The sequence below is a fragment of the Nocardia sp. NPDC051750 genome (assembly GCF_044453135.1).
GTDB lineage: Bacteria > Actinomycetota > Actinomycetes > Mycobacteriales > Mycobacteriaceae > Nocardia.
The window spans coordinates 5678-52716 of sequence record NZ_JBITCK010000011.1; the positions used below are offsets into that span (position 1 = coordinate 5678).

Annotated in this window: 60 protein-coding genes; 53 read left to right on the forward strand and 7 right to left on the reverse strand. The window is 68.3% G+C overall.

Annotated features, from left to right (window positions below):
• Positions 1–355: 355 nt before the first annotated feature.
• The 6 genes from ACIA75_RS35330 to ACIA75_RS35355 all read left to right on the forward strand — a co-directional run bounded on the left by ACIA75_RS35330 (position 356) and on the right by ACIA75_RS35355 (position 6822).
• Positions 356–1453: a helix-turn-helix domain-containing protein gene (locus tag ACIA75_RS35330; protein ID WP_397111434.1), complete on the forward strand. Its 1098-nt coding sequence runs from the start codon at positions 356–358 to the stop codon at positions 1451–1453.
• Positions 1454–2102: 649 nt separating this feature from the next.
• A complete protein-coding gene (locus tag ACIA75_RS35335; protein WP_397111435.1) occupies positions 2103–3539 on the forward strand; it encodes an FtsK/SpoIIIE domain-containing protein in 1437 nt (478 codons plus the stop codon).
• Positions 3540–3592: 53 nt separating this feature from the next.
• Positions 3593–3910, forward strand: coding sequence for a hypothetical protein (locus ACIA75_RS35340; protein WP_397111436.1), 318 nt, complete (start codon positions 3593–3595; stop codon positions 3908–3910).
• Positions 3910–5118 carry a hypothetical protein gene (locus ACIA75_RS35345; protein WP_397111437.1) on the forward strand — a complete coding sequence of 403 codons (1209 nt, stop codon included), beginning with the start codon at positions 3910–3912 and terminating at the stop codon, positions 5116–5118. Before ACIA75_RS35340 ends, ACIA75_RS35345 begins: the two co-directional genes overlap by 1 nt.
• On the forward strand, positions 5115–6227 hold the full coding sequence (locus ACIA75_RS35350) for a hypothetical protein (protein ID WP_397111438.1): 1113 nt from the start codon (positions 5115–5117) through the stop codon (positions 6225–6227). Before ACIA75_RS35345 ends, ACIA75_RS35350 begins: the two co-directional genes overlap by 4 nt.
• A gap of 49 nt (positions 6228–6276) precedes the next feature.
• Positions 6277–6822, forward strand: a complete 546-nt coding sequence (locus ACIA75_RS35355; RefSeq protein ID WP_397111439.1) for a hypothetical protein — start codon at positions 6277–6279, stop codon at positions 6820–6822.
• Positions 6823–7123: 301 nt separating this feature from the next.
• On the opposite strand, the gene ACIA75_RS35360 is transcribed toward ACIA75_RS35355, so the two are convergent.
• The 3 genes from ACIA75_RS35360 to ACIA75_RS35370 are packed head-to-tail and all read right to left on the reverse strand — an operon-like array spanning position 7124 to position 10153.
• Positions 7124–9124, reverse strand: a complete 2001-nt coding sequence (locus ACIA75_RS35360) for a hypothetical protein (protein WP_397111440.1) — start codon at positions 9122–9124, stop codon at positions 7124–7126.
• Positions 9125–9149: 25 nt separating this feature from the next.
• Entirely contained in the window at positions 9150–9413 is a 264-nt protein-coding gene (locus tag ACIA75_RS35365; protein WP_397111441.1) for a hypothetical protein, read from the reverse strand.
• Entirely contained in the window at positions 9413–10153 is a 741-nt protein-coding gene (locus tag ACIA75_RS35370; protein ID WP_397111442.1) for an AAA family ATPase, read from the reverse strand. Before ACIA75_RS35370 ends, ACIA75_RS35365 begins: the two co-directional genes overlap by 1 nt.
• Before the next feature lie 148 nt (positions 10154–10301).
• Here ACIA75_RS35370 and ACIA75_RS35375 point away from each other — a divergent pair, with 148 nt between their 5' ends.
• The 19 genes from ACIA75_RS35375 (at position 10302) to ACIA75_RS35465 (ending at position 22503) form a co-directional block, all read left to right on the forward strand.
• Complete coding sequence (locus ACIA75_RS35375) at positions 10302–10688, forward strand: hypothetical protein (protein WP_397111443.1); 387 nt, start codon at positions 10302–10304, stop codon at positions 10686–10688.
• 44 nt (positions 10689–10732) lie between these two features.
• Positions 10733–10951 (forward strand): hypothetical protein, encoded by a 219-nt coding sequence (locus ACIA75_RS35380; RefSeq protein WP_397111444.1) that lies wholly within the window; start codon positions 10733–10735, stop codon positions 10949–10951.
• A 72-nt stretch (positions 10952–11023) separates the two neighbouring features.
• Positions 11024–11401, forward strand: a complete 378-nt coding sequence (locus ACIA75_RS35385) for a hypothetical protein (protein WP_397111445.1) — start codon at positions 11024–11026, stop codon at positions 11399–11401.
• A 99-nt stretch (positions 11402–11500) separates the two neighbouring features.
• Positions 11501–12463, forward strand: a complete 963-nt coding sequence (locus ACIA75_RS35390) for a nuclease-related domain-containing protein (protein ID WP_397111446.1) — start codon at positions 11501–11503, stop codon at positions 12461–12463.
• 95 nt (positions 12464–12558) lie between these two features.
• Entirely contained in the window at positions 12559–13140 is a 582-nt protein-coding gene (locus ACIA75_RS35395) for a hypothetical protein (protein ID WP_397111447.1), read from the forward strand.
• A 108-nt stretch (positions 13141–13248) separates the two neighbouring features.
• Entirely contained in the window at positions 13249–13917 is a 669-nt protein-coding gene (locus tag ACIA75_RS35400; RefSeq protein ID WP_397111448.1) for a hypothetical protein, read from the forward strand.
• Complete coding sequence (locus ACIA75_RS35405; protein WP_397111449.1) at positions 13914–14630, forward strand: NUDIX hydrolase; 717 nt, start codon at positions 13914–13916, stop codon at positions 14628–14630. The genes ACIA75_RS35400 and ACIA75_RS35405 overlap by 4 nt, the downstream gene beginning before the upstream one ends.
• Positions 14615–14854, forward strand: a complete 240-nt coding sequence (locus tag ACIA75_RS35410) for a hypothetical protein (RefSeq protein ID WP_397111450.1) — start codon at positions 14615–14617, stop codon at positions 14852–14854. The genes ACIA75_RS35405 and ACIA75_RS35410 overlap by 16 nt, the downstream gene beginning before the upstream one ends.
• 208 nt (positions 14855–15062) lie before the next feature.
• Positions 15063–15344, forward strand: coding sequence for a hypothetical protein (locus tag ACIA75_RS35415; RefSeq protein WP_397111451.1), 282 nt, complete (start codon positions 15063–15065; stop codon positions 15342–15344).
• 115 nt (positions 15345–15459) lie between these two features.
• A complete protein-coding gene (locus ACIA75_RS35420) occupies positions 15460–16230 on the forward strand; it encodes a hypothetical protein (protein WP_397111452.1) in 771 nt (256 codons plus the stop codon).
• 60 nt (positions 16231–16290) lie between these two features.
• Positions 16291–17184: a hypothetical protein gene (locus ACIA75_RS35425; protein WP_397111453.1), complete on the forward strand. Its 894-nt coding sequence runs from the start codon at positions 16291–16293 to the stop codon at positions 17182–17184.
• A 266-nt stretch (positions 17185–17450) separates the two neighbouring features.
• Positions 17451–18623, forward strand: coding sequence for a multiprotein-bridging factor 1 family protein (locus ACIA75_RS35430; protein WP_397111454.1), 1173 nt, complete (start codon positions 17451–17453; stop codon positions 18621–18623).
• A 389-nt stretch (positions 18624–19012) separates the two neighbouring features.
• The gene (locus ACIA75_RS35435; RefSeq protein ID WP_397111455.1) at positions 19013–19165 is read left to right on the forward strand and encodes a hypothetical protein; all 153 of its coding nucleotides are present in this window, start codon (positions 19013–19015) and stop codon (positions 19163–19165) included.
• Complete coding sequence (locus tag ACIA75_RS35440) at positions 19152–19580, forward strand: hypothetical protein (RefSeq protein WP_397111456.1); 429 nt, start codon at positions 19152–19154, stop codon at positions 19578–19580. The genes ACIA75_RS35435 and ACIA75_RS35440 overlap by 14 nt, the downstream gene beginning before the upstream one ends.
• 157 nt (positions 19581–19737) lie before the next feature.
• Positions 19738–20067, forward strand: a complete 330-nt coding sequence (locus tag ACIA75_RS35445) for a WXG100 family type VII secretion target (protein WP_397111457.1) — start codon at positions 19738–19740, stop codon at positions 20065–20067.
• A 20-nt stretch (positions 20068–20087) separates the two neighbouring features.
• Positions 20088–20423, forward strand: coding sequence for a WXG100 family type VII secretion target (locus tag ACIA75_RS35450; RefSeq protein WP_397111458.1), 336 nt, complete (start codon positions 20088–20090; stop codon positions 20421–20423).
• Positions 20420–21913 (forward strand): hypothetical protein, encoded by a 1494-nt coding sequence (locus tag ACIA75_RS35455; protein ID WP_397111459.1) that lies wholly within the window; start codon positions 20420–20422, stop codon positions 21911–21913. Before ACIA75_RS35450 ends, ACIA75_RS35455 begins: the two co-directional genes overlap by 4 nt.
• A 12-nt stretch (positions 21914–21925) precedes the next feature.
• A complete protein-coding gene (locus tag ACIA75_RS35460; protein WP_397111460.1) occupies positions 21926–22303 on the forward strand; it encodes a hypothetical protein in 378 nt (125 codons plus the stop codon).
• Positions 22300–22503, forward strand: coding sequence for a hypothetical protein (locus ACIA75_RS35465; RefSeq protein WP_397111461.1), 204 nt, complete (start codon positions 22300–22302; stop codon positions 22501–22503). Before ACIA75_RS35460 ends, ACIA75_RS35465 begins: the two co-directional genes overlap by 4 nt.
• Positions 22504–22611: 108 nt before the next feature.
• Here the strand turns inward: ACIA75_RS35465 and ACIA75_RS35470 are convergent, their stop codons facing one another.
• Together ACIA75_RS35470 and ACIA75_RS35475 are read right to left on the reverse strand one after the other, a co-directional pair.
• A complete protein-coding gene (locus tag ACIA75_RS35470) occupies positions 22612–23577 on the reverse strand; it encodes a helix-turn-helix transcriptional regulator (RefSeq protein WP_397111462.1) in 966 nt (321 codons plus the stop codon).
• Between the two features lie 577 nt (positions 23578–24154).
• Positions 24155–24859, reverse strand: coding sequence for a type IV toxin-antitoxin system AbiEi family antitoxin domain-containing protein (locus tag ACIA75_RS35475; RefSeq protein ID WP_397111463.1), 705 nt, complete (start codon positions 24857–24859; stop codon positions 24155–24157).
• A gap of 235 nt (positions 24860–25094) precedes the next feature.
• Between ACIA75_RS35475 and ACIA75_RS35480 the strand changes: the two genes are divergently transcribed.
• Entirely contained in the window at positions 25095–26348 is a 1254-nt protein-coding gene (locus ACIA75_RS35480) for a cytochrome P450 (RefSeq protein WP_397111464.1), read from the forward strand.
• 17 nt (positions 26349–26365) lie between these two features.
• Positions 26366–27577: a cytochrome P450 gene (locus tag ACIA75_RS35485; protein WP_397111465.1), complete on the forward strand. Its 1212-nt coding sequence runs from the start codon at positions 26366–26368 to the stop codon at positions 27575–27577.
• Between the two features lie 83 nt (positions 27578–27660).
• Here the strand turns inward: ACIA75_RS35485 and ACIA75_RS35490 are convergent, their stop codons facing one another.
• Together ACIA75_RS35490 and ACIA75_RS35495 are read right to left on the reverse strand one after the other, a co-directional pair.
• Positions 27661–29466: an acyl-CoA dehydrogenase family protein gene (locus ACIA75_RS35490; RefSeq protein WP_397111466.1), complete on the reverse strand. Its 1806-nt coding sequence runs from the start codon at positions 29464–29466 to the stop codon at positions 27661–27663.
• A gap of 79 nt (positions 29467–29545) precedes the next feature.
• Positions 29546–30859 carry a cytochrome P450 gene (locus tag ACIA75_RS35495; protein WP_397111467.1) on the reverse strand — a complete coding sequence of 438 codons (1314 nt, stop codon included), beginning with the start codon at positions 30857–30859 and terminating at the stop codon, positions 29546–29548.
• Between the two features lie 757 nt (positions 30860–31616).
• Between ACIA75_RS35495 and ACIA75_RS35500 the strand changes: the two genes are divergently transcribed.
• The 26 genes from ACIA75_RS35500 to ACIA75_RS35625 all read left to right on the forward strand — a co-directional run bounded on the left by ACIA75_RS35500 (position 31617) and on the right by ACIA75_RS35625 (position 46977).
• On the forward strand, positions 31617–31847 hold the full coding sequence (locus tag ACIA75_RS35500) for a hypothetical protein (RefSeq protein WP_397111468.1): 231 nt from the start codon (positions 31617–31619) through the stop codon (positions 31845–31847).
• Complete coding sequence (locus tag ACIA75_RS35505; RefSeq protein WP_397111469.1) at positions 31844–32140, forward strand: type II toxin-antitoxin system PemK/MazF family toxin; 297 nt, start codon at positions 31844–31846, stop codon at positions 32138–32140. Before ACIA75_RS35500 ends, ACIA75_RS35505 begins: the two co-directional genes overlap by 4 nt.
• Before the next feature lie 155 nt (positions 32141–32295).
• Positions 32296–32571 carry a hypothetical protein gene (locus ACIA75_RS35510; protein WP_397111470.1) on the forward strand — a complete coding sequence of 92 codons (276 nt, stop codon included), beginning with the start codon at positions 32296–32298 and terminating at the stop codon, positions 32569–32571.
• Complete coding sequence (locus tag ACIA75_RS35515; protein ID WP_397111471.1) at positions 32568–32927, forward strand: hypothetical protein; 360 nt, start codon at positions 32568–32570, stop codon at positions 32925–32927. Before ACIA75_RS35510 ends, ACIA75_RS35515 begins: the two co-directional genes overlap by 4 nt.
• Before the next feature lie 6 nt (positions 32928–32933).
• Positions 32934–33863 (forward strand): hypothetical protein, encoded by a 930-nt coding sequence (locus tag ACIA75_RS35520; protein WP_397111472.1) that lies wholly within the window; start codon positions 32934–32936, stop codon positions 33861–33863.
• Positions 33860–34147, forward strand: a complete 288-nt coding sequence (locus ACIA75_RS35525) for a hypothetical protein (RefSeq protein WP_397111473.1) — start codon at positions 33860–33862, stop codon at positions 34145–34147. Before ACIA75_RS35520 ends, ACIA75_RS35525 begins: the two co-directional genes overlap by 4 nt.
• Positions 34147–34377, forward strand: coding sequence for a hypothetical protein (locus tag ACIA75_RS35530; RefSeq protein WP_397111474.1), 231 nt, complete (start codon positions 34147–34149; stop codon positions 34375–34377). Before ACIA75_RS35525 ends, ACIA75_RS35530 begins: the two co-directional genes overlap by 1 nt.
• A gap of 231 nt (positions 34378–34608) precedes the next feature.
• A complete protein-coding gene (locus tag ACIA75_RS35535) occupies positions 34609–35193 on the forward strand; it encodes a hypothetical protein (RefSeq protein ID WP_397111475.1) in 585 nt (194 codons plus the stop codon).
• Between the two features lie 77 nt (positions 35194–35270).
• Positions 35271–35522, forward strand: a complete 252-nt coding sequence (locus ACIA75_RS35540; RefSeq protein WP_397111476.1) for a hypothetical protein — start codon at positions 35271–35273, stop codon at positions 35520–35522.
• 92 nt (positions 35523–35614) lie between these two features.
• Positions 35615–36055 carry a ribbon-helix-helix protein, CopG family gene (locus ACIA75_RS35545; RefSeq protein ID WP_397111477.1) on the forward strand — a complete coding sequence of 147 codons (441 nt, stop codon included), beginning with the start codon at positions 35615–35617 and terminating at the stop codon, positions 36053–36055.
• Positions 36055–37992 carry a hypothetical protein gene (locus ACIA75_RS35550; RefSeq protein ID WP_397111478.1) on the forward strand — a complete coding sequence of 646 codons (1938 nt, stop codon included), beginning with the start codon at positions 36055–36057 and terminating at the stop codon, positions 37990–37992. The genes ACIA75_RS35545 and ACIA75_RS35550 overlap by 1 nt, the downstream gene beginning before the upstream one ends.
• Positions 37992–38813 (forward strand): hypothetical protein, encoded by an 822-nt coding sequence (locus ACIA75_RS35555; protein WP_397111479.1) that lies wholly within the window; start codon positions 37992–37994, stop codon positions 38811–38813. Before ACIA75_RS35550 ends, ACIA75_RS35555 begins: the two co-directional genes overlap by 1 nt.
• Positions 38814–38834: 21 nt before the next feature.
• Positions 38835–39110, forward strand: coding sequence for a hypothetical protein (locus ACIA75_RS35560; RefSeq protein ID WP_397111480.1), 276 nt, complete (start codon positions 38835–38837; stop codon positions 39108–39110).
• Positions 39111–39403: 293 nt separating this feature from the next.
• Entirely contained in the window at positions 39404–40435 is a 1032-nt protein-coding gene (locus ACIA75_RS35565; RefSeq protein WP_397111481.1) for a DUF3560 domain-containing protein, read from the forward strand.
• Positions 40436–40671: 236 nt separating this feature from the next.
• Positions 40672–41244, forward strand: coding sequence for a hypothetical protein (locus ACIA75_RS35570; RefSeq protein WP_397111482.1), 573 nt, complete (start codon positions 40672–40674; stop codon positions 41242–41244).
• A 53-nt stretch (positions 41245–41297) separates the two neighbouring features.
• Positions 41298–41513: a hypothetical protein gene (locus ACIA75_RS35575; protein WP_397111483.1), complete on the forward strand. Its 216-nt coding sequence runs from the start codon at positions 41298–41300 to the stop codon at positions 41511–41513.
• Positions 41506–42063, forward strand: a complete 558-nt coding sequence (locus tag ACIA75_RS35580; RefSeq protein ID WP_397111484.1) for a bifunctional DNA primase/polymerase — start codon at positions 41506–41508, stop codon at positions 42061–42063. The genes ACIA75_RS35575 and ACIA75_RS35580 overlap by 8 nt, the downstream gene beginning before the upstream one ends.
• Before the next feature lie 53 nt (positions 42064–42116).
• Complete coding sequence (locus ACIA75_RS35585) at positions 42117–42650, forward strand: hypothetical protein (protein ID WP_397111485.1); 534 nt, start codon at positions 42117–42119, stop codon at positions 42648–42650.
• A gap of 160 nt (positions 42651–42810) precedes the next feature.
• Complete coding sequence (locus ACIA75_RS35590) at positions 42811–43041, forward strand: hypothetical protein (protein ID WP_397111486.1); 231 nt, start codon at positions 42811–42813, stop codon at positions 43039–43041.
• A 287-nt stretch (positions 43042–43328) separates the two neighbouring features.
• Positions 43329–43568 (forward strand): hypothetical protein, encoded by a 240-nt coding sequence (locus tag ACIA75_RS35595; RefSeq protein ID WP_397111487.1) that lies wholly within the window; start codon positions 43329–43331, stop codon positions 43566–43568.
• Positions 43569–44209: 641 nt separating this feature from the next.
• Positions 44210–44821: a hypothetical protein gene (locus ACIA75_RS35600; protein WP_397111488.1), complete on the forward strand. Its 612-nt coding sequence runs from the start codon at positions 44210–44212 to the stop codon at positions 44819–44821.
• Positions 44822–44836: 15 nt separating this feature from the next.
• Positions 44837–45100, forward strand: coding sequence for a hypothetical protein (locus ACIA75_RS35605; protein ID WP_397111489.1), 264 nt, complete (start codon positions 44837–44839; stop codon positions 45098–45100).
• A gap of 134 nt (positions 45101–45234) precedes the next feature.
• The gene (locus tag ACIA75_RS35610) at positions 45235–45510 is read left to right on the forward strand and encodes a hypothetical protein (RefSeq protein ID WP_397111490.1); all 276 of its coding nucleotides are present in this window, start codon (positions 45235–45237) and stop codon (positions 45508–45510) included.
• Positions 45507–45851 (forward strand): hypothetical protein, encoded by a 345-nt coding sequence (locus ACIA75_RS35615; RefSeq protein ID WP_397111491.1) that lies wholly within the window; start codon positions 45507–45509, stop codon positions 45849–45851. The genes ACIA75_RS35610 and ACIA75_RS35615 overlap by 4 nt, the downstream gene beginning before the upstream one ends.
• Positions 45852–46076: 225 nt before the next feature.
• A complete protein-coding gene (locus tag ACIA75_RS35620; protein ID WP_397111492.1) occupies positions 46077–46517 on the forward strand; it encodes a hypothetical protein in 441 nt (146 codons plus the stop codon).
• Between the two features lie 283 nt (positions 46518–46800).
• The gene (locus tag ACIA75_RS35625; protein WP_397111493.1) at positions 46801–46977 is read left to right on the forward strand and encodes a hypothetical protein; all 177 of its coding nucleotides are present in this window, start codon (positions 46801–46803) and stop codon (positions 46975–46977) included.
• The last annotated feature ends 62 nt before the right edge of the window (positions 46978–47039 follow it).

A 47039-nucleotide genomic window follows, 5' to 3' on the forward strand; every position in this document is an offset into this window, starting at 1 on the left:
GCCTGTCCGGCGTGTCGATCCGGTGTACTGGGTCGCTGGTGCGGCAGGCTCACTGTGACCTAAACGCAACCGACCCCCACTCTCTCCTTGTTTGGCGACAACTGAGAGTGGGGGCCGGGGGAGCCAAGCATTTGGGGCGCTGTGGCACGAACGACGATACAGGCACCGGCCGACAGACGGCCAACGCAACCCGTATCTAGACGGCGTGTCGCCCCCGACGCCTTGGCTCTGTAACCCAGAAGGGACAGAGCTTGAGTAAGCACACTGCCGCCGACATCGCCACGGCGGCGGAAATCCACATCGGTCGGTGCTGCTGCCACCTGACCAGCCCGGTCACCACCTTGGCGGTGGACCAGTGAACTACGGGCGCATCCACCGGGGGCCGATGTCGGATGACAACTACACCCAGCTGGCCAATGCCATATTGCGGAGCCCGGAGCTTTCCGGCAACGCGGTGAAGATATTCGGGATCCTGGCCTCACACCGCGACGGGTACGGGGTCACGGTGCCTCAACTCGTAAAACTCATGAAGTGCGGGACCGACGCCGTGAGTGCGGCCCTGAAGGAACTGGAGCGCTTCGGGCTGTTGGAGCGGACCCGTGAGCGGCGGCCGGACGGCACCCTCGGCAAGGGGACGGACTACTTCATCACCGATACAAAGTTCTTGGCACGCGAGCAGGAGAAAAACCGCAGGTCAGAGCCTAAACGGGAAAATCCCGTATTGGCCGTGACCAGCGGAAATGCCGAAGAGTCGGGGACCGGTGACGACGAATCTGCCGAGGACTCCGGCACTCATCACAAACCCGCAGGTCAGAACCTAAACGGGAAAACACCTGAACAGGCTAATCCGGGTACTAAGAAGAACAATCTCTTCAAGAAGAACAACAACCTTTCCGTCCGTCCGGAACGTAACGCGGGCGCGAGCGCCGAGCCGGATCGGACGGACGGACGGACGGACAATCCTTCGACCCCCGAGACGAGCACGGAGACGACCTCCGTTCCGGGTCTCGACCTGGAACCGACCGGGGCCGAGCTTGCGGCCGAGTCGGTGGGTGATTCGGCAGCATCGGTTTTGCTGGCCGAGGCCGAGATAGCCGCTCACCTGGCCCGGGTCGACATGCGCCCTGAGCAGTGGCGGCGGCTCGAAACTGCCGTCGACGCCGCGCTACTGAGGTTCTCAACCGCTCGGGTGGCCCGCTACCTGCGCGACAAGGCCCGCGACGCCCAAACCGCCATGTACGTGGTGCGCGCGTTCGAGCTGTACGCCGACGCCATCGTGCTGGTAGGCGAGCCGCACACAACCGCTGCGCGCCGCACCGATGCCAAGCTGCTGGAAGACCTGGCCACGGCCGATACACCCGCGCCGGAACGGCCTCGCTGCCCTGAACACCCCAATTCCGGCCGTCGTGCAGGGGGGGAGTGCTCTGCTTGCTTCGCCGCGCAGTTCGCCTAGCCCTTCAAGGCCCCTCACTGGCCCGCAGAAGCCCGTAGAGCCCCTGTCGGTGCCCGGGGGCCAAATGACCCGGTTTCGCGGCTCAGCGGACGAATCAGCCGTCGAAAACGAGTATTGGAGTGTGACTCGATGGAACGACGTAACGGCCAGTGCGGCCGCATCTGCCACCAGCAGCCCTGTGCGTACCTCCCGGCATCTCCAGCCATTTCGGCGGCGAAAGTCGCCCAGAATCGCCGCTGGAGCCGGAAACGACGTGGAACCGGGCAGTGCCGGCGACCCGTCCAAACCCATCGAGCACACAGTGAGCCAACGACCGAGGGGCAGGTTATGACGATTTCCGCCGAGGTCCGGCCGTACAGCGCCGGTGGTCCGTTGCTTCCCGAGCTGCACGCCGGGCCGGTAGCCGGGCCGTGTGGTCACGCCCCGGCATTCCGGTGCCGCGGGTGCGGAGTGTGCACGGGGTGCCCGGGGCGGGTGTGCCGGTGTGGTGCGGCCGAGAACGACTGAACGGATCCGGGGGTGCGATGTGGTCGTTTTCCGGGGTAGCGGTGGGGCTGAGCTGGTGTTACCGGTGTGTCGCGGTGGTGGCGTGGTGAGCGCGGCGGGCGGGGTACTGTCCCCCTCGGCCCGTTTCAGATATCATGAAATCATGATTTCAGATTTCGCGACCTATGCCACCCTCGGCGGCCCACCCCTGGCCGCCCTGGCCACCCACCACGTGACCTGCAGATATGGAGTCGGAGTGGACTACTGGAAGACCGAAGACCGTGCCGTTCGTGCCAACGTGCGCCGCGCTGCCCGCATCCGCCGGGAATGGCCGGCCGTGGCCAAACACCTCAAACTGGTATTCGAGAACAAGCTGCCGACACTCGGGCAGCGGTTGGCCGGCAACAAGCCCAAACCTCGGATCGAGGTTCCGCGCATCATCGAGTGGTCTGCCGATGCCTACGGCGTCACCATCGTGGTGCGGACCGTGCCAGGTGTCGGCATCAAGGAATTCACCCTCAAGGCGCCGTATCTGGCCGATTACTGGCGGATGCAGGCCGTGGAGGTGACCTCACCGGAAGGCGAATACGGCCACGTCCGGCTGCGGGCGGTGCACACCGACCCGGTGACGCTGGAAATCAAAGCGCCGGTGCCCGATATCCCCGAAGACCTCACCCGCTACGAACTGGGCCCCAACACCTTCGGTGATCCGGTGTTCCTGCCGTTGGCTCAAGCCGCGCTGATCACGCTGGCCGGCAACCCCGGCACCGGCAAATCGGCGTTCATCCGAACCCTGGTCACCAAGCTCGCGCCCTCGCCACTGGTGCAGTTCATCGGCGCCAACGGCAAGGCCCCGACCTCGCTGATCGGCGATTTCCGGGCGCTGGCGCCGCGGTTCTCGGTGCTGCTGGGTTCCTCGCCCGCCGATGTGTACCGGGTGCTCAAAGGCATTCAGGCCGAGATGAACCGCCGCTACTCGATCATGTACGAGGAGCGCGGCGAAGATGATTTCTGGGCGGCCGGCGGGCCGATCGCGGATATGCCGCTGCTGTTCGGGATCTTCGACGAGTGCCAGACGTGGATGGGCGACGAGGACATCGTCAACCTGTTCGAGGACATCGCGAAGAAAGGCCGCGGTGCCGGCATCATCCTGCTGCTGGCCACCCAGAAACCGACCGCTGAGTCTCTGCCGACCCGGATCCGTGATGTGTCCACGAGCGCGCTGTGCTGCCCGGTGCTCACCGATACCGCCGCGGTGGCGGCGCTGGGCCCCGAAATCCGTGAGTTCCCGCAGATGAACCCGGCCGCGATCATGAGCCCGGCGTATCGGGGTGTGGTCACCATCCGCGACGAACAGGGCGGGTTCACCCGGTTCAAGTCGCCGTTCACCGAGACCAAGTTGTCGGCGGCGGTGGCCCAGCGGACCGCGGTGTTCGTGCGCGATATCCCGGGGATCTCGGTCGGTACCGAGCACCGCAAGGCCAACGTTCCCGATTCGGCCGCGGCGCTGTTCAAGTCCACACCGCCGCCGCCCGATCGCCGGCCGCGTGCCGGTGAGAAGCCGGCCCAGGACCCGAAAAACGATCGTACGCAGGGATAACGACCGCCGTAATGTGCGGTTCGTCCGAATTGGAGACAAGGGGGTAACACCAAATGCCCGCACCCATCGAACACGATTCCGAGGCTGCCCGCGGGTTCGCCGACGCTGCTGCCGCGGTGGCCGCGTTGCTGGACACCGCGGCCGGCCACGCCGACACCGCCGCCGGCACACCGTTGGCCGGCCTCGGCGAGTTCGGCACCGATTTCTCGGCCGCGTTCGCCGCGGCCGTGCAGACCCAGGCCGCGACGATCCGAACCGCCGCGGCCCTCTTCGGTGCCTACGGCCAGACCGTGACCGACCAGGGTGCGGCCCTGACCGCGACCGATACCGACACCGCGGCCGCCCTGGCCGCCGGCGCCGAGGAGGCGTGATGCGACCGCTACCGACCACCGGCCTGCGTGCCACCGCCGATCACCCGCTGTTGTCCACGCTGCTGGCGCCGTTGCTGCAACTGCGTGCATCACTCGGCGACGGCACCCCGCCGACCGCCGTGCTCGACGCCCTGGCCGCCGCGGCCGATCACACCGCCGCGGCCGAGGCCCCGGGCCGCGCCGGGTCGTATCTGCTGGAATCCACCGGCACCGCCCCGGCGGCGGTGCCGGTGGCTGCCCGCACCGGTACCGAAGTCTCGGAGCTGGCCGGTCACCACACTGCGTTGGCGGCGCTGGTGACCGATGCCTACGCCACCCGCGCCACCGTTGCGGGCCGCCTCGACACGATCATCGACAATTTCAAGGCCACAGCAGGGCCGATGCTGGACAAGGCGCGGTCGCAAAGCGATTTGGATCCCGTGATCGGCCTGGCGTCGCAAGCCATCCGTGAGGGCGTGAACGAGGTCAGCTACGCCCAGGACGAGATGGACGGACACACCCGCCGTGCGCGGGAACTGGATCGGGGCCCGGGTGCGCCCGGGGTCACCGTGCCGCCCGGTTTCGCTGCCGCGCCGGGTGTGCCGGCCGCCGGGCCCGGTGCTACCACCACCGGGCCCGGCGCGCCGGCCGTACTCGACCCGCAGCAGGCCGCGCAACTGGCGATGCAGCAAGCCGCCCTCGCGGCCGGGGTGCAGCTGGGCACCGTGGCCCTGGATGCCGGGGTGGAAATCGGTTCCAAGCTGATCGACGGTGTGGTGCAGGTGGCCACGCACGGAATCGATACCGGCGCGCAATTGGCCGAACAGGGCATTTCGACGATGGCCGCCGGCGCCACCGGCACCGAGGGCGGTACCGCGCCGGGACTCAACCCGCCGGCACCCCCCGGCCCGGCCGCCCCGGGTGACAAACCGGTCCTGTTCGGCGGCCTCGGTGGCGCCCCCACGGCGCCGGCACCGGGACCGGCACCGAAAAACGACGACAGCGACAGCGGCGCCGAGGGTTCGGGCCCGGTGTTCTTCCCCGAGCAGCAACCCGCCCCCGCTCCGCCACCGCCCGCCCCCGTGGCGCCCGGATCCGACCAGCCCGGAACCACCGGCGCAGTGGTCCCGCCCGCCGGCCGCACCGGTCCCGGCGCGGGGGCCGATCAGGAACAGCAACGTCCGCGCCGGCCCGGACAGGCCGGCGTGACCAGTGAGGACCAGTCATGACCGAGAACAACAGCAACGGCGCGATTCCCGACCGCCGGCTACCGCCCGGGTGGGTACCGCCCGAACCGGAAACCACCCCGGCACCGGCACCGGCCCCCGAAGCCGAGGCAGAGCGCGGCGCCGAGCTGCACGACGACGACACCACCGCGACGGATACCGAAGCACCGCCGTCGAATCTGTTCATCCTGCCCGGGTTGCCGGCCTACGCCGGGCTGGAGACCGTGGCTCAGGAGGCCGAGGCCGCCGAGGCGGTGCCCACCGGCGCCCGGGACCAGGCCGCGCCGGATGCGGATGCGGCGTACTCCGGTGAGTGGTCGCAATGGCTCGACGGCCCGGAACGCAAGGCGCCGGCCGCACCGGCCCCAGCCGTCGACGACGACGAGTACGACGACGACGCCGCCCTCGATGAAGCCAACGTCTATGTGCCCGACTACAGCGACGCCACCGCCATGGCGGCGTTCCGGGACCGTTCCGGCGGCCGCCCGGTGCGCCCGGCGATGTCGCGGGAAAAGGTCACCGGCCGTAGCCGTTCGGTGTCGCCGGTGTGGCGGATCGTGGCCGGGTCGCTGGCCGTGGCCGCCACCGCCGCGGTGGTCGGTGTCGTGGTCGTGGTCAACGTCAACGCCGCCAAAAAGGACCCGGTCATGCCCGGCGGCGACCCCGCCGCGGCCGGCCTCACCTCCACGGTGCCGGCCACCTCGGCGTTGCCGGTGAGCTGGAAACACGCCACCGCCGGGTGCACCCGTACCCGGTCGTCGTCGATGACCATCGGTGCCGATCCTGGCGATCACTCCAGCCCGCAAATGGCGATTCTGGGGTTCGAATGGGCCTACTACGTCGACCGCGACGCGGTGAAAGTCCGTACTTTCACGACGCCGGATGCCAAGGTGTCACCGGCCGAGACCATCCAAGCCGCGATCGACAACGAGGTACCCGAGGGCACCCGGTATTGCGTCTACATCACCGCAGGTGACGGCACCGGGGACGTGTGGGATGTCGAGCTACACGAACAGTGGCCCACCGAGGCGGAACCGGCGCGGTACGGGCAGCGGATCACCACCACCACCGAGGGTGGAAAAGCCCTGATCACCGCCATAACCAAACGCTAACCGGAAATAAGGGTATGCGGTTTTAAGGGTTTAAGGTAAGGTGTGTGACATGACCACCACAGTGCAGGAGAACCAGATGACAGACGCAGTGACCGCGCTCGGCGGCTGGGTCGTCGTGCTCTACCCCTCCGGCCTGGCCTACACCGAGGGCGACCCCGGCGCCGGGCCGCTGGAACTGGCCACCCGCAGCGAAGCCGACGAATTGGCCGCCTCCGTGCTGGCCACCGCCGAGGCCCTGGGCATCCCTGGCGCGGCCACCGAGGTCGTGCGTGCCGCCGCCTACACCGCCCCGGCCGCCCCGGCGCCGATGGTGACCACCGCCCCCGCTTCCGCCCTGTCCGGCAACCACCCCGCCCCGCTCACCCGCGTACACCGCACCTACGCCATCGCGCTGGGTACCGGGCGCCTCTATCTCAGCGCCGACGATCGCGGCCGGGGCCGGGCCTGGACCGCATTCACCGACCAGGCCGCCGCCGAGTCCGCCGCCGCCGAGCTGCGCACCCACGCCACCAACTGGGACATGACCGGGTTCACCGCCACCGTGGTGGTTCGCGCCATCACCACCAAGACCACCGACTGGGCACCGGTCGACTGAACCGAACACCACCCACACACCAACGGCACCGGCCGGGGCGATTCCGAACCGCCCCGGCCGGTGCCGTTTCTGCTGCCGCGATACGGCCGGCCACCACGCCGGCCGCCGCCCCGGCACACGCACGCCAGTACCGCCGGCGGACCCCGGTCACACAGCCATACGGAAATGCGGGCATACGGGTAGGCAGGTTCCCGTATGCCCGCATCTCCGTATGTCTGTGTCTGTATACCAGCCCCGGACACACCAGCGGCCCGGACGCAAACACCTGCGTTCCGGGCCGCTGTGTGGCCTTGTGAGCCGCTTACTTGCGCAGAGCGATCACCTGGCCCATGGCCGCGCGCTCGGCCTCGATATCGGCCGCCTCGGTGATCCACTTCTTCCCGCTGGCCGGGTGCGCGCCACCGTCCCGGTAAATCCGGTCGGGGCCCTCATTGAACCGGCGATTGCGGATCAGCACATGGGCGATATCGGCCACCGCGAACTTGCGCGGTCGCACCCGATCGTGCACCTCGGCCGCCAGCGCCCACAGCTCCGGATCGGCCGCCGCGGCCGGATCGGTCCCGCCCGCCTCGGTGTGCCCACCGGTAACCGGCGCCGCTGCGCGGTGCGCGGTATCGGCGTGCGCGGTGGACTGCTCGCCACCCGTGCCCGGGTGCTCGGTAGCCGTCGCCGCTGCGCGGTGCGCGGTGGCGGGCTGCGCGGTAGCGGTGGTGCTGCGCGCCGGGTGCTCGGTGGCACTGGGCGCCGCTGCGCGGTCGGTGCCGGGATCGGGAACGTTCGCCGGTTCGGAAGCGGCGCCGTTCTCGGTCTCCGGCTCGGCCGCAGCCGACGCCTCGGCGGGGGAGTGCACGGTAGGCGCACCCTCGCTCTCGGTAGCGTGCACACCCTCGGCCGTCTCGGCCCCGGTCGCCGCGCCGACATCACCGAGACGCTGCGCGGCGTCCGGAGACCCGCCCGCCGACCGGTCGCGCCGGACCGCGGAAACCTCCGCGAAAACCTCATCGGCCAGACGCTTTGCCATGAAATCAGGCAACGAATCCGTCTCGACTTCCTCGCCCGCCGCGGCCGCGACCGCGTGATCGGCCGTGGTCTCGGCCGACGCGGGGGCCTCGGCCGGCGCCTCGGTGTTCTCGGCGCCGGAGCGGTCCGGGTGCGCGGTGCGCTGCGCGGCGAGCACCCCGGCGTGCACGCCGGGGAGCCCGGCCTGCTCGGTAGCCGCCGCCGGTGCGCGGTGCGCGGTAGCGGCGGCCGGGATGCGCGGTAGCGGCGCGGTGGTGACCGAATCGGGGTGCTCGGTCTGCTCGGTAGCCGCCGCTGCCCGGTGCTCGGTATGCGCGGTATTCAGCGCCGGGTGCTCGGTAGGGGTGCGCGGTTGCTCGGTACGACCGGTCACCAGGGGTTCGCCGAATTCGGCCGTGGTGCGCAGGTGCTCGGTAGTGATGCCGGGGTGCTCGGTAGCGGTGCGCGGTTGCGCGGTAGCCGCCTCGGCCTTGCGCACATCGGCGACCCCGTTCTTGCGCGCTTCGGAGAAGTCACCGCCCATCGCGTGATGAGCGAGCAACGCGAGCCCGATCATGACCGGCGCGACACCGTGCAGCGCCGCGTCGTACCAATGGCCGACTTTCACATACGGGTAGGTGTTGAGACCCAGCGTCAAGGCGAACAACGCGAATTCGGTGCGCGGCAGCCACTTGTTGGGCGTGACCCGGAACCGGCGCACCTTGTTGGTGCCGAGCGCGATGTAGATCATCAGCCCCGAAATCATGCCCTCCAGCAAGTAGGAGAACCAGAACAACGGATCGGACATCCCGCCGGGGGCCATGTTCTGCTGCACGTTGACCGCCGACCACAACATGCCGGCGCCGAGGATGCCCACGATCACGCGGTCACCCCATGTCGAATGGCGCCGCAGCCCCGCCAGCGCCGAATACGGGCTGTCTTCGCGCATCTGATCCGACATCGCGCGCTGCGCCTCGACCCGATCACGGATCTCGAGGGCCCGCAGTTCGGCGTCGGCGTCGCGCAGGATCTCGGCCGCCTTGAGCCGCGCCAGGTGCTCGGCCTCGAGCAACTTGCGTTCGCCCTCGCGGACACGCTCGGACAGTTCCCGTTCGAGCCGTAGTTCTTCCTTGGACAGGACGGTGTTCAGCACCTCGCGGGCATCGCCGCCGAGGGCGGCCCGCTGAGCGCGGGCCGTGGCGATCTCGGCGCGGAGTTCGGCCACAGACTCGTTGACCGGTTCGATCTCCGGTTCTATGTCGTCGGTGTGCGCCTCATCGGCGCTGTGATGGTTGTTTCTCATCTCCCCCGGTCCTTTCTCGTTGGGGTCATTTCTTCTCGGTGGGCAGGTGCTTGGCGACCGGCGCGTACGCCGCCAGCGCGGCGGCGGTGAGCTCCCGCAGGTCCATTCCGGTGTCGGTTTTGGCGTAGGACATGGCCTTGTGCAGATCCGCCGCGATGTCGACCGTGAGCCGCTTGAGCGGTTCGGCCGGCGCTTTCGACGTTTTCGGCGCCTCCGCTACCCACTTGGACCGCGGATCGGTGCCTTCCGGTTCCTTGATGTCTCCGGGTTTCGGCTTGGCGGCGTTCATCACTGCTGTCCTTTCGGGTTGTTCTCGCCGAGTGCGAGAGTGGCTGTCTCGGTGGCCAGTACCGCGACATCTGCCGCGGCCGGGCCACCCGGTTCGAATTCACACACGGCCAAACCGTGGCCGAGTGCCTGGGCATAGGCGGTGCGTCGCTGCAGGCCGTGAGTCTGCGGCGCGATCCCGGCGCGATCGAGCGCGGCCAGCGCACCGGCCGTGATCACCTCGCGCGGGTCGAAATCGGTGAGCACCATCCGCACCGTCAACTCCCCACCGGGCGCGAACTGCGCGCCCGCCTCGACCAGCAACGGGGCGGTATCGCGGCGGATGGCCCAGATATCGGCCGGAAACGGTTTGACCGGGACCAGGACCACCGCATGCGGATCGGGGGCCACCGCGGCCAGTACGGCGCGGGTGGCGGCCTCGTTATGGCCGCGGCCGTCGACGACCACCACGTCGTATCCGGCGCGCAGATTGTCGATGTCTTCCCAGATCGACAGGTGCGGATACAACATCACTGTGACGCGAGGCGCGATAGCGCGGACCGCCTCGATATCGGTGAGTGTCTGCTGATCATCGGTTTCGATCAGCAACACCCGCAGGCCGCGCTGGGCCAGCTCGTGAGCGAGCATCCACGCAATCAGGCTCTTTCCCACGCCCCCCTTGGTCGACAGAACCGCTATCAGGATTCCGCCGGCAGTGCGGATGCGCGCGACCAGCGACGGGCGGCGCGTTCTGGTGGCCATGGCCGGGACTCCTTTCGAGGCGGGGCGGTGCTCGGTACGGACATACTCTAACACAGGGATACGGATATAAGGATTTAAGGCTGTACAGAAATAAGGAAATAAGGGTATGGTGGGTGTACCGACACCGACCCGAACCGGAGCGCCCGCCATGAACACCACCCCCACCGCCACCGCCGCTACCGTCGTCGTCCGCCGCGCCTCGGCCCTCTACCGCCGCACCGGCGCCACCATCTGGACCATTGGCCCCCGCCTGCTGCCGATCCTGCTCGCCGTGGCCCTGCTCGGCCTGGCCGTGCTCACCATCGTCGGATTCCTCACCGGCACCGGCCCCGAACTCGCCGGCGCCACCCCCGACATGACCACCCCGGCCGACTGCGCCGCCTGCCCGCCGCTCGCACCCGTGCGCCCGATTCCGCCGGCCTCCGACTGCGTCATGTTCTGCACCCCCGCGCCCGCCGCCGAGGCGCCGCGCGTCGACCTCATCGCCGCGGCGTTCGACTTCGCCGGGCAGCACGATCCGATGCTGCTGAGCTGACCTCGACCGATACCCACCCGGACACCTCGACCAGGAGAACAGCCATGAACCGTATGACCGCGACGCAGGCCAAATTCACTTACGACTGCCCTGATTCGGTGTGGGACGCCCACCAGGTCCGCGGAATGGAGAACAAGAAAGGCGACTACCGCGGCGCCGGTGATTTCGTCGTCGACGACTACCGGATCTTCGCCTGCACCCTGCGGGAGGCGAAATCGGCCGCTACCTGGCTGGCCCGCAACGGCGTGGCCCCCAAGCGCTGAGCACTCCCACCGAACCCCGCCCGGTGCGTTCCGAACCGCCCCGGTCCCCTCCGCAGCCAGAAAGGCCACCAAATGACCAGCAATGACGACGCCCTCACCGCCGCCGAGTACGCCCAGATCGTGCAAGACGCCTACAACCGGCGTATCCGCTCCCTGCACTCCACGCTGAGGGCCTGGGCGGTGCTGCGTGGCCTCACGGTCACCCCGGCCGACGACGGCACGTGCAGTTTCGACCTGGCCCGCGGGCAGCGCCGCGTGACGGTGCGGCTGATACCGAGCTGGGAACAGCAGGGCCCCGGCGCCGAAACCGTGGTCGTGGAAAGCGACGACAACACCGGTGGCCTGCGGATGGTCGCCCACAGCGGGGACAGTGGCATGCCCACCGCGGCCGCACTCAAGGGCCTGCTCACCGGGTTGCTGTTCCCCGAGGACTTGGCCCTGGACCTCTGACCCGCGCCAGGGAGTCATAGCCGGACGGTAGAACCGCTGCGCGACAACGCTTCTCACGTCCACGATGGATACGACGACAACGAACAAGGGGGAACTCCCATGCTGGTACTCAACGGCGACCGCACCGACATCCACGACACCGAACGCCACGTCATCGACTGGCTACGCACCTCCGGACTACCCGGGGTGGCCCTTTCCGGATGCCACACCCCCGGCGGTGAAACCGATCTCGTGGTGTTCACCCCGGACGCCGCGATCGTGATCGAAGTGAAAGGGCTGCGCCGGCGCATCCCGGATGCCACGCTGTGGTGCCCGAACAACGGCCGCTGGAACGTACCCGGCATCGCCGGCGACCCTGTGCACGTGCGCCCCGGCGACACCAGCCCGTGGGACCAGCTCGGCGCCAAAATATTCGGGGCGAAGAACATGATCGAACCGGCATGCGGGCCCGTGCGCGTGGCCGGCCTGGTCCTGGTGGTCGCGCACCCCGGCACCCGGATCACCATCCGGCCTTCCAAAGGACCGAACCCCTACGGCTCATCCGTACTCGCCGGCCACACCGCCGACGACCTCACCGGCTGGATCCGCCAGCGCACCGGACAACGCACCCGCGGCACCTGGACCGTGCCGCGGATGCTGGCCGCCCTCGCCGCGCTCGACACCGGCTCACCCCTGACCGCCGCCGAGCTGGCCGCCGCGGGATTCCCACCCGGCGATACCACCACCGCGGCGGTACCACCGCGGCCGGTGCCCGCGCCCACCGCGGCACCGTTCATCCGCACCGCGCCCGCCCCGCGCCCGCCCCGGCCCCACCGTGCACCCCGGCGCCCCGGTCGCCGTGGTGGCCTCGGTCGCACCGTGGCCGCCCTGGCCGGCATCGCCGCCACCGCAGTGGTTGTGTTGGCCCTCGCCATCGTGCTCAACACCCTCACCCGCCCGGTCCCGGCCACCGAACCGGCGCCGGTCCCGGCCAGCGTGCACACCCCTGCACCACCACCACCGCCGGCCCCGGCCCCGTCGCCGACCCGTAGCAGTTGCTGGCCATTCGATGCGGCCTGCTGACGCCCGGCGCCATGCTCTGCCCCGCACACCCCCCAAACCTCCCGGCCCGACCCCGGGCCCGGGACAGAAAGAAGAGAGAGAAGGGAAAACCCCACGTGACAACATTTCTCGACTACACCGTGGAACTGCTGATAGACCCCGACGACCCGCAGACCAACGATGAGGACCGCATCGGGGTCGGGTTCAACTACAACGGCATCACCTCGTTGGTGTTCCTGGCGGCCGGTCACCGGCGCGGCCACACCTACGACCCGGCCACTCACACCCTGGTCTCCACCCACGTCATGGAATGCGGCGCCTGGTACCCGGCACACCTGCACACCTCCGACCGCGACCAGATCAGCTATGCGCGCGACCGGCTGGCCGCCTGGTACTCCGCGCCGGGCAACGGCGAGGACATGCCCGCCTCGGTGCGCGCCGAAATCGTGTCCCACCTCGGCGACCTGGAGCATTACCTGGCCGGGGGAGTGTGGGAAATCGAAATCGAGCCGTTCGGCGGCGCCCCGATCCTGCGTGTCGGCAACTACCCGACCCCCAACGCCGCCAGCGCCGCAATCGCGGGCGGGCAGGTCTGGGACCTGGTTGGTAGCAACCCCGACACCGACGACGACCTCATCGACTGCGACCTGACCGTGAATCGTGTCGCGCTGCACCGCGACACCGCCACGGCGCACTGAGAGAGATGGCGGGACCGGCCGCAGGATGGGCGGCCGGTCCCGCTCCCATGATCACACGCCACCCGCCCGCGGCTGGCGTGGCCACAACAGCAGAAACAGGAGCGCTCAATGTCCACACGCACACTCGCCCTCGGCCCCGATACCCGGTTGCTGGTCCTGCGCGTACCCGCCGGCCGGATCGAGATCCACGCCGCCGACGCATTCGCCACCGCCGGATCGGTCGAACTGACCGCCGCCGACCCCGGCGACCCGGCCGCCGCAGCGGCCATCGACGCGGCCGAACTCTCCGCTTCCGGCGTCCGCGCCTCGGTCACCGTCCGCGACACCCCGTCATCGCTGAGTGTCGATGACGGCGCGATCCGATTCAGTGGCGGCACCGTGGTAGCGGGCAATATCGGCGGTGTCGGCAACACTGCCGTCGTGATCGGCGGCACCGGCGCCACCGCGGCCACCTCGGCCGGGGTGGAACTGACCGCCTCGGTGGCCCCGGGGACCGAGATCCGGGTAATCACCACCTCGGCGCGGGTCATCGGCCGCGGCGACCTCGGCGCGGTGGAGATCGTCACCGTTTCCGGCCGCGTCGATATCGAGTCGGCTACCTCGGTCGATATCGACTCCGGTACCGGACCGGTGCGCGCCCACGTCACCATCTCCGCCGATATCCACGCCCGCAGAGGAGATGTCGACCTCACCCACGCCCCCGATGTGCCCGCGCGCCTTCTGCGTGTTCATTCCCTCGGCCGCATCTCGATCACCGAGAAAGGGCAGGACCGATGAGCAATCCGGCCACCACCCGCCAGCGGCCCGCGCTGGCTGTGACCGTCGACCTTGCGGCGTTCACCGTGCGCGACGGTGACCTGCACGTCTTGTTGATCGAACGCGGCCGGCCGCCGTACACCGGGCAATGGGCGCTGCCCGGCGGGCACCTCGAAGACGGAGAAGACCTCGACACCGCGGCCGCGCGCGAGCTCGCCGAGGAAACCGGCGTCGACCTCACCGGGGCCCACCTCGAACAAGTGGGCGCCTACGGTGCCCCCGACCGCGATCCGCGCCGCCGCGTGGTCACCGTCTGCTATCTGGCCGTCGTACCCGACGCACCCGAACCCGCCGCGGGCGACGACGCCGCCGCGGCCGCGTGGGTACCGGTGGGCTCGATCCTCGACGGCCGCGCCGCCGTGGCGTTCGATCACCACCGCATCATCGGCGACGCCACCGAACGGCTGCGCGCCAAGCTGGAACACAGCATGATCGCCGCCGAATTCTGCCCGCCGGAATTCACCATCACCGAACTGCGCCGGATCTACCAAGCCATCTGGGGCCACACGCTGGACCAGCGCAATTTCCACCGCAAGATCACCGGCACCCCCGGTGCGGTGATCCCCACCGGGAACCGAACCCACGGCCGCGGCCCCGGCGGCCGCCCCGCGGCGCAATCCGGGCCGGTGACCGGGAATTCCTCGGCGACCGCGAGCAATTGGCGCAGGCGCTGACCGCCTCTCGCCGCCTGGCCGAAGCGCTGGCCGCGATCGACGACGAGCTGCTGATTGCCGCGCGTAACACCTCCCCGGCGCTGTCGTGGCGGGCACTCGGCGCGCTGCTGGATCGACACTGGACCACCGTCGAGGAACGGGTGTCCAAGTTCGACCAGGGCCACCGCGCCATCAAACGGGGATGGCTGCTCGGAACCCCGCCCCCGAGGATGGATCGGCCATGACCAGCACACATATCGACGTGAAGGTGCTGCACGAATTCGTGTCCGGCACGCTGGCGCCGTTGTATGCCCGGCAGGTGAGCGACACCAATCACGCGGTGTGGTGCCGGGGGCGGCGGTATGGGTGTCCATTGTGTTTTCTTCCTGAAGAGGTTTCTACGATATGGAGCGGGACCGCTATCCGTACGGCTGAGAATTCATTCGGAACAAAATGTTCCAAACAGTTGAAACCGAAGAGGCTCAGCAGGCCGGAACCGGTGAACACCCCGGCGACATCGTTGTTCTGTGCGGCCTGGATGACTGGCTGCGCACCGCCCGCAGCGAGGCGCGCGAGCACGTAGAAGCCGAACTCGGCGATGTCGTAGAGGAACTGGCGGCAATCGAAGTGCGGCGCGATGAACTGATCCGCAGATGTAATGCCTGGCTGTCGCTGCGTGCTGTCGGCGAATTGGCCGGACTCAGCCACACCCAAATCCGCCGGATCACCAGCTAGGCAACCCGCATGGTGCAGAACACATCAGGCCCCGGCCGCAGGATGGGCGGCCGGGCCCGGACCTCATGATCCACGCTGGCAATCCCCCGCCGGCTCAACGAACGGAAGAACAGGAATGGAATTCAGTAAGCGACGGATCGAACACACAACGCCCGGCCCGGTGACGCTGACCCTGCACCTCGGCAGCGGTCAAATCGGGCTGACCTCCGAAGATGCCACCGCCACAGCAGTGGTCAACCTGTCCGCGCCGCCGAACACCCCGGCCGCTGCCGCGGTCACTGCGGCCCTCATCGAGCACCACGGCAACCGGATGACCGTGGAAACTCCCGCCATCGCCACCACCGCGGCCGCGGCCGCGGCCATGCAGATCACCGGCCCCGCCGGCGATATCGCCCTCGGGCCCGGCATCATCACCGCCACCACAAACCCCCGCCGCAGCATCGCCGCGGCCACCGGATCGCTTTTCGACCAGTCGGTCGGGGCCGGGGTTTTCGTGCCAGCGGGCAGCTCGCTGCATGTCCGCGCCACCGGTCCCATCGTGGCGAACGGGTCATTGGCCCATGTGGACGCCGTTTCCGCCATGTCGGTCTACCTGCTGCACGCCGAGCATGCCGATATCGCCACCGACACCGGCGATATCGAAATCGCGCGGGCCGCCGAGCTTCACGCAGTGACCCGTGAGGGCAGCATCACCGCCACGGTGACCGACCGGGCCGCGCTGACCGTTTCGGTGCGCGGTGACATCACCGTCCACGCCCGCGGCGCCGCCCACATCACCGCCTACACCGCCCACGGCGACATCACCGTCCACGCCCACACGCCCGGCGTCACCACCGACCTGCACGCCCGCAACGGCACCGTACGCATCATCTCCACCAGGCAATAACCACCCGCCGGCCGCGACCCCTCGCCGGCCCGCGTCTCGTCCCGACGGAACGGAAACCCTGTGAACACCGAACCCGAACCCGACCAGCAGCACGCCCCTACCGATCCCGGGTACTACGCCGGCCGCGGCGTGACCAGCGAATCCGAACAGCAGATGCGCGCCGCCTACACCCGCACGATCCGGGGTGCAGCCGAACGGCCCGCCTCCACCGCGCCCGACTGCGATCTCGGCATGCGCGAGGAACGGCAATATCTCGCTGACTCGGTCGACGCCTACCGCCGCTATCCCATCGAGATGCAACGACTGCACATGCAGACGCTCGACGCGCTGATCGACGGCGTGGACATGGGGATGACCGCGGTGCAGTGGCGATCCCGACGCCAGGCGCGGGAGCTGACCGGTCACGGCCCTTGGTCGCCGCCCCTGGACCCGCTCAGCGCCGAAGCTGCCCGGCTGCGTCCCTACCTCCTCGGCGACCCGGGCCACCCGAGCCGCTACACCGCCGCCCCGACCCAGCTCGAGCGTGTGATGCGCGCGGACTTCGGGCACCTGCACCGGCTGCGCTGGGAACGCGGCAGGCTCACCGCCGCCACCGAAGATCGCACCGACACCGAATATCAGCGGATCACCACCCTGATGTTCGTGATCGCTGAGCCGTGGCTGACCCGCGACGACGTCTTGGGCCGGGAATGGCGCGATCTGCGCACCCTGACCGCCGGCCACTACGACACCAGCGACGATTTCGCCGATGCAGTCGAGAGAATCCAGCACCAGCACCCCCGCGACGAGGCGATGTTCGCCCGCACCGTGCGTCAGATCCGGGACCTGGAAAGGATTCCCGAGCCGTCGCCGTCGTCGGACGCCAACCGCAGCTCCGCCCCCTTCCTGTTCTCCAGCGCTTCGGCCGCCGCTCGCACCGCCGAACTGGCCCGGCGGAACCGGTCTACGCGGTAGCCGCCGATCACGGCACCGCCGCATCATTTCGACAGGCCCGGACACCACATCGAAATGCGCGGGCGCGCCCCATCAACATGAGGAAACCCACCGAAACCGACACCTATCAAAATGATGCGTCAGTGCGAAAGTGGCAGGTAGGGGCCGTGTTCCGGGACATGATCGCACCGCCGACCCACGCAACACACGGGGCCCGGCCGCAGGATGGGCGGCCGGGCCCCATACTTTGCCCGATGTCTTGTCGATATCCGCCGTACCCTCGGGATATGACTGCCGATTTCGGGAGCCGCGTCGCGAGTGCGCGCAAACGCCGCGGCCTGTCGCAACGCGACCTCGCCACCGCGGCGGGACTGTCGCTGTCACTGGTCAAAAAGGTTGAACAGGGCCAGCGGGAAACCGTGCGCCTGGAAACCTTGCGTGCGCTCGCTGTAGCTCTGCGGGTCCGCACGACCGTTCTGCAGGGTGCCCACACAGATGCCGAATGGGCCGATGAGGCCACCGTCGACCTGTGGGAGCCGGTGCGCCGCGCGCTGGCCGGCGGCCCGGATGACCTCGAGGACCGGCCGTCCATCGACGGTGTACGGGCCGTCTACGACGGGCTACGCCCCGCGCTGACCGCGCACCGCTATACCGAGGTCGCCGCGGCGCTGCCCGCTCTGCTGCGCGACGCCGACGCCCTCGACGAGCGCGACGGACGCGCGATCCGATCCCGCATCCTCGGCATGGTCGGCTGGCTGCTGGTCCAAAACCGCCAATTCGACACCGCTACCGAGGCACTGACCCGCGCGATCGACCAAGCCCCCGACCGCGGTACCGCCGTCGCTGCAGTGAACGCTCAAGTGTGGAACCATCTCCGCCAGGGCGAACTTGCCCTGGCGGCCGAGCTGGCGCAGCAGTGGGCCGACGATATCGAGCCCCGTTTCTCGCGTGCGACGGGTCTGCAACTCGCGTTGTGGGGCCGGCTGTGGCTGTATGTGGCCAATGTCGGAGTGCGCGACAACAGTCCCGGATTGACCGATGACGCGCTCGCGCTGGCCCGTGCTGCCGCCGACCGGATCGGCCGCGAGGTCACTTACGATCCCAGCCCACACCGGCCGTTCGGGCCGGTCACCGTCGCGCAGATCGCGGGAGAGTGCGCCGTGATCACCGGCCACCCGGAACGCGCGATTGCCATCGGTGAGTCCATCCCCGCTACGGCGGTGGTGTCGGCAACCGCGGCGCCGAGGTTGCGTCATCGCCTCGATGTCGCCAAGGCCCACACCCAGTTACGCCAGTACGGCGAGGCCATCGCGGTGATGCGCGAGCTCCACCACACTGCGCCGGAATGGCTGCCGCAGCAACGCTATGCCCGTGACATCCTGGGCGAGATCATCCGCGGCCGCCGGACCCTCACCGACGACATGCGCACCCTCGCCGACGCGATCCGCCTCGAATACTGAAAACCCTGCCCGGCCGCGCCGGCCCTTTCCCGTGGCCCTCTACACTCGGCGCCGTCTCCCGGCCGCGTTGCGGTGTTTCCGAGCGGCTGTCACATGGGGTCGGGGGAACACGCCGGGCACGACCTGTACCGAAATCGGGTCGGGGCCCGGCATTCCGAGGCCACCGCCAGCACCGCGGGACATGGAAGGGCGCCGATCACGTGTGTCCCTTTGCTGCGACTCGGCCCGGAACAGCCACAGACACAGGCGTATCCGAGCTGTAAATCTATCCGCGGCCCCGGCGCCGGGACGACCATCATGCTCTACTGTGCGGGCCGACCACCGGCCCCAACGAACCCCCGGCGCCGGGCGCCTGTCACATTGACCAGGGGAACAAGGGGATAACCGCCGTGGACGACCTATCGGTACTCATCCGCATTGCCGCCCGCCTGCGCGTACCGGCGCCGGCCGGGGCGGTGGCCTGGCTGCGCCGCGATATCGCCGCCACCATCGCCGCCGTTCGGGCCGCGCCGATCGAAGAGGTTCCCCGTGTGCGGATCTGACGGGTGCGGGCCGTGGATCACCCCGGCCCTGCTGGGCCCGGCCACCCTCCCGGGGTTCTATCGGTGCCCCGATCCGCACTGCTTACGCGCCGCGGCCGTGGTCGCCGGCCGGATCAGCGACCACGACCACGGCCGCAACGTCCCCGGCCCGTGCCCCTGGGTCGGGGTCCGGGTCGCGCCGGGCCCGCCGCCGTGCGGATGCGGCCCCTACATCACCGCCGGCCAGCTCCGGATCGTGTGCCACCACCAGGGCCACCCGCGCGGCGCGGTCACCGCGATCAGCTGCCCGGGAGGCTGCGCGAACCTGGCCCCGGTGCGCGACGGGCGTATCGGCGCGCACGACCATTGCCCATGGGCCGGTGTCGCGGTCCGCGCCATCGGCCTGTATCCGCCCCTGTTGACCGCACCGCAGTAACCGCACCCTCCACACAACACCCGCGGCCCGCAACCGAACCCGGTTGCGGGCCGTTTCCGCGGAATCATCGGATGAGTGGAACCGGTTCAGTGTGTGCCGCGTCGGGGTATTTGTGAGGATCGGTAAGAAATAACTCGACAACACCCAAGGGGGGTAGATGCCTGAACCCGGCACGACCACCGTGAACACGCATTCGATGGCCGACGCGGGCACATTCTTACGCGGGGTCGCCGACACACTCGGTGGCGGTTTCATTCGAATGGACGCCGAGATCGACGGAATGGCCTCCTACTGGGACGGCCCGGCCGCGGCCGCGTTCGGTGCGGGATGGCGCGAAGCCAGCACCGGCGCGGTGCAGCTGCTGTCCTCATTGGAGGGCATGGCCCAGCTACTCGGCGTGCAATCGGCCGAATTCGCCGAGGTCGACGAATCACTACGGGACGAACTGGCCGCCACGGAACCGCGGACCAGCTCGCTCAATCTCTAACCTACGAAGGGGGACTTTCCATGTCGCAACATCGCGTGGACACCGACCAACTAGACGCACTCAACGCCCAGCTACGCGGCCTGCTCGGTTTCACCGAAGACCAGTTGACCCAGCTACAGCAGCGAATGGCCGCGCTGCACAACGGCGACGGCACATCGGGGCCGTGGACCGGGGAAACCGCCGAGGCCGCCCGCGCCGCCATGGATACCTGGAACGCCGGCGCCCAGAAAATGCGTGACGGGCTGGCCAAGATGGAAGCGGCCGGTAAGAACGCCCACGACTCCTACACCAGCACATTCGCTGCGATCCTAGCCCGCCTCGACCGCGGCCCCGCCCCCGAGGACGGCGCCCAGTGACCGTGGTGGACGTCGATACCGACGTCTACCAGCAGGCCGCGGCCACACTCCTCAAAGCCGCCGACGAATTCATCGGCTCAGTGGACAAGCATTGGTCGAAGCTGGCCGATACCGGCGAGAACATGACCGGCTCCTACCTGGAAGCTGTCACCTGGGCCCGCGAGTACGACGCCGCGGCCAATAACCTGCTCGTGCAGGTGAAGCTGATGGCGAACAACGTCAACGGCTACGGCAACGTCATCGCCGAGCTGGGCTATCTGCACGCCCTCGGTGATCACAACGCCAACATGAACCCCGGCCCGCCGCCGACCCAACCACCCCCGTATCTACTGAACCTGCTGGTGTCGTGCCGGCCACCACTGCCCTCGGCCGGCGGGCCCGGAAACGGTTTGCTCGAGGACGGGATCGGGCTGCTCAGCGAGATCGGTGTCACCGTCCCCGATGGCGACAGCGACAAGCTATGGACGGTTGCGGCGATCTGGCGCGATATCGCCGCCGAGCCCGCCGTCGCGGGATTCGCGGCCGAAATCGACCGCATCGCCGGCATGTTCGCCCCGATCACCGCACCCGAACTCGCCCATATCGACGAGGACCTACGGGCACTGTCGGCCGCGGCGGCCGAAATCGTGGCCGGGTTCACGGCGATGGCCACCACCACCAGCGAGCATCACGACGAGTTGGTGGCGATGCGCAAGGAAATCGAAGGTTTCCTCAAGCAGTTCATCATCGACTCCGCGGTAGAGGCCGCAGTGACCGCCGGTGTCACCGTGGCCGCCTCCCTGGTCACCTTCGGTGCCGCGGGTCCTATCGGCGCCGCGGTCGGCGCTTCCCGGCTGGGGACACTGTGCATCAAGTACGGGCGCAAGATCCGCCCGTTCGTCGACCTGTTCAAATCCCGCGGCCTCGGCCGTGGATTCAAAGACGTTCCGGACTTCTCCAACCACAAGGCGGAGATGCAGCGGATCTGGGACATGATCAACAAGAAGGCCCCCGGTGGGCGCCGGCCCAATAACAGCACCGATTGGTCATTCGGCCCCGAGGACGAGAAAGCCATCAACACCGCGGCCGTGCGCAACCCCGATACCGGCATGACGCTCAACGAGAAACTGAACAGCGGCCTGCCGCTGAGTCCGGAAGAACAGCGCCAGGCCGCCGCGCTGAACCAGGCCCTTGCCAAGCTGCCCGCCTATGAGGGCCCACTGGTGCGTCATCAGACCCTGAGCCCCGAGGAACTGGCCCGCTACCAGCCGGGGCAGTCGGTCACCGAAAACGGGTTCACATACAGCACCCAAAGACCCGGCGGCATCGACCCACAATTCGTGGCCAGTCAGAACGTCGAATTTCAGATCGTGTCCAAGACCGGCGCACAACTCGGGGAGCACGCCCCCCGCCCCGACGATGTGATGTTCCCCGCCGGAACGGGATTCATGGTGCACAACAAGATCACACTCCCGAACGGCCGCGTCATCATCCAGATGACCGAAATCTAGGAGAGACCCCCTGTGTTCGAACGATTCACCGGCCGCAAGAAGAAACCGCCGCTACTGACCGGCGAGGACTATTTCAACAGCGACGAATACACCCGTAACCAGGCAATATTCGACCAGTTCAACGCCGAGATCCGCGAAGCGCGCGCCGCCACCGCGGCCAACCCCGGCCCGGGTTTGGACCCCGAGGAGATGGCCGAACTACAGGCTCGCGCCCAAGAAGCGCTGCCCCGGGAGAAGCGAAACTGGACCTGGGACGCCGACCACTGGTACGACGGCGACGGCAATATCATCTACAGCCGCGGCCCGGATGGCTGGTACGACCCTGCCGGGGTGCGGCTCTATGACCTGAATTACAACCGCGTCACACCACAGGACGGGGGGGCGCGTTGACCGGCCACACCAAGGTTCACGGTGGATACGACATGGTGATCGACCGCCTCGAGACGCTGGGCGAACCCGACACCGCCGAAGTGGTGCGCCAGCTGCGGCGCGTGTACATCGCCGAGGTGGACCACCTCCAGCAAGCCCTGGCACTGGTCACGCCGAGACTGGCCGCCGCGCTCACCGCACCGGCCAGCGCGTCGGGATAGCAGAGCAGACCCAGCTGACTGACCGGCCCACCCCGATATTCCTGGGGTGGGCCATTTTTCGGCTCCGCCGCCCGTGTGCGGCCTCGACGGCCGGGGTATGCGGCGCGATCAACACGGTCGTTCCCCGGCCGCCATGGTCTCGCGCATCTGGCTCGGTGACATGTTGTAGCGCTGCAGGAATGCTTCCCGGCCCGCTGAGGCCGACTGGAATCCGGAGGCCGACCAAATCTGATCGATAGTGCGAAACATCGGGTCGCCCAGCCGGGCGCATGCCCGTTCAGCCCGTGTGGTGCGGATCAAAGCGGCGGGGGAGGTGTCATAGGTTTCACGCAGCGCTTTGCGTAGATATCGCTCCGACCATCCGAGCTGATCGGCCAGCATTTTGGGGGTCAATCGGGGGTCGTCGGCATAGTGGGCCACGAACATCCGGGCGTTGTCGGCGATGGCGGCAAGGGCCCCGAAATGTGTTGCGGCGCTCACGTCCAATGCGCTTTCCAGCAGAGTGAACGCCGCCTGGTTCGCCTTGACGAATTCGAGCGGTGATATGTCGTCCCGCTTCGCAAATTGGGATATCTGCTCGATTTGCTTGCACAGCATCGACACAAGCGGGCGGTGCGCGTCCATCAGCAGTGGCCCCGACCCGGTGAAACGGTGAGTGAGAGAGTCGGCGGGCACGGTGAGGAAAAACCCGCCCGCGGGTTGGTCGTGCTCCATGGACATCTCGTCCTGCAGGCTCACGATGCCCATCGACCCACGTTCCACGAGGACGGTGTCACGTCCCTGTGACAGCGCGATCCGTCCATACGTGGTCACCAGCACGCGCTGGCCGGGACCGCCGTCGCTGTTCGCAGCCTGGGTGTCGCGGCGATACCGCGTACCGGAGGAACCGAACTCGGCGAGTTTGAACATGCCGCCCGCCTGCACGACAGAGCGGGCGTGATACCGGTCGGACGCATCCTTTGGTGAAATGGCGAATGCGCCCTGCTCTTCCCGGACATGTTCGGCCCACGCCTGCGGACGCTCCCCGAGATCGGCGACATCGGTACTGAATTCGGAAACTCGATAATCGATCATCACGCCAACGCTCTCTGCCTCAAGTGCCGAAATCCGGCACTGATAGTGCCGGGATCCGGTGGGATATATCCGCCGGTCACCCTACGGTTGACATGTACCGCTACCGCACCGGTCAGGAAATCTCAAGAGGTCGAATCATGCACATCATCGAGGCAGCAGCGGCGCCGCGCCAGGAGGCCGAACACTCCACCGCGGCACCGACCACCGCCACCGATGTGCCGGATTCGATCAGTTCGCGGTCGCCATGTTGGGGTCGCTGTAGCGCGACCGCGACAGGTTTCCGGCCGGTGCGGAGCCGGTGCGCTTCCTGGATAACCCGGCGCCGTCCCACCGGTAGCCGCCCCGTCTTCTCGCCGACCCGGCCACCCGCCGCCCGAGGCGGCCGGACGTGGCGCGGCTGAACGGTGGTGTGGGGTCGTTGCCCTGCGAATTCCACCACGCCCGGTGTCCCCTCCGCCGCTGGCCGGTGTCGCGGGGCGCCCGCTGCCGGGTTATCCGGGGATGTGACCACTCACGGCCCGGCGCTGCCGGGAGGTGTCAGGAGGGGGATCACTCGTTATCGACGGGCCGCGAGTGGTCACAGGCTGCTGGGCCGGCCGGGCGAGGAAGGGGCCACGATGCCGGCAGACGCCGACCGTGACAATTTTTCGAAACGGCGCACGGCATCCCCGGAACGTAGACATCTGGGGTGTTCGTGCGGTGCCAGAGCCGCGGCGAGGGCGTCCGGAGCCGCGTCGCCGTGCTGCAGCACGGTGTACGCGGCCCCGGCGATGTCGGCGGCGGCGGTGCCACAACAGGCGAGGTCGGCCACCGTGCGCAGGGGCCGGGTGACCGGCATGTGGTCGATGAAATGCCAGTCGGTCGCGGCCAGTTCGGCCGCGTGGAAGGCGACACCGGGGCGGCGGCGCCGGCGGTGGAGGGTGAAATGATGCCGGTCGCCGGGGGAAGCGGTGAGGTTACCGAGGTTCTGCAACCACGCGGCGGTGTGGTGGGAGACGACGCCGAACGGGACGGTGTCATAGATCCGTTCGGCGACGGTGCGCCGCGGTTCGAGCGCCAGCCATTCCGCATGGATCTCATCCAGTACCGAGCCGATCGGGTGTGGTGCCGCGTCGGGCAGGCGGTACACGCCGTGCCGGATACGCAGCAGTACCCCGTCTTCGGTGTAGCGCAGCAGCGTCAGGTGATGAAGACCGAACAGGCGCGTCGCCTGGGCGGTGGTGAACAGGCCCCATTGAGTCTCGGCCAGATCGGCGAGTTCGTGCAATTGCCCATCTGCCATGAGCCGATGGTATCGGCCGCCTATACGGGCCGCGCCCACACACCCAGATTCATGGCTGAATAAGTTTTGTGCCACATAAGGGGGTGAACGTTGCTACACTGCCGGGGCGCGCTCACAGGGGACGCAAAACATCTGCTGCGCAACAGATTTCCGATATGCCTGCCGCGTGGCGGCACTCGCGCACCCCTGCGCCGACCATCGCCATCGACCCCATGCGGGAAGCAAGGGAGAAGCATTGACCACCGACCACACGACCACCCTGCCCCCAGCGCCGCACGATCTCGACGGCCCTCGGATCCCGCTCTACACCGCAGAGTTCGCCGCCGACCCGCAGGGCGCATTCACCGACATGCGGCGCCGGTACGGGTCGCTGGCCCCGGTGGAGCTGTCCCCGGGTGTGCCGGCCACGCTGGTGCTCAGCTATCACACCGCGCTGCGGATCTTCAACGATCCGCAGCGGTTTCCCACCGACCCGCGGATCTGGGAAAAAGACATACCCGCCGAGTGCCCTGTCAAGCCGATGGCGAAGTACCGGCCCAATGTGATCCGCACGACCGGCGCCGAGCACGACCGCTACCGGCGCGCCGTTGTCGACGCGTTGGCCGGAATCGACCTGTTCCGCCTGCACAACACGGTGGAACAGGTCGCGGCCCCGCTGATCAACGCGTTCTGCGCCGACGGGCACTGCGAGGTGATCAGCCAGTACGCGCTGCCGGTCGTGTTCACGACCATGAACGAGATCGTGGGCTGCTCCCCGGAATTGGGGCAACGTGTCGCCGCTGGGCTGGCCGCGATGTTCGACACCGTCGGCGCCGCCGAGGGCGAGGCCGCGTTTGCCGAGGCCCTGGCCGAGCTGATCGCGCAGAAGCACGCCACCCCCGGCGACGATGTCACCACCCGCCTGCTGCAGCACGAGGTCGCATTGACCGACGAGGAGGCAGCCCAGCAGCTGGTGCCCATCTACGGCGCCGGCGTGGAACCGGCGCAGAACCTGATCACGAACGCCCTGCTGCTGATGCTCGTCGACGAACGATTCGCCGCGGGCCTGCTCGGGGGCAGCCTGAACACCCGCGATGCCCTCGACGAGGTGCTGTTCAACGATCCGCCGATGTCCAACTTCTGCATGACCTACCCCCGCCAGCCGATCTTGGTGGACAACGTGTGGCTGCCGGCACATCAACCGGTGCTGATCAGTCTGGGCGCGGCCAACACCGACCCCGCAATCCGCGGCGGCGCCGCCATCACCCACAACCGGGCGCACCTGGCCTACGGCGGGGGCCCGCATGCCTGCCCCGCGCGCCAGGTCGCCGAAATCATCGCCCAGGACGCGCTCGATCAGCTGCTCGACGCCCTACCCGAAATGGAGCTTGCGCTACCGGCCGCCGGCCTGCAGTGGCGCCCCGGCGGATTCCATCGCGCGCTGGTACAGCTGCCGGTCACCTTCCCCAAGAGTCCCCCGATCGCCATCGACCCCTCTGATTTCCCGTGAGTGAGTAAGGAGCCACCATGAAACAACCGAACCCCATCGTTTTAGACCTGGACGGCCACGACACCGCCGCCCAGGACGCCGAGATCCGCGCCCGCGGACCCGTCGTGCCGGTCGAAATACAGGCCGGCGTGCATGCCTGGGTGATCACCGGCGCGGACCCGCTCAAAAGCGTGCTGGCCGGTGACCACGTCTCCAAAGACGGTCGCCAGCACTGGCCGGCGTTCCGCGACGGGCAGATCGGCGCGGATCACCCGCTGGCCACCTGGACGGTGCTCCCGGAAAACATGTTCACCACCTACGGCCCGGAGCACAAAAAGCTGCGCCAAATCGCGGCGAAGTGGTTCACTCACCGCAACACCCAAGGGTTGCGGCCGCGGATCGAGGTGTATACGACCGACCTGCTCGACGGCCTCGCCGCTCTTCCTGCCGGTGAGGTGGTCGACCTGCGCGATGCCTACGCCTACCCGCTGCCTATCCGGGTCATCAGTGAACTGCTCGGCGTGCCCGAGCATCTGCAGGCGCCGCTACGTGCCTGCGTGGACGGCCTGTTCAATACCAGCATCACCGCCTCCTATGCAGCGATGTATGCGTTGCTGGCCGAACTGGTCGAATACCGCACCCAGCACCCCGGCGACGACCTGACCAGCCTGCTCGTCGCCGGCAAGAAGGACACCGGCGTGACCGACCGGCAGATCGCCGACACCATGCTGTTGATGATCAGCGCCGGACACGAAACCACCGTCAACCTGCTCGACCAGGTGATCTATCACCTCAACGCCGCCCCGCACTGGCGCGCCGCGGTGATGTCCGGCGAGGTGACATGGCGGGCGGTATTCGACGAGACCCTGCGTCTCGAGGCGCCGGTGCGCTACATCCCGTTGCGATACGCGGTCAGTGATTTCACCCTCTGCGGTGTCGATATCAAAGCCGGGGATCCGATCCTGGCCAGCTACGGCCTGGCCGGCCGCGACCCCGAGATCCACGGCGAGACCGCCGACCAGTTCGACCCCACCCGCCCCACCCGCGGCAAACACATATCGTTCGGTCACGGCGCGCACCGCTGCCTCGGTGAGCCCCTGGCGCTGATGGAAGCCGAAATAGCGGCCCCGGCACTGTTCGCCCGGTTCCCCGAATTCGTATTGACCACCACCGACCCCACCGAACTGGGATCGACGCCCGGCTATATCGCCAACGGCCACAATCACCTGCCCGCCCTGCTCAAGGGGTAACCCCTGCCCGCACGAAACAGGCCCCCTGCCGATATCCGGCAGGGGGCCTACTCATGGTCACCCGGCCGGCGGCCGGGCGGTGATCAGTCGAAAAATCCCGGCTGGTCGGCCTCGGCCTGCGCCGCCCGCGCCGCCTTGTAGCCCTCCGGAGCGAACAGCGGCGCGCCGACGATCACCGGAATAGCGAACGCGGCCACCAGCAGCGGCAGCGCCTCGGCCAGCAGCCGCCACACCACCACCAGACGTTTCTCCAGCCGGTCGGCGTGTGCGGGGGTCATCAATCCTCTCGCGTTGTACCAGTTTCCATTCTCCTGGATCCTGTCGAGTGCATACGCCTCGGCCAGCAGCAGCAACACTTGTCTGCCGGTCGGGTCCGTGGCCTGGTCGGCGGAGACAACTAGGGAAGTGGCCGCCAGCCGATGGCCGGTGGTGGTGGAGTAGGCAACCTGGGCGTCGTCGCGGCCCAGCACCGCCCCCGCGTCCGCATAGGTCCCGTTGGCCAGCGCCTCGGCGATGATGTGCTCGCGCTGGGCGAGCACATCGACATACCAGGGCGACACCTCCGGGGTACCGGGGATCTGTATCGCGGTCAGATCCACACCCACAGCCGCGGCCACCACCGCCAGGATGTCGTTTTCCCCCTCGGCGGTGATGATGTCCTCGGTGCCGGCGACCCAGTCGATGACGCGGTTGTCGCGCATCCCCCCCTCGCTGCCGGTGCGCCGCCGGCAGACCTGCAAGATCTCGGCGGCGGTATCGGACAACAATGGTTTGGCCAGCATTGCCAGCACCACATGCAGTGGATCGTCCGGGGTGTCGGTGAGCATGTCCCGCAGGATCCGGCCCAGCGTGCTGGTGGCATAGGCCGCCGCCACCGCGGGAAGGTACTGCGCCAGAACGTTATCGCGCTCGATGTTCCGCGTTCCGCGGCCCGAGGTGCGCTGTTCGGCGTAGTCGACCGCGCCCACGAGACCGGCACGAGCACCGGCCGCGGCCGCGGTCGCCAAATCCAGCCGGCCCCGGCTCAATACCGAGATGACCTTGCCGAACCGGGCCCGCGGTTCCGGAGTATCGGAGGAGAACCGGCCACCCGGCGCGACCTGCGCAGTGTCCCCGGCGACCAACGCTTCCCGTGGCAGCCAGAACCGCCGGAAATGAATCAGCGCGTGATCCATCGGCCCGGTACCCTTGCCGCCCAGCCGGAACACCCGCACACCCTCGGCCAGCCCGTCGGCGGTCCGCAACCGCGCCAGGAACGGCAGTACCCCCTGGTCGATCCCGTCGACGAGCAGGCGGGCGGTGACGACGAACGTTTTCGGGATACCGGCCGCGGCGACGTTCGGCATCTTCTTGCTGGCGCCCCGAGTAGGGGAGTCCAGCCAATAGCCGTCGGTGACCGGGTCATAGGTCGCGGTCGTCTGGCAATCGTTGCCGTTCGTGCCGTCCAGCTCGGTCAACGCCAGCCCGCCGGTTGCGGTGGCGTCGTCCAGCTCGGATAAACATCGTTGCTGGTAGTCCGAGCCGTCCCCGAGGGTCAATATCGTGTAGGTCGACAGGTCGATCTGCCCGGTACCAGTGAGGAACATGCGCGGCGCGAGAACTTGAGCCCAGTCCAGAACCGCGCCGCGCAGCGGGGTGTCGGTGGCCAGTTCGGTGATGGTGGTACCCACCGCGGGCAATGCCTTCTGCCACAGCCCGGCCGCCAGCTCGCCCTCCTCGAGGTGCCGCAGATCGTCCCGGGGCCGATCGTCCACTCCCTCGAGTAGCGCATCGCGCACCCGCAGATGCAGTGCCAGGTGGGATCCGAACAGTGCGTGTTGCAGTGCCGCGGTGGTCCCGGTCCCGCTGTCGATCTCGGCTGTGTGCGCACGAGCTTCTGAAATTGTCATCACTCACCCACTAACCGCCCGGCCCGCATCGGTGCCGAACCTCGAACCTCTCTATGCCCCCCGCCCCCCGGGTCGGGATCTACCCGACGTAGGGGATCGGGGGCCCCGGCGGGAACCGCACAGGCAGTGCCGCCAAGGCGCGATGGAACGGCCCCGGACGCCACTCCGGGCCGGTGGCCGGGAAATTCGTTTCGAGCTCGGGAATGCAGTCCAGCAGGTAGTCAATCGCCTCCTGCGCGATGATCCGCGCCGCGCGCTGCGCGCCGGCCGGGCACTCGTGCGGGCCCAGACCCCACGCGAGGTTGTGCCTCGCCTCGGTGAACGTCGCACCCTCGGCCAGTACCTCCGGGCTGGTCGTGCACGCACCCATACTGATCAGCACCGGCTGATTCGCATCCAGCCAAATCGGCGTGACCTCGCCGCCCCGCATGATCTCGATCTGCTGCGGACCCCGCGGATACAGCGCGCAATAATTGGCCAGCGGCGGGTCGGTGTGCAGCACCTCTTCCAGCGCGGTGAGTGTGGACAACTGCAGGGAGTCGCGGGTGGTGAGATAGCGGTCATTGGTCAACATCAAGCACAGGGTGTTGGTGATCCAGTTCTGCGGGATCTCCGACCCGGCACTGAAAAACGTCAGCGAATTGGCGACGAACTCAGTGGCGGTCAGTTCGGCCGGGTGGCTCAGCAACCGCGAGGCGATATCGTCGCTGGGCATCGACCGTTTCAGGGCCGCCAGCTCGCCGAATGTCTCACCGAACGACCGGTCGACCGCGGCCACGGTATCGAGGTCGGCACCTTCGAACAGCATTCCGGAGGCTGCCGCTACTTTCTCGCCCAGGTGCGCCGGGCAGCCCACGATCGCGCACAGCACCTCGAACGCGGTTGGGCCGGCGTACTCGGTCTGCAGGTCGGCATACCCGTACCCGTCGGGGCTCGTTCGCGAAATGAACCGGTTGATATTCCTGTTCGCGATCTCGCGGACCGATTGACGGACCGCCCCCAGATCGACGTTGTCCAGCGCGTAATTGGTTGCGGCCCGGTGGCGCTTCTGCGCCTCACCGTCGCTGAACAGGGAATTGGGCCGATACTTGAGCATGCCCATGACCGGCGCGGACCGTTGCTCCGGCTTCAGTGTGTTTTCCCACCGCGACGGATCGGAGCTGTAGTGCGCGGTGTCATTGCCGATCCGCAACGCGGTGTTGTAGCCGATCACCAGGGTCGCGTGGAGTCCGGGCCAGATCTCCACCGGCACCAGATCGCCGTACCGCTCGCGCATCGCCCGGTAGTACCCGTGTGGATCGGCGGCGAATTCCGGGGTGTAGATGGGCACTCTCGGCCCGAGGTCATCGACAGTGATCCGCTTCTGTGCAGCGGCATGGGGGGCGTACGTCACCCGAATACTCTCCTCGACTGGTCAGAACGGACAGGGCAACGCTGATCGCTGCTGGCCACACGATGGGCGCACCGCGACAGACGTTCCCGGCCCACGGGACGAAACAACACCGCGCGCGGAGGCGGCAGGGATATACCTGCTCGAATCAGATCGGCGAGCATTCAGGGCCTGAGCTGTGCGGCCCCCCGCGCAGTGGAAATGGAAATTGCCACATGGTTACCGACCAGGTGAAACCTGGTGAAATGTCAATCACGGTAACCAGTTTGGGCACCAAAAGGATTCTACCGGCTACCTCTCGGAGGTCGCAGTCCGAACCCGTTAGCTACCCGCAGGTAGCCGCCAAGATGCCGCGGGCAGATGACCGCCACCCCCCCCCGCCGAAGACAGAATGAACAGACCAGACCACGGAGGTGTCTTTGAATAGCGCAGACTCGTTCGACAACGCAGCAAGAGCCGGCGGAGGTGGCCACGGTGCGCATCCGGCGTGACCGCAACATGGTTGCCCTGGCCGCAGTGGGCGCCGCGGTGTTCTCACCGGTCGCCATGGCTGTGCTGATCCTGGGCGGCGAGAACGGCGCCGGCACCGAACCCGCTGGTCCGGTGCCGGTCGCTCCGGCGCCCAGCTCGGACCCGTCAGCCCCGGCCCCGCCGCCTACTCCGACCCCGCCAGCGCCAGAACCACAGTGTTATCCGTTCACCCCCTGCTAGTAATCTGAGTCGGCACACCGACGCGCATATCGGCGGTATTCTGGCGAATATGAAACGAGTAACGATCACCCTGGACGACCACCTGGCCGCCTTGGTGCGCGACGCGGCCGCCGGCGGGAACGTCTCGGCCTGGATGGCCGAGGCCGCCCGGTCCCGGCTGCTGCGCGCGGCCGCCGAGGCCGAGGCCGTCCACGACCGCGCCCACCCCGACGCCGAGGCCGAGCGGCTGGCCGAGATGGAATCGGCCCGTGAGGACCTGTGGCGCGGTGACGCTGCGTGAACCGTGGCGAAATCTGGACCTATCAAGCCCTGGCGCGCACCCGCCGGGTACTGGTGGTCTCGGCCGACGAGCTGAACGCCGCCGGGAAACCGATCACCGTGGATATCACCGACACCGCGCCCACCGGTGTGGTGGCCCTGCTGTCGGTGCCGCTGCCGGACCGATCCGGCTATATCCGGGTCCGGGCCCTGGCATTCGCCGACCCGGACCGGTTCACCGAACGGGTGGCCGTGCTCCCGGACAACGTGATGGACCAAGTGAACATGGCGCTACGCGCGGCCCTGGCGCTCTGACGCCGCCTCGGCAACAGTGGCCCCGGGACGAAAGTCCCGGGGCCACTGTGGTTTTCTGTTCGGCTCGCCACCGGAACCCGTCATAAGGCTATACGGGAATAAGTAAATAAAGGTAAGATGGTGGGCGTATCGACCGAACACCCGAAGGGGAGAAGATGAGCAAGAAGCACAGGAGCCCGGCCGAGATGCTGGACGCGGCGGAGAACGATCCGGTGATTGTGGCCCTGGCGCGTGAGTGGATCGTGCTGTGCGCCGAAGATGGCGGCTGGGCCGACCTGGACGCCGAAGAGGCCGCCGAACTGTCCGCGGCGCGTGTGATCGCCGGTGTAGATCGGCACTGGGCCGGTGGCCTGATCGGGTACCTGGACGACTGCGCCGACGAGATCGCCGAACACCGCGCCGCGGCCGAACAGGGGAAGGTGGCCCGGTGAGCGAGTACGCCGACTATCGCTATCCCGTGCCCGCGGTGAATGCCGAACTCGCGGCCCGCATGCCGTGGATCGTGGCCGAGCCCGGTTCGTTCTGGTCCATTACCAGCTCGAACGTGAACGGGATCCCGGGTACCGCGCTGAATGGCTGCCTGGCAATGGTGGAACCCGTCGATCCCGGCGCCCCGCCGCGATTGCCGACTTTCCTGCTGCTCGACCCGAGTACATGGGAATTCGGCCGGCCGTCGATGATCCCCGCGCAGTTCATCACCCGCGCCGAGCGGCTGGTGCTGGTGCGCGCCGACAACCCGGCCAGCGCCTACTACCCGCACGATCAAGACCTCATGGAACAGGAGTAGCCCGCCGTGGCCAGAAACAACACCCCATCCGACCCCGTGCGCGAGGTGACCGGGCCGCAACTGATCGACACCGGGCCTATCTGTTACACCGCGTTCGACGGCCGGCGCCTGGTCTGGCGGCCCTGCCGCACCTGGTACACCGCCGCAGGCCCGGTGAGCGTGGTCACCGAGATCGGCGACGACGGGCCCAGCGTCACCAACGCCGCCGAAAAGGTCTACGCGATCCTGCAGGAAGCCCGGCCCGGTACCCGGGTGATAGAGCACTACCTCACCGAGACCGGCGAGACATTCGACGAAATCCTGCCCGCCCCCGGCGGTGATGTCACCTGGCGGCGCATCCCCGGCGCCGAGCTGCGCGCCCTGCTCGGAAGCACTCTCGTCACCACCCGGCCCGCCGGCCCCGTCGTCGACGAGGCATGGCCCTCCGTGGCGCAGACGCCGTGTGATCACTGCGGGTGCTCGTGCTGGCGCTGCGAATGCGCCGACCACCCCGAGGTGTGGGCATACGGTGTGCCCGATGAGGTGCCGCACTGCTGTGTGTGCGGTGATCTGCTGCCGGCGGGACGCTGCCCGCACTGCGACCCGGATTTCGTGATCCTGTACCCCGATCGCGTGGTCTACGACTGCCGCCGCGACGGTGAGCGCCTGGCCGACGCCATCGCCCGCCACATCCCGGACCGGGCCGGCCACCCGATGCGCCGACTGCGCGTGTGGTGCGCGGACACGTTCACCCCGGACATGCCCGTCAACGCACTCGCTACCCAGGTCGTGGCCGGCCTCGGCTACCGCACCGCCCGCCCCTGGTACGGCCCGGTGGCTATCAGCATGGAAGAGGACAGCGCCGGAAGGTTTCCGTACTTGACCGATGACACGCGCGCCGCGATAGACGACCTGGTATCCAACACATTCAAGTCAGAGGGAGGCGAACACCGATGAGCGCCACTGATATCGATTTCGAGGACCTGGCCGCGGCCATGCGCGAATGGCGCGCCCGCCCGGCCCCGGCGCCCATTCCTCCCGATCCGGGCATGTCGCCGGACATGGCCGCCCTGCTGGGCTGTGACACCCCCGAGGGCCGGGTCGGCTATGCCCGGCTCAACGGGTGGCGAGAAGCCGGCTACCGCGGCCCGCTCGATGAGCGCGGGCAGATTCCCGACCCCGACAACCCGGCGAACGCCTGGAAACTGCGCAACCTGGCACGGCTGGGCGGTGATCGGTGATGGGATGCGAAATCTGCGGTGTCGACTCGGTGCCGGTCGATGACGATTTCCTGTGCGAGAACTGCGCCGAGGTGATCCACGAAGTGACGTGGTGGGAATCGGTGCGATCGTTTCTGCTGCGCCGGGTGCCGCGCGCGGTGTGCGGGGTGGTACTCGATGGTGATCCGGACGCAACCGCGGACCTGTTCGACAAGGGCGCACCACCGTGCCCACGCTGCGCCCGGCTATAAGGTTGCACGGATTTAAGGAAATAAGGGTATGGTGGTCGGAACAACCACCGGCCGAAAGGTGATCCGATGGCGCAACCCTTCGCCGCCGATGTCGAGATGCACCCCGATGGTCCGGTGATCGCCGGGACCGACGCATTCGAGTACCTGCGCGCACTCGCCGGGGAATGAGAAACAGAGGGACCGGGCAGAAGCTACCTGCCCGGTCCCTCTTCCTATTCAAGAGGAGAGAACATGCAACCGCGAAACCTGGACACCGTCACCGCCGGCACTTTCGGGGCAATGATCGTGACCGGCGGCGACACCGACCGGCGCGCGGCGTTCCTGGCTCACCTGGTCGGGGTATGGGCGCCACTGCCCGATGTCCGGTTCGTCGGCGCCGACCGCGGCGAACTGGCGCCGGTAGCCCCGCGGCTGAACTGCCGTGTCGACCTCGGCGCCGGGCCCGCCCCGGCGCGACTGCTGGGACAAGTGCACAGCGAGATGTTCCGCCGGCCCGACGCTGCGGTGTTCACCCCGACCGAGGCCGCCCCGCTGATCGTGGCGGTTCTCGCCGAGGCCACCGAGTTCTACGCCGCCCCCGCCGCGGCCAACCTCATGGAAGGCATCGCGCGCATGGGTACAGCCCGCGGGGTCGCGCTGGTGGCCTCGGCGCCCGGAATCGCTGAGCTCCCGGCCGGGCTGACCGGCGGCGCCGCGGTCCGCGTGGACGTGAGCCAGTGGCCGGCACCCGCCACCGATACCGCGGCCGCCGCCGCGGTGGCCGGCGCTCAGTTCGCGCGCCCGGTCCGAGGGGTCACCATCGGCGCCCAGAATTAACGATGTCGTTTATTGACAGAACCGGGGTGATGGGGAAGAATAAACGACATCGTTAATTGTCGTGAAGGGAGACGGCGATGCCGTTCAGCGAAGACAACACACACGAGGACTGGCCCGAACCCGAAGGCGCCACCCTGAGCGACGGGCACGCCCTTACCTGGGTCGACGCTCTCGGTCAGGTGCACCTGACCGTGGCCGACGAAACCGGCAACGAGGTAGAGATCGTGCTGTATGCCTCGGCGGCCGCCGAAATCGCTATACCGCTCGCGGCCGCCGCGGAAACCGCCGCCGAGGTCGAACGGGAAGTGCAGCGGCAGGCGTATCCGTGACCGGAGAACAGACAACACGCGGGCGGACCCGGGCAGTGCTAGTGCCCGGGTCCGCCCGCTCATGCAACCACATGAGAAAGGAACACACAGGGATGGATACCGAACAGGGCAGCGGCCCCGGCCGGCCGGAAATCGGCGGCCGGGTGACGGTGCGCCTCGGCGATGATCTGCTGGCCGCCGTCGATGCGGCCGCCACCGAAATCCGCCGCCCCGAGCTGATCCGGCGCGCGGTGGCTGCCTACCTCGCTCCGTCCGGGCGGTGGTGGCATCCGGACGCGCCGGCCGAAGACGACTTTCACCCGGACTGGCCCATTGCGGTGGGTCCGCAGATGTTCGACGGCTCCTATGTGCTGGCGCGGGTGCGCACTGATGGCCGGGTGTGGCTGGCTGCCGGGGATGGCACCGGATCCCATATCACTACCCACATGGACGCCGAGGACGCCGACGCCGCCGCCGAGGCCTTGCGTGGTGCTGCCGCGGCCGCGGCCGATATCGAGGCTGCTGCGCAAATGACGCTGGACGGTGATCGGTGATGGCCGGCCGTCGCGCTGCGGACCGGCCCCATGTCGATCATGTGGCGTTGGTGGTCACCGTCGATGGAGTTTTCGCGCCCTCGGCCCCGGCCGGGAGCAAGGCCCCGTTCCCGGCGCCGATTTCGGCTGCGGCGCTGGCGCGGACGCTGAACACCGCGCTTGCTCACAAACGTTTGCAGACCATCGGCACCATTGCCCAAGTGTGGGTGCTCGGTGGCGCGGTCGACCTGTTGCAATGGGCCCCGGATCCCGTGCAGCGCACCGCGGATATGACCGATGTGCAGGTGCGCGACCTCACCCGCGACCGGATCACCGAGAAGGTGGGCGCCGCGGCCGCCGAGCTGGAAAACAACGGGTGGCGGTTGCGCGAGGGCTGGAAAAACGGCGGATGCTGGGTGCGGCTGGAGAAGATCCGGACCAAAGAAGAGATCCACAAGGGTGTGCCGGTGCGGCGCGTGGACGTGATGCTGGAGCCCTACGCCTGGACCACCGGCGGCGCACTGGATGACGGCAACACCCGCGAAAAGCTCGGTGTCCTGGGGTCACCGGCCGCGGGAACCGGGATTCCGGATTCCGACGCCGATCCCGAGGCCGCGCGGTGTGAACTGTCGCGGCGGCTGGGCTGGCTGGTCGAGCACCTGGGGATGCTGCCCGCGGTGACCGGTTCGGCCACGGCCGCGGCCATGGTGGGCTTTGTGTGGCGTGCCGGTGAGCGCACCAACACCGACAACGCCGCCAAACGCGACGCCGCCGCCCGTACCGGCGAGAAATTCAAGGCCCATGACGTGGTGATTCCCGAGGGGCCCGGCCCGATTCCGCCGCTGGCCTACGATTCCCCGGCCGGGGATATCGAGCCGCGGTTGGCGTGGTGGCGGTTACCCTCGGCCGACGAGATCGCCGCCGCCACCACATTGGTGGTGCCGGATCGGCGCGGTAGCTACCTCGGCAGCGCCGGCGCCTCGCTGGTGCTCGGTGATCCGGTGCCGTTGATCGGCGCCGATATCGACGCCGAGCCGCAGTTGTGGATGCCCGGCGCACCCGAGGCCGACCCGGCGAAATGGCCGCGGGGATTGTGGCTGTTGCTGCTTCCGTCGGCCGAAGAGGTACCCGGCTGGGATGAGCTTCCGCCGTTTCATCAAACGTGGTGGCGCCGGTACGCGCGGACCAGCGACCGGGCGAACGTGCCGGATTCCGCGGCGGTGCCGGTGTGGGTGACCACCGAAACCGCGGCCGCCATGGCGACCGAACCCCGCAAGATCCGCAAGGACAAGACCACCAAGGAGGAAACCACCTACCCGACCGGCGGTCTGGGATTGCAGTGGTGCCGCGAGAACGTGCCGATCCTGGAAGCGTGGGTATGGGAACGCTCCGGAACCGCGCTCAAACCCTGGCAGACCACCATGTCGGCCGCCTACCGCGCCGCCCTGGCCGAGGGGGACCCGGTGATGCGCGCCATCGTCGGCGATATCTACAAGTCCTATATCGGGCGCATGCACAAGGGGCCCGACGACTGGGGACAGTGGCGCGCGACGCACTCGCAACCGGTTTGGCGCAACCAGATCCACGCCCTCACCACTGTGAGTATCCGGCGCAAATCGGCCGAGGCCCGCGAAAAGATCGCCGTGGCCACCGGTATCGACTGCTCCCCGATCGCCGCGACCACCGACGATACGACGTGGTTGCTGCCCGCGGAGGTGGCGCCCGAGCTGGTGGCCGACGACGACAGCGACGGCCGTTTCTACCTCGGCCGCATGGTGATCAAAGTTCGGCGCGCCCTGTCCGACGACGACCGCGCCGCGTTGCTGGACGCCCGCAACCACGGCACGGCGGCGTTCGCCGCGGTGGTGATGGCGCTGCGCAAGGCCACCACCGGCGACACCGGCGACGACGATTCGGCCAGCACCGGCGCCGGTGACCTGGCGGCGGGGGTGCGGTGATGGCACAGCGCCGACCCCTGCCGCCCCCGCCGGAAGATCTGCCGCCGCGTACCGAGCTGCACGTCTCCCGCGACGGCTGGCATTACCACGTCGATTCGCGGGCGGCCGATTCCCTGTCTGCCGCGCTGGAATCCTCGGATTCATCCGGCGCGGCCGCGCTGTCCGGGCTCGCCGACGAGGTGCCGATATCCGAGGCATGGACCGATATCGGGTGGCGCGGTGTGCAGGCCGCGGCCGCCGATTCCGGGCACCCGCGGTCGCGGTCGACCATCTACGCCTGGACCCGCACCGCGCGCCTCGGCCACGGCGGCCGGCGCGGCGGGTTCCCCATCGCGCGGATAGCCGAGCTGGTGCAGCGGCGCGCGTTCGTCGCGCGGTCCGGGGGTACCGAGGCCCTGGCCGCCGATCTGGGGGTGTCGGCATCGACGGTGAGCCGCTGGCAATCCGGGACCACCGAGAACATGCGCGGCGCGGCCGGCCACGCCCTGGACCGGGCCCGGTTCCACGATGCCGCCTACCGTGCCGGGAACCCGCCGATCCCGATCCGCGGCGCGTTCGTGCGGGTGAGCGGGGAAATCGAGTACCGCAACGCCGGTGACGCCTATCAGGAGATGGGCCGCGAACACCGCAACGCGGGCCTGAATTTGGACGCGCCCACCGCCGAGGACCTGGCTACCGCGCTGCACGCCGGGGATCAGGCCGGCGCCACCGCCATTGTGGAAGCGGCGTGGACGGAGGAGTGGGGGACATTCGGCGGCTACAGCGACGCTGAGGGCGTGCACATCCTCGGCGTGGATTCATTCGATGTGACCTGGACATAGCAAGGGATAAGGAACAGGAAGATGCCTACGACACTCGACAGCGTGCACGACGTACTGGCCACAGAATGCCGCAACGTGCGTAACGCATGGCCCACGCAACACATCTCGACAGTGGCCGGTGCCGCGCGCCGGGCCGCCGACCTCATCACCACCGGTCATCTGTCTCACGAGGAGGTGCGCGCCGCTCTGGTGGACGCGGCCGCGCAACACGTCGCCGATCCACAGTGCGGATGTAGCCAACAGGTCATTGCGCAAGCCATCGACGCGGCGATTACCGGGCGGGTGCAGTCCTTGTGATCTGACCCAGTAGAGAGAAAACCGTCACTGACCAGGGCGCGGTCTCATCGGAGGCCGGGCCCTGGTGCTGTTTCGGTGAGGCGCGTGAGAACTGGGGCCGGGTCGATCCGAGTCGGCCGGGGGCGAATAGAACAAGCCGGGCGGGTGGTAGCCGCCCGGCTTGTTCTGTCCGGGCGGCTACCACCCGCCCGGCGCGGTCGACTTTACACACTGGCTGCGTCGCCGCGTGGTCGCTCGGCTGCATTTGTGGGGTGTTTGACCAGCGATAACGGCAAATGTGATATCATGAAATCATGAAATCGGAAACAGGGTTGCAGGGAACACATACCGACGAACTGACAATTACGCACACCCGGGCCGCGGGAACGCTCGTCGACGGCACGGCCCGCGGGGACGGTTCCGCCGAAGTGCTGAAGGCGATCGGGTGGCACTGGTCGCGCCATCTGGGCGCTTGGTATCTGCCATGCACGCGAGATCTGCCGGTGCGGCGCTGGAAGGTCGACCAGGCCGCGGAAGCATTGCGCGCGGCAGGGTTCGCGGTCGCGGTGGAGATCGACGACCGCGCCCGGCCCACGGCTGAAGTGGAAGCCGACCGCGCCGCCCGCCAGGCCGCCCGCGTGGATGCACTGCACGGCAAGGCCGCCCGGCGGGCCAGCCAAGCCGACGCCGCCGACGCCGCCGAGCGGCGCGCATTCGATGCGCTGCCACCGATGGGGGAACCGATCAAGGTGGGCCACCACAGCGAAGGACGGCACCGGCGCGCCCTGGAACGGGCAGAGCGGGCCTGGGATCGGTCGATGCAGGCACACCGCGACGCGGACCACGCCCGCCAGCGTGCCGAGGCCGCCGAGCCCACCACAGCGCACCGTTTCAACCCGGGCGTGACCCGGCGCCGGATCGACCGCATCGAGGCCGACCGCCGCCGCTATGAGCGCTCCCGCACCGAATGCGTGCGCATCCTGGAAACCCTCGGCGCCGACGACGCGGAGAAAGCCGCGCGGGTCCGCGGCCGTATAACCCAGCTGGACGAGCTGATCAGCGAAGCAGTCGACCAGGCGAGTTACTGGCGGGACCAGCTCGAGGCCGCCCGCGCCGCCGGGGTGCTGATGTTCGACCGCTCGATGCTGCGACGCGGTGACCGGGTGAAAGTCGGCGGCTCGTGGTGGCCGCACCCGGTGCAGCGGGTCAACCCGAAAACCGTCACGGTGGGCACCGAATACAGCTGGACGCACACCGTTCCGTATTCGACGATCACCGGCGTCCGCAACACAGCCGGGCAATTGGTGAGTTTCGATGCCGAGGGGCGCCGCAGCGACGAGCGATAACGGGTCGACCAGGGGGCCGGGCGGGTGGTAGCCGCCCGGCCCCGGCAGCAATCCGGAATGAGAGTGTCGCGCACCGCGACCGCTGAACCACACAGGAAGAAGAGACGGAGATGACTCCGGAAGTATGCGCGAAATGTGGGCGGTGCCGATCACCGCTGCGCCGCGGGCTCTGCGGGGCTTGTTACGAAACTGTGCGGTCGAGGCAAGCGGCATATGGTCGCTGGAATCCTGATCGTGTGCCGGCCGAACCGGCGCGGGCGCATGTGCTCGCTCTGGTCGAGGCCGGTGTCAGTCTGCGCCGGATTCCTGTACTCGCAGGTGTCCCGCGTAGCACCATCGGAACGTTGCTCAAAGGGAAGAAGGGCCGCCCGCCGGCGCGCTATCTGTCCCGGTCCACCGCCGATCGGCTGCTCGGTGTCCCGATACCAGGTGACCCGCTCATCGTCGCTGCGGATCATGATCATGTTCCCGCGATCGGTGCGCAACGCCGGTTGCGGGCGCTTGTCGCGGCCGGGTGGACAATGGCGGCGCTGTCGGCCGAACTGGGTATGCGGGCCCGAGATTTCAGCGTTCTCATCCACCACGCCGAGCGGATCACCGCGGCGCGTCACTGCGCGGTATCCGAGCTGTTCGCCCGGTTGCAGCTCACCCCAGGGCCCTCCGACCGCGCCCGGATCTATGCGCGGCGGCGCTGCTGGGCGTTGCCGATGCAGTGGGACGAGGACACGATCGACGACCCGGACGCCACGGCCCCGGCGAAACTGCGCCGCGCACCATACAGGACTACGGCCCGGGTGTCGGTGTCCTAGAGCAGGATCACCGGCATATCCCGGCCCCGAATCGAATCGAAGGAGACACAGCGATGGCTACCGAAACCCCCACCGCCGCCGCGGCGGACACCATCGATGAACAGGACACGTGCCACACCTGCGGGTGCTGGTGCTACGGCTGCCCCTGCGCCGAGGACGAGGAGCGCGCCGCGGAGAACGGCGACGACGAGATCTACCACCGCAGCGCGCACTGTTGCGAATGCGGCAGGAACGGGCCCGAGTGTGAATATCACTGCACCTGTGCCTGATCCCGCGGTGTCGCTGGCGCTGGGCCTGACCGTGTTCCCGGTCCGCGGCCGAGCGCCGGCGGCGCCGGACTGGGCGACCACGGCGACCGATGACCCGCGGCAGGTGCGGCGCTGGCCCGCCGGCTGCAATCCCGGCATCGGATGCCGGGCGAACGGCCTGGTGATACTCGATATCGACCGCCGCTGCGCCGTCGACGGCGCCACGACGCTTTCGGCGTTGTGCTCAGCCGCCGGCGAAACCCTGCCGGCCACGTTGACCGTGGGCACACCTTCGGGCGGCACACACCTGTATTTCCGGGCCCCGGCGGGACGCTGGATAGCCTCGGGCCGCCTGGCCGCCGGGGTGGACGTGCGCGGGCCCGGCCGCCGCACCGGCGGCTACGTGCTCGGGCCCGGCGCGGTGGTGGCCGGCCGCCGCTACACCGTGACCACCGCAGCGCCGATCACCGCGCTACCCGAGTGGCTGGCCCAGATCCTGCCCGGCCGCGACATGCCCATGACGCACGGAAGAAACCGCGCGAACTGCGCACAACCGAAAGGGAAACAGTAGTGACAGAGATGACCGAACCGACCATCCCGACCGCTCCCCGATGAGGACCCACCATGAATAGCGTTCCTGTAGAAACCGTGATCGGGCCGGACCCGGGATTTTGCCACCGATGCGGCGGTGTCGAGGATTTGCGGAACTTCCGAGTGCAGGGCGGGCGCGCGTTGTCGCGGACAGTGCTGCTGTGCGGCGGGTGCACGTCGCTGGTGTGGGCGGCCGCGACAACGATGCTGGCCAACCAGCCTGTAGCACTGGTGCCTTCCCCGACCACCGCGCCACCGCAGCCGCTGACCCTGCCCGCCGACGCCGGCCCGGAATCGCTGTTCCGGCCGGGTGATGTCGTGGTGATGGTCCAGCGCGCAGACCCGCGCATCAAATTCAGCTCCGAGAGCTTCCCCACCTGGCCCGGCACGGTGCAACGGGCATGGAACCACGGGCAGAGAGTGGGGGCCGACCGTACATCGATGCCGATGTGGGTCTACCACGTGCATTTCGAGGACGCGCCGGGCGATTTCAGCCACGACTACATGCCCGTGACCGCCTACCAACTGGAGTTTGCCCCCGGCTGGGAACGGCCAACGAACCCGTGACCAGCGCAATGTCCGGTTTTGCTACCGGAAATGAGGGACCCATGAACGGCACCACCCCCAAGCGTTGACGAGAGCGGCCGGCGTCGCGGGGCGGTCCGGTTCTGTCGCTGGGTGGGTCTACCGTGACCCGCGACGCACACCGAAGTGGAAGGAAACGCACGTGATCGAAATGGATTTGACCAAGGACGGGCCCGAGGACATCGCCGCCACGGTGTTCGCGCTGTCGGCTATGCCGTTGCTGGACAGGCGCGCCGAGTGCGTGGCAGAGGGCAAGGTCAAGGCCGCGCTGTGGTTGGATGGCGAGCTGGTGAACCTGGGTATGAACGCGGGTGAGCGGGTGACGTGCCAGCAGTGCGGAACCTGGGTGAGTGAGTGCCGGCATAACGAGTGAGCCGGTGCCGGGCCGTGGCCCGGGGTGCGATACGGGGCCGGGCAGGCACTATCTGCCCGGCCCCGTGGTCGATAGTGGCACAGGCGATAGGAGGTAGAGCGAGTGGCACAGTATGCGGAGTGCGCCGGGTGCGGGATCACCGAGGGTGATTTGCCCGAAGAATTGGGGCCGGCCGAGACGGTGGCCGAGTTGTGTTTCACCACCGCCGCCGGCGACGGGCAGACGTATTGCCGGGCGTGCGTGGGTACCGTTGCAGCTGAACAGCTTTCCAATCGGTAGGGGATGGTGTGAGCAGTACGGAACCGGTAGACCAGCATTCGGCGCGGCTACAGCAGTTGTCAGCCGATATCACCGCGGCGGCCTCGGCCGCGCGGGAGTCGAGCGACCCCGAGGCCGCGGCGCGCCTGGTGCACACGATGACAGTGCAACTGCACGCGGCCGCGGTGCAGACCCTGGACCGGGTAGCCGCCGAGTTCACCACAATGACCGGCTACGACCCGGCACCCGCGGCCGCCGATACCCGGTGATCCAGCACGGGTGAACAGCACCCCGGGAGAGCCGGCGGACAGTGTTCCGCCGGCTCTCTCTATTTTCCGGTGACGCGAGTGAGTGCAGGTAAGACGTTGAGGGCCGGTCACATTCGGCCGACCGTCACGCTGCGGGGGACAAGGGGCACCGCGTGAGGTGAGGCGGCGCCGGGCCTTACCCGGTGCGGCTTTGGGTACAGATAGCAGGGACGACACAGGGAGGGGCGGCGCGGCGGACGTGGTGAAACATGCGCCTAGAGAGGTTCTTGACTGGCTGAACGCGGCTGTGTGTGAACGGTATCGAGAACAACGGGCCGGATTCGTGCGCACGGGACAGGTTCAGGCGGTGCGGTGGCTCGACGACGAATTGGAGGACATGGGTATGCCGGCCGCCGAGCGGGTGACGTGCCCCCGATGCGGGGCGTGGTGGAGTGAGTGCGCCCATGGCTGAGTACGCGATCGTTTCCTGGTCGATAGCTTGACCGCCTGCCAACCGCGGCCAATGTTGTGGGTCTCGCGAGTGCCAGTCGTGGTGTTTGCGCTGGTCACGATAGCGCGCCCCGGCTGAATGTGCCCTAGATCACCGGTAGCCGACCGATTGCGCGCCCTCAAATAAGGGCAATATCTGATATCATTAAATCATGAAATCAGATACAGAATCGCGGGAGGTAGTCACCGCCATGGCCGCCCTGGTCGATACCGGTTGGACCTATCGCGTGGTGGTCGGCCACGACGAGGACGGCCCCGAAGTGCACCAGTTGACCCAGACCACCCGGCGCGGTGGCCGGTTCACTGCGACGGTGACCGCTGTAGCGCTGGACTCGGATCGGTGGCGGTTCCGGTATCGGGTGATCAACCCCGAAGGGTTCGCGGTCCCGGACGATTTCAACTGCCACGTTTTCGGGGCCGCTTCCGTCTACGACGCGGCGCGTATGGCGTGGGACCGGGCCCGGGAGGCCGAGACCGCCGCCGAGCTCGAATTGCTGCGCCACGGCTACACCGGCGGCCCGTTCGGCGTGCACCGTTACTACTGGCTGACCGTGCGGCACCCGTATTTGTCGACGGTCAACGCGGTCACGGTGGCGTTCGGTGTTCAACTGTGCCGGTATCAGCAGGGCGCTATGTCGGTGGCCGATTTCCGGGCCGTCACCGGCGACACGACCGCCGAATGGTCACCGCGCCATATCCGCACCGGGCTGCGCGCGGCGCGGGCGTATCTGTCCACCGTGCTCGGTGTCGAGTTCTCGGCGTAAAGGGGGCGCGTGGATATGTATGTGGTACCTGCCGAAGCACTGGCCGAGATGGTGCGCACGCACCCGGAATACGTCTCGGCCGAACCGGCCGAGACGTCGGCGGCCCTGCTGGTGTGTGCGCCGTATCTGTCGGCGTTGCTCGAATTCCTGGCCCGGTTCGGCGCCCACATGGCCGAACAGCACGGCGCGCCGGTCGGGGCCTGGTCCGAGGGCAGTTGGTTGCGGACCGGCATGGGTGAGCCGTCGATGGTGTTCCCGGCCGTGCTGGTGGCCGAATGACGGTGCCGCGCACCGGCGCCGAGTAGAGACCTGGGTTCCGGGCGGGTGGTAGCCGCCCGGAACCCCGGAGAGAAAGCACCGGGGGCGCCGCACCGGCGCCCCCGGTTCCGCCCCGAGGAAAGGAGAACAGCCCCATGCTGTTGGTGATGGTGGACCGGCTCGAGGAACTGCGGGCAACACACCCGTACGACCCGGTGAATCTGCATACGAGTGAGACCGGTTGCCGGTTGGTGATCAGTGGTGAGCTGTCCTCCGCCATCCTGTTCGTCTACCGCCTGGTGCACGGCCAGGCGCACACCGACAACGGTGATGCGCGGATGCGGGCGGCGCTGAGCGGGTGCCGCGTCACGGTCGACCCCGACGACGGCGACACGCTATTGGTGCTGCCCAGTGTGATGGTGGCCGCGTGAGTGGATCCACTGAGCCGGTGAGCGGCGCCGAATGGGTGCCGGTGTTCTACACGCTGCCGGTCGAACAGGTCGAAGAGGGCATGAGCACCGACGACGGGCAAGACATTCTCGCCGTATCGGCGTGGCCCGACGATTCGGCATGGTTCCTCGACGTGTACACACCGGCCGAGGATCCGGCCGCCGATCTCGTCAACCAGGTGCAGGGCGAATGCCGGGCCTATAAGCCCGGCGAACGGGTCGGCCTGGCGGTGTTCGTGGATACCGAGATAGACGGCAGCGACCACCCCGACGCGGTACTCAGGACCCCAGAAGAGGCAAGCCGCGCCGAAGCTGGCCGATAACACAACCGATCCGGCCGGGCGGGTGGTAGCCGCCCGGCCGGATCAGTGTTTCTGACCGGTAGCTGTAGGCGCTCCGGAGCGGCGCCGGCCGAACCGATTTCCGCGGCGCCGGCACTGCCGTTACCGCTGGTAAGGCGAGTTTCAGCGCACGTTATGTGGCGCACATCACTGATTGCCAGCCGGTCGCGAGCCCTGAACCCCGAGAGTTTCTGATATCATGAAATCATGAAATCAACCGGTGGGAGGGGCCCACTGGGAAAGGGGTTCTCGATCATGATCCGCACGTTCTACCGCCCGGCCCGTGCTGCTGTTCTGGCTGCTGCTAAGGCTCATCGCCAGCGCGTCAAGGGTGCGTTGGCGGGTGCGTTGGTCCGGTACCGCAACGGCGCGGAGGTCACCGGCGCGCTGGCGTCGGGTCGGCTGGTCACGGTGACCGTGCACATGGCTGCCCTCGGCGCGGATGAGGAAACGTGCCGCCGGTTCGGTTCGCACGCCGGTAAGCGGATCAAGGCGGCGTTCCGGGCCCGTACGGGTGGTGATCCGGTGCGGGTGTGGACGGTGCGCAATGGCCGCGCTATCGAGGTCTGCGCCTACGCCGCCGACGATCCGGCCCTGTCGGCCGGGCTGGGCGACTACGCCCGCACCGCCTATCTGGTGGCCGCCTGAGCGACCGAACACGGGGCCGGGCGGGTGGTTAGCCGCCCGGCCCCCTATGGGCCACAGAGAGAAACCGAGACACCGTATTTCGACCCGTGGGAGGGGAATCATTATGAAGTACCCGTATACCCCGGCTCGGCCGACACGCGGACCGCAAAGGGATCCTGTCTCGTGGAAATCGTTGTGGCACAATGATTTATATAGGAAGTGCAAATAGATTCTGTTGTGCAGCAACAGGATTCGGGGTACAAGGTAGTTGACGGACTGTCCCTACAGAGCCTATTATTGAGGTATGAGCAACGCACCGGCGATCACCACCCGCGAAGCGGGTAGCGCCACCGCGACGGCGCGAAGCGCCGGTGTCACCAGCGCCGCATCGGCCGAAAGCCTCACCCAGCAGCGCATTTGCGCTGCGGGGCGCGGGCGGGCCGGCGTCACCACCCCCGCCGCCCGGAGGGCGGCTCCGTAGTCGGCCGAAGGCCGGCGTTCCCCCCACAAACCCCCGGCGAAGCCGGGGGTAACCCAGCCCGG

What these genes read in the sequence shown, in the direction of transcription:
- ACIA75_RS35335 (WP_397111435.1), top strand. Translation starts at nt 2,103, where the DNA reads ATGATTTCAGATTTCGCGACCTATGCCACCCTCGGCGGCCCACCCCTG.
- ACIA75_RS35340 (WP_397111436.1), top strand. Translation starts at nt 3,593, where the DNA reads ATGCCCGCACCCATCGAACACGATTCCGAGGCTGCCCGCGGGTTCGCC.
- ACIA75_RS35345 (WP_397111437.1), top strand. Translation starts at nt 3,910, where the DNA reads ATGCGACCGCTACCGACCACCGGCCTGCGTGCCACCGCCGATCACCCG.
- ACIA75_RS35350 (WP_397111438.1), top strand. Translation starts at nt 5,115, where the DNA reads ATGACCGAGAACAACAGCAACGGCGCGATTCCCGACCGCCGGCTACCG.
- ACIA75_RS35355 (WP_397111439.1), top strand. Translation starts at nt 6,277, where the DNA reads ATGACCACCACAGTGCAGGAGAACCAGATGACAGACGCAGTGACCGCG.
- ACIA75_RS35360 (WP_397111440.1), bottom strand. Translation starts at nt 9,124, where the DNA reads ATGAGAAACAACCATCACAGCGCCGATGAGGCGCACACCGACGACATA.
- ACIA75_RS35365 (WP_397111441.1), bottom strand. Translation starts at nt 9,413, where the DNA reads ATGAACGCCGCCAAGCCGAAACCCGGAGACATCAAGGAACCGGAAGGC.
- ACIA75_RS35370 (WP_397111442.1), bottom strand. Translation starts at nt 10,153, where the DNA reads ATGGCCACCAGAACGCGCCGCCCGTCGCTGGTCGCGCGCATCCGCACT.
- ACIA75_RS35375 (WP_397111443.1), top strand. Translation starts at nt 10,302, where the DNA reads ATGAACACCACCCCCACCGCCACCGCCGCTACCGTCGTCGTCCGCCGC.
- ACIA75_RS35380 (WP_397111444.1), top strand. Translation starts at nt 10,733, where the DNA reads ATGAACCGTATGACCGCGACGCAGGCCAAATTCACTTACGACTGCCCT.
- ACIA75_RS35385 (WP_397111445.1), top strand. Translation starts at nt 11,024, where the DNA reads ATGACCAGCAATGACGACGCCCTCACCGCCGCCGAGTACGCCCAGATC.
- ACIA75_RS35390 (WP_397111446.1), top strand. Translation starts at nt 11,501, where the DNA reads ATGCTGGTACTCAACGGCGACCGCACCGACATCCACGACACCGAACGC.
- ACIA75_RS35400 (WP_397111448.1), top strand. Translation starts at nt 13,249, where the DNA reads ATGTCCACACGCACACTCGCCCTCGGCCCCGATACCCGGTTGCTGGTC.
- ACIA75_RS35405 (WP_397111449.1), top strand. Translation starts at nt 13,914, where the DNA reads ATGAGCAATCCGGCCACCACCCGCCAGCGGCCCGCGCTGGCTGTGACC.
- ACIA75_RS35415 (WP_397111451.1), top strand. Translation starts at nt 15,063, where the DNA reads ATGTTCCAAACAGTTGAAACCGAAGAGGCTCAGCAGGCCGGAACCGGT.
- ACIA75_RS35420 (WP_397111452.1), top strand. Translation starts at nt 15,460, where the DNA reads ATGGAATTCAGTAAGCGACGGATCGAACACACAACGCCCGGCCCGGTG.
- ACIA75_RS35430 (WP_397111454.1), top strand. Translation starts at nt 17,451, where the DNA reads ATGACTGCCGATTTCGGGAGCCGCGTCGCGAGTGCGCGCAAACGCCGC.
- ACIA75_RS35445 (WP_397111457.1), top strand. Translation starts at nt 19,738, where the DNA reads ATGCCTGAACCCGGCACGACCACCGTGAACACGCATTCGATGGCCGAC.
- ACIA75_RS35450 (WP_397111458.1), top strand. Translation starts at nt 20,088, where the DNA reads ATGTCGCAACATCGCGTGGACACCGACCAACTAGACGCACTCAACGCC.
- ACIA75_RS35470 (WP_397111462.1), bottom strand. Translation starts at nt 23,577, where the DNA reads ATGATCGATTATCGAGTTTCCGAATTCAGTACCGATGTCGCCGATCTC.
- ACIA75_RS35475 (WP_397111463.1), bottom strand. Translation starts at nt 24,859, where the DNA reads ATGGCAGATGGGCAATTGCACGAACTCGCCGATCTGGCCGAGACTCAA.
- ACIA75_RS35485 (WP_397111465.1), top strand. Translation starts at nt 26,366, where the DNA reads ATGAAACAACCGAACCCCATCGTTTTAGACCTGGACGGCCACGACACC.
- ACIA75_RS35490 (WP_397111466.1), bottom strand. Translation starts at nt 29,466, where the DNA reads ATGACAATTTCAGAAGCTCGTGCGCACACAGCCGAGATCGACAGCGGG.
- ACIA75_RS35500 (WP_397111468.1), top strand. Translation starts at nt 31,617, where the DNA reads ATGAAACGAGTAACGATCACCCTGGACGACCACCTGGCCGCCTTGGTG.
- ACIA75_RS35510 (WP_397111470.1), top strand. Translation starts at nt 32,296, where the DNA reads ATGAGCAAGAAGCACAGGAGCCCGGCCGAGATGCTGGACGCGGCGGAG.
- ACIA75_RS35525 (WP_397111473.1), top strand. Translation starts at nt 33,860, where the DNA reads ATGAGCGCCACTGATATCGATTTCGAGGACCTGGCCGCGGCCATGCGC.
- ACIA75_RS35530 (WP_397111474.1), top strand. Translation starts at nt 34,147, where the DNA reads ATGGGATGCGAAATCTGCGGTGTCGACTCGGTGCCGGTCGATGACGAT.
- ACIA75_RS35535 (WP_397111475.1), top strand. Translation starts at nt 34,609, where the DNA reads ATGCAACCGCGAAACCTGGACACCGTCACCGCCGGCACTTTCGGGGCA.
- ACIA75_RS35540 (WP_397111476.1), top strand. Translation starts at nt 35,271, where the DNA reads ATGCCGTTCAGCGAAGACAACACACACGAGGACTGGCCCGAACCCGAA.
- ACIA75_RS35545 (WP_397111477.1), top strand. Translation starts at nt 35,615, where the DNA reads ATGGATACCGAACAGGGCAGCGGCCCCGGCCGGCCGGAAATCGGCGGC.
- ACIA75_RS35550 (WP_397111478.1), top strand. Translation starts at nt 36,055, where the DNA reads ATGGCCGGCCGTCGCGCTGCGGACCGGCCCCATGTCGATCATGTGGCG.
- ACIA75_RS35555 (WP_397111479.1), top strand. Translation starts at nt 37,992, where the DNA reads ATGGCACAGCGCCGACCCCTGCCGCCCCCGCCGGAAGATCTGCCGCCG.
- ACIA75_RS35560 (WP_397111480.1), top strand. Translation starts at nt 38,835, where the DNA reads ATGCCTACGACACTCGACAGCGTGCACGACGTACTGGCCACAGAATGC.
- ACIA75_RS35565 (WP_397111481.1), top strand. Translation starts at nt 39,404, where the DNA reads ATGAAATCGGAAACAGGGTTGCAGGGAACACATACCGACGAACTGACA.
- ACIA75_RS35575 (WP_397111483.1), top strand. Translation starts at nt 41,298, where the DNA reads ATGGCTACCGAAACCCCCACCGCCGCCGCGGCGGACACCATCGATGAA.
- ACIA75_RS35585 (WP_397111485.1), top strand. Translation starts at nt 42,117, where the DNA reads ATGAATAGCGTTCCTGTAGAAACCGTGATCGGGCCGGACCCGGGATTT.
- ACIA75_RS35600 (WP_397111488.1), top strand. Translation starts at nt 44,210, where the DNA reads ATGAAATCAGATACAGAATCGCGGGAGGTAGTCACCGCCATGGCCGCC.
- ACIA75_RS35605 (WP_397111489.1), top strand. Translation starts at nt 44,837, where the DNA reads ATGTATGTGGTACCTGCCGAAGCACTGGCCGAGATGGTGCGCACGCAC.
- ACIA75_RS35610 (WP_397111490.1), top strand. Translation starts at nt 45,235, where the DNA reads ATGCTGTTGGTGATGGTGGACCGGCTCGAGGAACTGCGGGCAACACAC.
- ACIA75_RS35620 (WP_397111492.1), top strand. Translation starts at nt 46,077, where the DNA reads ATGAAATCAACCGGTGGGAGGGGCCCACTGGGAAAGGGGTTCTCGATC.
- ACIA75_RS35625 (WP_397111493.1), top strand. Translation starts at nt 46,801, where the DNA reads ATGAGCAACGCACCGGCGATCACCACCCGCGAAGCGGGTAGCGCCACC.